At 60.5% G+C, this 56125-nt stretch carries 54 protein-coding genes and 1 other RNA gene (2 of these 55 only partly in view); 29 read left to right on the top strand and 26 right to left on the bottom strand.

Features of this window, described 5'->3' with window-relative positions:
* The 8 genes from ABI582_RS25125 to ABI582_RS25090 form a co-directional block, all read left to right on the top strand.
* Positions 1 to 995, top strand: the 3' portion of a protein-coding gene (locus ABI582_RS25125; protein WP_338745309.1) for an ATPase, T2SS/T4P/T4SS family. It extends 205 nt beyond the left edge of the window; the window shows 995 of its 1200 coding nt (coding positions 206-1200); the start codon falls outside the window, past its left edge; the stop codon is at positions 993 to 995.
* Between the two features lie 103 nt (positions 996 to 1098).
* The gene (locus ABI582_RS25120; RefSeq protein ID WP_338745308.1) at positions 1099 to 1317 is read left to right on the top strand and encodes a hypothetical protein; all 219 of its coding nucleotides are present in this window, start codon (positions 1099 to 1101) and stop codon (positions 1315 to 1317) included.
* Between the two features lie 55 nt (positions 1318 to 1372).
* A complete protein-coding gene (locus ABI582_RS25115; protein WP_442120597.1) occupies positions 1373 to 2683 on the top strand; it encodes a secretion/conjugation apparatus DotM-related subunit in 1311 nt (436 codons plus the stop codon).
* Between the two features lie 134 nt (positions 2684 to 2817).
* Positions 2818 to 3786: a hypothetical protein gene (locus ABI582_RS25110; RefSeq protein WP_338745306.1), complete on the top strand. Its 969-nt coding sequence runs from the start codon at positions 2818 to 2820 to the stop codon at positions 3784 to 3786.
* Positions 3787 to 3798: 12 nt separating this feature from the next.
* Positions 3799 to 4593 (top strand): hypothetical protein, encoded by a 795-nt coding sequence (locus ABI582_RS25105; protein ID WP_442120596.1) that lies wholly within the window; start codon positions 3799 to 3801, stop codon positions 4591 to 4593.
* 287 nt (positions 4594 to 4880) lie between these two features.
* Positions 4881 to 5684 (top strand): hypothetical protein, encoded by an 804-nt coding sequence (locus ABI582_RS25100; RefSeq protein ID WP_256590642.1) that lies wholly within the window; start codon positions 4881 to 4883, stop codon positions 5682 to 5684.
* A gap of 89 nt (positions 5685 to 5773) precedes the next feature.
* The gene (locus tag ABI582_RS25095; RefSeq protein ID WP_442120595.1) at positions 5774 to 6262 is read left to right on the top strand and encodes a hypothetical protein; all 489 of its coding nucleotides are present in this window, start codon (positions 5774 to 5776) and stop codon (positions 6260 to 6262) included.
* A gap of 36 nt (positions 6263 to 6298) precedes the next feature.
* On the top strand, positions 6299 to 7162 hold the full coding sequence (locus ABI582_RS25090; RefSeq protein WP_338745303.1) for a hypothetical protein: 864 nt from the start codon (positions 6299 to 6301) through the stop codon (positions 7160 to 7162).
* 40 nt (positions 7163 to 7202) lie between these two features.
* Here the strand turns inward: ABI582_RS25090 and ABI582_RS25085 are convergent, their stop codons facing one another.
* The gene (locus ABI582_RS25085; protein WP_338745302.1) at positions 7203 to 7556 is read right to left on the bottom strand and encodes a hypothetical protein; all 354 of its coding nucleotides are present in this window, start codon (positions 7554 to 7556) and stop codon (positions 7203 to 7205) included.
* A gap of 10 nt (positions 7557 to 7566) precedes the next feature.
* Entirely contained in the window at positions 7567 to 8112 is a 546-nt protein-coding gene (locus tag ABI582_RS25080; RefSeq protein ID WP_442120594.1) for a hypothetical protein, read from the bottom strand.
* Positions 8113 to 9087: 975 nt separating this feature from the next.
* Here ABI582_RS25080 and ABI582_RS25075 point away from each other — a divergent pair.
* The 5 genes from ABI582_RS25075 to ABI582_RS25055 all read left to right on the top strand — a co-directional run bounded on the left by ABI582_RS25075 (position 9088) and on the right by ABI582_RS25055 (position 15614).
* Positions 9088 to 12075 (top strand): DotA/TraY family protein, encoded by a 2988-nt coding sequence (locus ABI582_RS25075; RefSeq protein WP_442120593.1) that lies wholly within the window; start codon positions 9088 to 9090, stop codon positions 12073 to 12075.
* A gap of 170 nt (positions 12076 to 12245) precedes the next feature.
* Positions 12246 to 12623 (top strand): hypothetical protein, encoded by a 378-nt coding sequence (locus ABI582_RS25070; RefSeq protein WP_338745299.1) that lies wholly within the window; start codon positions 12246 to 12248, stop codon positions 12621 to 12623.
* Positions 12624 to 12754: 131 nt separating this feature from the next.
* On the top strand, positions 12755 to 13207 hold the full coding sequence (locus tag ABI582_RS25065) for a hypothetical protein (protein WP_368976865.1): 453 nt from the start codon (positions 12755 to 12757) through the stop codon (positions 13205 to 13207).
* A gap of 59 nt (positions 13208 to 13266) precedes the next feature.
* Entirely contained in the window at positions 13267 to 15057 is a 1791-nt protein-coding gene (locus tag ABI582_RS25060) for a phospholipase effector Tle1 domain-containing protein (RefSeq protein ID WP_442120592.1), read from the top strand.
* A gap of 125 nt (positions 15058 to 15182) precedes the next feature.
* The gene (locus ABI582_RS25055; protein WP_338745296.1) at positions 15183 to 15614 is read left to right on the top strand and encodes a hypothetical protein; all 432 of its coding nucleotides are present in this window, start codon (positions 15183 to 15185) and stop codon (positions 15612 to 15614) included.
* Positions 15615 to 15646: 32 nt separating this feature from the next.
* Here ABI582_RS25055 and ABI582_RS25050 read toward each other — a convergent pair whose 3' ends face one another.
* Together ABI582_RS25050 and ABI582_RS25045 are read right to left on the bottom strand one after the other, a co-directional pair.
* Entirely contained in the window at positions 15647 to 16900 is a 1254-nt protein-coding gene (locus ABI582_RS25050; RefSeq protein WP_442120591.1) for a DUF6685 family protein, read from the bottom strand.
* Positions 16901 to 16937: 37 nt separating this feature from the next.
* Positions 16938 to 17471, bottom strand: a complete 534-nt coding sequence (locus ABI582_RS25045) for a hypothetical protein (RefSeq protein ID WP_338745293.1) — start codon at positions 17469 to 17471, stop codon at positions 16938 to 16940.
* Between the two features lie 291 nt (positions 17472 to 17762).
* Here ABI582_RS25045 and ABI582_RS25040 point away from each other — a divergent pair, with 291 nt between their 5' ends.
* Positions 17763 to 18254, top strand: coding sequence for a hypothetical protein (locus ABI582_RS25040; RefSeq protein WP_110746350.1), 492 nt, complete (start codon positions 17763 to 17765; stop codon positions 18252 to 18254).
* Positions 18251 to 18904, top strand: coding sequence for an OmpA family protein (locus ABI582_RS25035; protein ID WP_442120590.1), 654 nt, complete (start codon positions 18251 to 18253; stop codon positions 18902 to 18904). The genes ABI582_RS25040 and ABI582_RS25035 overlap by 4 nt, the downstream gene beginning before the upstream one ends.
* 22 nt (positions 18905 to 18926) lie before the next feature.
* On the opposite strand, the gene ABI582_RS25030 is transcribed toward ABI582_RS25035, so the two are convergent.
* Positions 18927 to 19274 carry a hypothetical protein gene (locus ABI582_RS25030; protein ID WP_442120589.1) on the bottom strand — a complete coding sequence of 116 codons (348 nt, stop codon included), beginning with the start codon at positions 19272 to 19274 and terminating at the stop codon, positions 18927 to 18929.
* 115 nt (positions 19275 to 19389) lie between these two features.
* Between ABI582_RS25030 and ABI582_RS25025 the strand changes: the two genes are divergently transcribed.
* Both ABI582_RS25025 and ABI582_RS25020 read left to right on the top strand, forming a co-directional pair.
* Positions 19390 to 20001, top strand: a complete 612-nt coding sequence (locus tag ABI582_RS25025; protein ID WP_442120588.1) for a hypothetical protein — start codon at positions 19390 to 19392, stop codon at positions 19999 to 20001.
* Between the two features lie 199 nt (positions 20002 to 20200).
* Positions 20201 to 20953, top strand: a complete 753-nt coding sequence (locus ABI582_RS25020) for a hypothetical protein (protein WP_442120587.1) — start codon at positions 20201 to 20203, stop codon at positions 20951 to 20953.
* Between the two features lie 58 nt (positions 20954 to 21011).
* On the opposite strand, the gene ABI582_RS25015 is transcribed toward ABI582_RS25020, so the two are convergent.
* The 9 genes from ABI582_RS25015 to ABI582_RS24975 form a co-directional block, all read right to left on the bottom strand.
* Positions 21012 to 21446, bottom strand: coding sequence for a hypothetical protein (locus tag ABI582_RS25015; RefSeq protein ID WP_442120586.1), 435 nt, complete (start codon positions 21444 to 21446; stop codon positions 21012 to 21014).
* 15 nt (positions 21447 to 21461) lie between these two features.
* Positions 21462 to 21887: a hypothetical protein gene (locus tag ABI582_RS25010; protein ID WP_338745288.1), complete on the bottom strand. Its 426-nt coding sequence runs from the start codon at positions 21885 to 21887 to the stop codon at positions 21462 to 21464.
* An 88-nt stretch (positions 21888 to 21975) separates the two neighbouring features.
* Positions 21976 to 23067 (bottom strand): hypothetical protein, encoded by a 1092-nt coding sequence (locus tag ABI582_RS25005; protein WP_442120585.1) that lies wholly within the window; start codon positions 23065 to 23067, stop codon positions 21976 to 21978.
* A gap of 255 nt (positions 23068 to 23322) precedes the next feature.
* A complete protein-coding gene (locus ABI582_RS25000) occupies positions 23323 to 24459 on the bottom strand; it encodes a M23 family metallopeptidase (RefSeq protein ID WP_442120584.1) in 1137 nt (378 codons plus the stop codon).
* Positions 24460 to 24472: 13 nt separating this feature from the next.
* Positions 24473 to 25648, bottom strand: coding sequence for a hypothetical protein (locus tag ABI582_RS24995; RefSeq protein WP_442120583.1), 1176 nt, complete (start codon positions 25646 to 25648; stop codon positions 24473 to 24475).
* A gap of 7 nt (positions 25649 to 25655) precedes the next feature.
* A complete protein-coding gene (locus ABI582_RS24990) occupies positions 25656 to 26792 on the bottom strand; it encodes a hypothetical protein (RefSeq protein WP_338745284.1) in 1137 nt (378 codons plus the stop codon).
* 1 nt (position 26793) lies between these two features.
* A complete protein-coding gene (locus ABI582_RS24985; RefSeq protein WP_442120582.1) occupies positions 26794 to 27549 on the bottom strand; it encodes a hypothetical protein in 756 nt (251 codons plus the stop codon).
* A gap of 12 nt (positions 27550 to 27561) precedes the next feature.
* Positions 27562 to 28311 carry a hypothetical protein gene (locus ABI582_RS24980; RefSeq protein WP_442120581.1) on the bottom strand — a complete coding sequence of 250 codons (750 nt, stop codon included), beginning with the start codon at positions 28309 to 28311 and terminating at the stop codon, positions 27562 to 27564.
* A 94-nt stretch (positions 28312 to 28405) separates the two neighbouring features.
* Positions 28406 to 28924 (bottom strand): type IVB secretion system protein IcmW, encoded by a 519-nt coding sequence (locus tag ABI582_RS24975; protein WP_442120580.1) that lies wholly within the window; start codon positions 28922 to 28924, stop codon positions 28406 to 28408.
* A gap of 124 nt (positions 28925 to 29048) precedes the next feature.
* Here ABI582_RS24975 and ABI582_RS24970 point away from each other — a divergent pair, with 124 nt between their 5' ends.
* Complete coding sequence (locus ABI582_RS24970) at positions 29049 to 29687, top strand: hypothetical protein (RefSeq protein WP_442120579.1); 639 nt, start codon at positions 29049 to 29051, stop codon at positions 29685 to 29687.
* Positions 29688 to 29846: 159 nt separating this feature from the next.
* Entirely contained in the window at positions 29847 to 32240 is a 2394-nt protein-coding gene (locus tag ABI582_RS24965; RefSeq protein ID WP_442120578.1) for a TonB-dependent siderophore receptor, read from the top strand.
* Between the two features lie 210 nt (positions 32241 to 32450).
* Here ABI582_RS24965 and ABI582_RS24960 read toward each other — a convergent pair whose 3' ends face one another.
* Positions 32451 to 32888, bottom strand: a complete 438-nt coding sequence (locus tag ABI582_RS24960) for a GNAT family N-acetyltransferase (protein WP_442120577.1) — start codon at positions 32886 to 32888, stop codon at positions 32451 to 32453.
* 45 nt (positions 32889 to 32933) lie between these two features.
* The gene (locus ABI582_RS24955; RefSeq protein WP_442120576.1) at positions 32934 to 33482 is read right to left on the bottom strand and encodes a GNAT family N-acetyltransferase; all 549 of its coding nucleotides are present in this window, start codon (positions 33480 to 33482) and stop codon (positions 32934 to 32936) included.
* Between the two features lie 157 nt (positions 33483 to 33639).
* Here ABI582_RS24955 and ABI582_RS24950 point away from each other — a divergent pair, with 157 nt between their 5' ends.
* Entirely contained in the window at positions 33640 to 34488 is an 849-nt protein-coding gene (locus tag ABI582_RS24950; RefSeq protein ID WP_442120575.1) for a helix-turn-helix transcriptional regulator, read from the top strand.
* 159 nt (positions 34489 to 34647) lie between these two features.
* Here ABI582_RS24950 and ABI582_RS24945 read toward each other — a convergent pair whose 3' ends face one another.
* The 7 genes from ABI582_RS24945 to ABI582_RS24915 all read right to left on the bottom strand — a co-directional run bounded on the left by ABI582_RS24945 (position 34648) and on the right by ABI582_RS24915 (position 42476).
* Entirely contained in the window at positions 34648 to 34911 is a 264-nt protein-coding gene (locus ABI582_RS24945; protein WP_442120574.1) for a DUF3077 domain-containing protein, read from the bottom strand.
* Between the two features lie 88 nt (positions 34912 to 34999).
* Complete coding sequence (locus tag ABI582_RS24940; protein WP_016489249.1) at positions 35000 to 35242, bottom strand: hypothetical protein; 243 nt, start codon at positions 35240 to 35242, stop codon at positions 35000 to 35002.
* A 361-nt stretch (positions 35243 to 35603) separates the two neighbouring features.
* Positions 35604 to 36002: a transfer-messenger RNA gene (ssrA, locus tag ABI582_RS24935) on the bottom strand.
* A 99-nt stretch (positions 36003 to 36101) separates the two neighbouring features.
* The gene (locus ABI582_RS24930) at positions 36102 to 36392 is read right to left on the bottom strand and encodes a hypothetical protein (RefSeq protein WP_016489189.1); all 291 of its coding nucleotides are present in this window, start codon (positions 36390 to 36392) and stop codon (positions 36102 to 36104) included.
* Between the two features lie 318 nt (positions 36393 to 36710).
* The gene (locus ABI582_RS24925) at positions 36711 to 39521 is read right to left on the bottom strand and encodes an FAD-binding and (Fe-S)-binding domain-containing protein (protein WP_442120573.1); all 2811 of its coding nucleotides are present in this window, start codon (positions 39519 to 39521) and stop codon (positions 36711 to 36713) included.
* 75 nt (positions 39522 to 39596) lie between these two features.
* On the bottom strand, positions 39597 to 40742 hold the full coding sequence (lldD, locus tag ABI582_RS24920; protein WP_138737801.1) for an FMN-dependent L-lactate dehydrogenase LldD: 1146 nt from the start codon (positions 40740 to 40742) through the stop codon (positions 39597 to 39599).
* A 63-nt stretch (positions 40743 to 40805) separates the two neighbouring features.
* Positions 40806 to 42476 carry a lactate permease LctP family transporter gene (locus tag ABI582_RS24915; RefSeq protein ID WP_019470437.1) on the bottom strand — a complete coding sequence of 557 codons (1671 nt, stop codon included), beginning with the start codon at positions 42474 to 42476 and terminating at the stop codon, positions 40806 to 40808.
* A 254-nt stretch (positions 42477 to 42730) separates the two neighbouring features.
* Between ABI582_RS24915 and ABI582_RS24910 the strand changes: the two genes are divergently transcribed.
* Entirely contained in the window at positions 42731 to 43498 is a 768-nt protein-coding gene (locus tag ABI582_RS24910) for an FCD domain-containing protein (protein ID WP_258654069.1), read from the top strand.
* Between the two features lie 167 nt (positions 43499 to 43665).
* Here the strand turns inward: ABI582_RS24910 and smpB are convergent, their stop codons facing one another.
* Positions 43666 to 44148, bottom strand: coding sequence for an SsrA-binding protein SmpB (smpB, locus tag ABI582_RS24905; protein ID WP_016489183.1), 483 nt, complete (start codon positions 44146 to 44148; stop codon positions 43666 to 43668).
* A 163-nt stretch (positions 44149 to 44311) separates the two neighbouring features.
* Here smpB and ABI582_RS24900 point away from each other — a divergent pair, with 163 nt between their 5' ends.
* Positions 44312 to 44746 carry a type II toxin-antitoxin system RatA family toxin gene (locus ABI582_RS24900; RefSeq protein WP_019470439.1) on the top strand — a complete coding sequence of 145 codons (435 nt, stop codon included), beginning with the start codon at positions 44312 to 44314 and terminating at the stop codon, positions 44744 to 44746.
* A gap of 63 nt (positions 44747 to 44809) precedes the next feature.
* On the opposite strand, the gene ABI582_RS24895 is transcribed toward ABI582_RS24900, so the two are convergent.
* Positions 44810 to 45346, bottom strand: a complete 537-nt coding sequence (locus ABI582_RS24895; protein WP_264360836.1) for an outer membrane protein assembly factor BamE — start codon at positions 45344 to 45346, stop codon at positions 44810 to 44812.
* Positions 45347 to 45443: 97 nt separating this feature from the next.
* Here ABI582_RS24895 and fur point away from each other — a divergent pair, with 97 nt between their 5' ends.
* Positions 45444 to 45848 (top strand): ferric iron uptake transcriptional regulator, encoded by a 405-nt coding sequence (gene fur / locus ABI582_RS24890; protein ID WP_019470441.1) that lies wholly within the window; start codon positions 45444 to 45446, stop codon positions 45846 to 45848.
* A gap of 194 nt (positions 45849 to 46042) precedes the next feature.
* Here fur and recN read toward each other — a convergent pair whose 3' ends face one another.
* The gene (recN, locus tag ABI582_RS24885; protein ID WP_442120572.1) at positions 46043 to 47716 is read right to left on the bottom strand and encodes a DNA repair protein RecN; all 1674 of its coding nucleotides are present in this window, start codon (positions 47714 to 47716) and stop codon (positions 46043 to 46045) included.
* Positions 47717 to 47909: 193 nt separating this feature from the next.
* On the opposite strand from recN, the gene grpE reads away from it, so the two are divergent.
* The 6 genes from grpE to carB all read left to right on the top strand — a co-directional run.
* Positions 47910 to 48467 carry a nucleotide exchange factor GrpE gene (gene grpE, locus ABI582_RS24880; protein WP_016489179.1) on the top strand — a complete coding sequence of 186 codons (558 nt, stop codon included), beginning with the start codon at positions 47910 to 47912 and terminating at the stop codon, positions 48465 to 48467.
* Between the two features lie 101 nt (positions 48468 to 48568).
* Positions 48569 to 50494, top strand: coding sequence for a molecular chaperone DnaK (dnaK, locus tag ABI582_RS24875; protein ID WP_258909553.1), 1926 nt, complete (start codon positions 48569 to 48571; stop codon positions 50492 to 50494).
* Positions 50495 to 50690: 196 nt separating this feature from the next.
* Positions 50691 to 51815 (top strand): molecular chaperone DnaJ, encoded by a 1125-nt coding sequence (gene dnaJ, locus ABI582_RS24870; protein WP_338745266.1) that lies wholly within the window; start codon positions 50691 to 50693, stop codon positions 51813 to 51815.
* 13 nt (positions 51816 to 51828) lie between these two features.
* A complete protein-coding gene (gene dapB, locus ABI582_RS24865) occupies positions 51829 to 52632 on the top strand; it encodes a 4-hydroxy-tetrahydrodipicolinate reductase (protein WP_016501648.1) in 804 nt (267 codons plus the stop codon).
* Between the two features lie 370 nt (positions 52633 to 53002).
* On the top strand, positions 53003 to 54139 hold the full coding sequence (gene carA, locus ABI582_RS24860) for a glutamine-hydrolyzing carbamoyl-phosphate synthase small subunit (protein ID WP_016501647.1): 1137 nt from the start codon (positions 53003 to 53005) through the stop codon (positions 54137 to 54139).
* A gap of 105 nt (positions 54140 to 54244) precedes the next feature.
* Positions 54245 to 56125 carry the 5' portion of a carbamoyl-phosphate synthase large subunit gene (gene carB / locus ABI582_RS24855; RefSeq protein ID WP_019470447.1) on the top strand. The gene runs 1341 nt beyond the window's last position, so 1881 of the gene's 3222 nt are visible here — the first part of the coding sequence; its start codon is at positions 54245 to 54247; its stop codon lies beyond the right edge, outside the window.

The raw sequence follows: 56125 nt of genomic DNA, 5'->3' as shown, positions 1-56125 counted from the left end.
GGTTGTATGCGGTCACCCGCCGTACGCTCGATGTCGGGGAAGTCAACGAACTGTTGAAGATGGCGGCCAACCGGGATACCGCCACTACCGATATCGTGTCCGGGACGGCGGTCAACGAGCGGTACGAGTTGTTCGACCCGCAGCGCAAGGATGCGCGAGGCGCCCGTCTGCGTTATGCCTACCGGGTAAACGCCTCGCCTATTGCCTGTCATGGCGATACGTCGTGCCAGATTGTCATCCGCGCCATTCCCGACGACCCGCCCCGTATCCAGGACGTCGGCCTGAGCGAGGACATCGTCAGAATGGCCACGCCGCGTGATGGCATCGTCTATGTGGCCGGGGCCACGGGCCATGGCAAGACCACCACGTTTGCCGCCATCAACCGTTTCATCCTGGAAAACGACACGCCGATCAAGGGCAACCTGATCAGCCATGAGGAGCCGATCGAGTTCACCTACGACAAGGTCCAGAGCAAGCATTCGATCTTTGTGCAGTCGCAGATTCCCACGCACTTCAAAGACTTCTACCGGGCCAACCGTGAGGCCATGCGACGTGCGCCCGGCCTGTGCGTGATCGGTGAATTGCGCGACCAGGAGACCATTCGCGCAGCGGTGGAGCTGTCGCTGACGGGGCACCCGGTGTTCGGCACGGTGCACGCCAAGGATGTGGCGGCGATCATGCGTCGGATGATTTCCCGTTTTCCAGAGCAGGAGCGTGCCACCGCCATCTACGACCTGGTCGATACCAGCCGGTTCATGATGGCGCAGAAGCTGGTACCTACGGTGGATGGCAAGCGCACCGCTGCCCGATCGTGGCTGAGGTTTACCGAGCAGGTGCGTGACACCTTGATGGACCTGACCGATATGGGCCGGGTAACTCAGCGGGTTGCCGAGTTCGTGCGTGAAGAAGGGCATACCTTTGCTGCCGAGGCAGATCGCCTGCTGGCCGCGGGCCTGATCAGCGAGGCGACTGCCCGCGACCTGCGCCACGGCTAAGGTGCTGGCTGCCCATTAATGCTGACTGCAACGAGTTTACGGAGAAGTTATGGCAACAGGACGGTATCACTGGAGCAGATGCGCTCCACCCGCACGTTTTTTCGTGATCAACGCAAGCGCCGCCTTGCCTTGGTTGATGTTGTTGCTGGTGCCGGCGCTGTGGAAGTATCTGCTGCCACTGGCGCTGTGCATGACGTTTGCGCTGGTCTACATCGAGGTGGTGAAGAAAATGACCGTGCGGGCGGTTTGCCGCCGAGCCGCAGTGTTCATGGTGGGGCGAGTGCGTACCACGCACAATTTGCTCAAGGAACTGGCCAGGTAGTTGGCAAGACAGACATGACCGGCAGAGTCTTTGTGGCGGCCAGAGGAGGCGTTGAATGAAGCAACAGGGAGGTGGGCAGAAGAGCTTTACCTGGGATGACCCCGCCATTTTGCTCGGGATCATGGCGGTGCTTTACCTCGGGGGGTGGGGTGCCTGGTACTTCGCTCACGACAAGATTGCCAAGGTGTATACCTACGTTCGCTACGTCGAGCTGTGGTTGCCCAGTGTGCTGGGTGACTTTGCCGCGCTGCCGGGTATTGCCTCGATCAACCAGTGGGTCGGGCGCATGTGTGCGCCGCAAGGCATCATCGGTGCCTGTCAGCGAGATTTTTCGAGCGTGGCGTGGGGTGAAATCACTTCGTCGTCGCTGTTCATGAATGGTTTTTTCCTGCTGCTGATTGTGATCCTGTCGGTGCGCATGTTCCTGCGTATCAACAAGACCCACCCCAAGCTCAGGTTCACCAAAACGCACAATATCAAGAGCTTTGTGCAAGAGAACAAGGCGCAGTACCCGCACCTGCGCATGTTCGCCGAGCTCGACCTGATCGCCCAGCCGCTGGACCACCCGGTGTTCGGCATGTCGCAGACCTCCCGCCAGTTTGCCTACCGGCACTTGCTGATCAGTGGTTGGCAAGAGCAATCGGATCGCAGCTGGGCGCCAACCCTGGATCGCGAGAAAACCACCGAGGTGATGCGTCGCCAGCTCGGCCAGCACTGGACCCGGGTTGCCAACCTGACGCCGGCAGAAACCCTGCTGGTAGCGATAGCGTTGCCGCGGGTGGTCGCCACCGATACGGCGCTGGATGACAATGCTTTCAAGGCGGCAATGGCCGACAGCGACTACATGGTTGCCTGGTGCTGGGACCAGTTCAAGGCACCTGTCGGCAAGGCCGAGCAGCGGGGCGACCCTTATGCCTGGCTGAAGCCCGAAGTGCCGCTGGAAGAGCCTCGGGCGATCATCCAGAAGTACATCAAGCACCCCAATGCCAGTGCGATCCTGCACGCGCACGCATTCGTGCGCACCATTATCTTTGCCATGTTCTTCCAGGCGCGCCGCCTGGGTGTGCTGCCACCCGCAGAAATGCGCTGGCTGCGCTTCTTCGATCGTGACATGTGGTATGCCCTGCAGACGATCGGGCGCCAGGCCGGGTTCCCGGAAGCGCCGGGGATCCTGTCGCATTTCCTGTATGAGTGCAAAGCGGGTGTATCACTGGCGGAGCCCCAGCTGGACAAGGCGGTCAACGGGCTTGAGCTGGCGATCTCGGCATACAAGTATTCCGAGGCGGACAAGAAGCGCTATGAGGCCATGCAGCAGGACAGGTATGCCGAAGCACAAGGGGCAGCGCTCGATGAAGGCGCTGCCTGAAGCGCCAGCCTTAAAGGGTTGCATAGAAGCAAAGGGCCATCTATTAAGATGGCCTTTTTTTGTTTTTTTGGTGCCTTTTTTTACTTTTTTGTTAGAATGCGGTCGTATTGGATTCTTAATAAGGACATCGAGCCATGAAAGGTGTGATTGCAAGACCTGTCGCCATGCTGGCGGCGCTTGCGGCGGGGGTTTCAGTCGCCCATGCCGCCCCGGCACAATCGGCGGACCTCTCTGCCTTCATCACCGCTCAAGGCACCGCACAAGTAAACCCGGCCCAGCAGGAACTTGATGACCTGACCGCGCAGCGGGTATCGCGCTATGGGCGTATTGTCAGCGCCCGGCCGGTCGGCCTCGGCGGGCTGACCGCGTGGACCGTGGAAAAGAACGGCCACCAGGTTGTGCTTTTCAGTACGCCGGACTCTGCGGTGCTGTTCACCGGCGTGGCCTGGAATGCTGAAACGGGCAGCAATATCTCCGATGCCTTCCTGCCTGGCGTCGCCCAGGCCGTGGTCACGCCGCCTGCTGCTGCCCCGGTTGCGGCCGCGCCAGCTGCGCCGCAGATGTCACCCGTTGACGCGCCGAATGTGCGCGAAGCCGCCGCCATGGATGGCACCTTCAAGGGCGCGATCCCGGAGTCGATGAAAACCGTCGACGCCCTGGCAGGCATCAAGGAAGGCAAGGGCGGTATCGGCGATACCGTTTACATCATCATCGACCCACGTTGCCCCTACTGCCGCGAAGCGTACAACCTGACAAGGGCATACGCAGCCAAGGGCCATTCCATCAAGTGGATCCCGTCCGCAGCGCTGGGTAACCCGGCAGATGGCGTGCCGCTGGCCGCCACCATCCTGCAGACCAAGGACCAGAATATGCTGGCGCGGGTGCTGGGCAAACATGAACAGGTCCGCTCCGAGCCATCGCCGGAAACCGTCGAGCAGCTAAGCACCAACCTGGCGTTTCTGTTCGCCGCATTCGAACACAACGGCAAGGAACAGGCCGGTGTGCCGGCTGCATTCTTCATCGATCACCGTACAGGGAAGCCAAGGATGATGACCGGCCTTTCGCAGGCGGTCGTGCTTGAAGACATCTTTGGAAAACTTTAAGGAGCAAAGTACATGAAAGCCAAAGCGCCGAACTTCGAGTTCGACCCCAGTATCCGCATCTTCGGTTCGGGCGAGCACCTGCTGGTGGTGTTCGACAGCCAAAGCCCCCATGACGCACAGCGGGCTACCCGTACCGTGCGTATCGCCAGGGCGTTCCAGCAGCTGTCGCTGGTAGTGGCCGGCTTCGACGCGGCTGAAGACGATGGCCATCAGCGGGTGCTCAAAGGCAGCGTCAGCCTGGCGATCGAAGGCGATGACGGGCTGCCGGCCAGTCACGAACTGGCGGCCCTGCAACTGGTGTTTCATGCCGAGGCAGACCGCAAGGGTGCGCTTACCCATATCGAGCCTGCGCTGGTTGCCTACAAAGTGCGCCAGGCCCTTTCGGAATGCCTGAACGAGGCCCTGAACGACTACTTCAAGCGCGAAGAAGCGGAAAGGGCGGCTGTGCCAGCAGAGGCCGTACGCCCGGTTCCGGTGACTGCCCCGCAGTACCAGAGCGCAGCGCCACAGCCTTCGCGCAAGGCCCTGCGCGAGCAGGACGCAAACAATGCCGAGCGCCAGGCCAGGTCACGCCGGCGCAAGACCGCAATGGCCTGGCTGGTGCCGCCTTTGGTAGTAATTGCGGTGATGGCGACCATGTCTCATCTTGCTTCCTCTCAGTCGCCGATTGAGAATGCTGTCGCGCAGCAGATGGCGAACGACCCGGAGTCGATCAAGGCGCAAGTGGAACTGACCAAGCAGACCCTGCAGTCCATGGGGCTTGATCCAGGTCAGGGCGGTGATATTGGGTGCCTGGCGCCGCAATGATTGCCATTGCTTCCTGCTTCACGGATGGGGTATGCCTTTCGCTGGTTTGCGGGCGCGTAGAATGCCGGGGAACCCTCCCGCGTCGCCCGAATGCTGCCTTGCGGTGCCGAAGGAGGATCTTTTCCAGGATTGGAGAATGAGAGCAGGCCGGCCCACGAAGCCTGGTGCTGCTGTTCTGCTTGAGCGGAGTGTTTATGCCTGCGCAGGCACTTTAAGACTATTTTGGATTGGAAATCTTAGGTACGTATATGCGACCAGCGAATGAAGTTAAAGACGGGGCCAAGTTATTGTCCCTTGCCCAGGGCCTGAGGTCGCTGCTGGTCCCCTCGCCAGATGTACTGGCCGACACCGTCAAAGAGTTGCACCCGTTGGTCAATCTGTCCGACAAGGTGCTGCCTCTGAAGTCGTATTTCAACATGGTCCAGGACATCCAGCGGGCCAAGCATACCCAGGCCGCCATGCGCGCTGCCGACGAGCCGCTTAGCCGGGAGGCTATTCAGCAGGGCGTGTCGCGCAAGCTCTGTACCGAAGACATCTTCATGGTTGCCTGTTCATTCCTGGAAGTGGAAATCGCCAAGCAAGGCTCGGTGTACTACCTGAGCGGCGAATCACCCGATTTCAAGGAGACCAAGAAGAACCGAAACCCGCTCGACTTGTCCGATGAGGTCGTGCTGAAGAACCTCTCCAGTGGCCTGGCGCGTCCGGACACCGATCGCGGGGCTGTAGAGCGGGGGCAGATCGACAGCGGGTTCAACCACCTGGTGCGGCTGAACCAGTTGCATAACCTGATGGTGGAATCGGTGCGGTTGATGAAGGCGGACGAGCGCCTGACCAAGGTCGATATCCGCAAGAAATTCAACATTTCGCACACGGACTACGAGCGCATGATGTCGATGGCGCGGCGGTCCGGGCTGATCTCGTTCCGCAACCGCAAGAAGGACCCGTCCAACTCCTACACCTTGCGCAATGACAACCATGAGCGGGTGTCGGAGCACGCCAAGAATTTTGGCCACACGCCGCAGAAGATGCTGAACAAGATTCTGGATGACTTCTTCGGAATGCTGGAAAAACGCAAAAAGCACGAGGACTGATTTACATGGGAATCCAGGGCCATAGGGACGTTGGGCCGGCAATAAGTGCAGAGGAACGGGCCCGTGTAGCGCGGGCGGCCAGGCAGGTGGTGGCGTATGCCAATTTTCTGCGCTGGACGGCGAACTTCAAGCGGGACGAAGTGCTGCGCCATCCTGAACACCACCGCGTGATACTGCTCTCGCCCATGCAAAGTGGGCGTTTCAGCTTTGCCCTGGAGGGCGACACTTTGTATGTCGGTGTCCAGCCATTCGAGGCAGCCTGGGCTTCGTGCATGCCTTTCGAAGCCGCCTACGTCTCTGACCGGCTGTACCTGTCGGTGGAGGGTGTGAACTTCATGGATTCGCGCATGCCGCCGCTGGCGCTGGGCATTTTCGTCGACGAGGGTGAAAAACGTGCGCGCATGGCCGCTGCTCGTTTCGTCCAGTTCGTGCAGGTGTCGGTCCGTGACGGCTACGTGGTCGAGGTGGGCGAGCCGTGTGGCGAACCTGTCGAGATGCACACGGGGGACGTGGTGCGTCAGCTGCGCGAGACCCGCCAGGCGAAGGTGCAGCAGCAAGACATGGGGCGGTTCTTCTGATGCGCTCAAGCAGACTTTTCAAGTAAGGATACGTGCATGACCAAGTGTAAACTCATCCTGCCCGTGCTGGCCGCCGTGGCAATGGCGGGCTGTGTCACGACCGAGCAGATGTCGGACGGGACGACCAAGATTCGTTTCTCGGACGAAGCGGTCAGCTCGCTGACTTCGATGATGCCCAATGGCCTCGTCACCGCTGTTGGTGGCGGGGCAAGCAGCGGCGAGCTGGACCTGATCCCGACCAAAAGCCTGGCCGGCAGCGGGCTCTACCTGTATTTCAATGGCCGGTACGACTTCGCCTGCGCGAGCGCCTTGCTCTACAGTGCGAAATCCGGACAGGACCTGGACAAGAACACCAATGCGTCATGTCGCGACAGGTATTTCCAGCGTCAAGCGGAACTGAAGCTGGCGGGTAGCCCTTATGACAGGGCCGCGCCTAGCTATGATGCGCGCAACCCGCCTGATGCTTACTGGGGCAAACTGAAGGGCCAGACCCTTGGCCAGCTGGCGAGTACGCAGCAGTTTGCTGCGCGCTTCACGGCAATTCCGCGCATCGACAGCAATGGCAGCATCACCATAACGCCAGGCTTCATGGGCGAGGGAAGTGGGCGGCATGTGGCCCTGGTTACCACCCCTCACCGAATTCCGGTTGTCATGGATGATGCCGGTTTCGCGACGCAGATGCGCTCGCAGGCAAGCAGACTCAATACCCGATCCGGTGAGTGGACCACGTGCGATGCAGTGCTTGCCTACACCTCCACAAAGGACAGGGGTCGGCGCCCGGCCACTATTTCGGCGAACGAGTATTTGCAGTATGAGGTGCAGTTCACGGTTGCTTCGATGTCGTGCCGTGATGGTTTGCGCACCTACAAGAGCGTTTCACAGCAGGCCGCCGTGCGCTGATCCGTATTTGTGAATTTGTGAGGCGGGGGATTTGCGGCGCTTATGGCGCCGCATTCCAGGTATCGTCTGCTGCCGCCACCGCCTCGTCGATGCCGGAAGTATGTCTATCTGCGGCGGTCAGCCAATTCTGATTGAGGTTTGCTTGCTGCGCTGCGTGGTCGTGAGCAAACTCGCGCTGCACGATAGCTTCTGCGATCCCGCTGACGAGCGCTGGCGAAGCCGTACCATATTCGCCTACCAGCGCTCGTGAGACCTCTGGTGGAAACTGATTCACGGCGCTGCGTAGCTGTTGGCCGTAATCGGCCAGCGCGGGCTGTTTGGCAATGACGATTTCCGCCGCTTGTGACGGAAAAACGGAGGCGGTGAAGCTCTGGAAATCCTGCGCGTTCGGCATGGTTTTGTCCTTAAAGGCTGTAACCGTCCAGGTCCTCGCTGCGCGACAGCGAGGGGTTGGCGTAACGGGCAAATGTCTTGTCAAGGTCGGCAGCCAGATAGGCTTGTTCGCTATGGCGTAATAACTGCTTCATGAAGTCGCCGTCCGAGGCCACTGCAATCACCTGGTCGCGCAAGTTGGCCAGCAGCCCCTCTCGATCAGCTCGAGAGCCGGGAGTGTGGTCGATTGCTTCGAGGGCGCTGGTCAGTGATTGGCGCAGGCCGGTTTCCGCTTCGCGCTTGTCAGCTGCGCCTGCGTTTTCGAAAACCACGCCGCTGATCACCGCGCGGTGGATGGCTATGAATGCATTGGCCTCGGCTTCACGGCTTTGCATGACCCGGTCGGAACGCAGGGTGTGCGGCGGTGTATTGCGCAGCCACGCCGACTCCTGCTCACCCAGGGCGTCAATCGTCTGGCGAATTTTTTGGCCGTCAGGACCTTCCCGTAGCGCGGCTTGCGCTACGTTTTCCAAGCTGATTGCCGGGTTGCCAGAGGCCACTATGGCTCTGTCTCGCATGGACCCGGCACCGATCACGAATCGGCTGGCATCGCGTATTGATAGCTGCATCTCTGTCCGTCGTTTTTTCACAGGGCTTGAACGCGCCCGAACCAGTCTGCATCCAGCGGCATCTGCGTCCTGCGCGGTTCGCCGTAAATGCGTCGCGTAGGCATGCGGATCTCGTTAGCTTCTCCGCTGACGTGCTGCGGGTAAACCCTTGCGAACCCTAAGGGTTCATCTGCTTGAATGACCTTAGCATTTTTGCTTTCACAATTCTTGTGGGTGCGCTTTAAAAATCGTTTTTTTTGGTTACTTGAAGTATCCCGGTAAATCACGTTGACAGCAGGGCAGTCCTCACAGGGGGAAAAGCCTGTGCTGATCGGGCCTGCCTGGCTACAGCGCCCGTATCATGGGTCTCACGTCGATTCTTCAGCTGCCGTTTGGGGCAGAGGTTAGCTGGCGTGCGCTGTGCCTGCCGCGACGCCATCAAGCGACTGAAAATACCCTGGTCCACGCTAATTTGACGCCTGAAAACTGGCTGAATTCCAATGACAGCACTATCTGAAGAAAGATCAACCCGGCAGGGATTCTTCTCGTTCAGATGTGCAGGTTATCACGGTTTTTTCGTCTTTAAGCGCTGATTTAGTGGCATTATGCCAATATTTACACGACTTTACATTTCCTCTCATAGCCCTCGCGGCATCTATCCCAACAAGTACTTATCGACCTGTTTCGGTTTTTTGTTAGTTTTCTTTCATAACAATATTTTGATAAATGAGTGATTTCTGGTTTAAGATTGCCTGGCTTTGGATATCTGGTGGGTCGCGGCTTGTAGCGTGACGCCATGGCTCAGGCTCGAAAGCAACGCTGTGCAGGCAACGCTTGCCGGGCTGCTCGACAGCTCAACTCAAGGACGACGGAGCATTCCAAGGGGAATTCGTCGCGAACGATTCAGATCAACCGTCCGCAACTCGATTCAGGTAGGTATCACAAATGGCCCAGATGCCGTTTTCTCCATGCAGCGACCCAAGCGCGTGTACCGATCAGTCGGTCGCGATGCTTGGCAGGATATTCGGCCCGGTCATCGACTCGCTGGTCATGGGCACCGACCCCAACTCTGTGGAGTCGGGCGCGAACATCCTTGCCACCATGTTCGGCTTCTTCAACAGCGGCATCCTGATCATCGGCTCGCTGATCGTCTCGTACGTGGCGGTGATGGGGGTAACCAACACGGCCAATGATGGCGAGGCAATGGGCAAGAGCTGGTCGTCCTTGTGGACGCCGGTGCGGATCGTGGCAGGTGGCGCCGTGTTGCTGCCGACCACCAGCGGTTTCTCTTTCATTCAGCTGATCGTTCTGATGTTTTCCCTGTGGGGCATCGGCTTTGCCAATGGCACCTATAAGGCTGGCATGGCCATCGGGGTCCTCTCGGCAGACGGTATCGTTCAGGGCGTCAACCAGGCAGGAAACTTCTATGGGCTGCGTGATTTCGCACGCCAGTACATTGGCGTTTCCTACTGTGCCAGGGCTGCAAATGCCATCTATGCGGGACCCACTTCGGCTGAAGTGCCGAAAGTTCAGGCCAAGAGCGAAAGTATCAGCGAAGGCGTCAGCAAGCAGGCTGCCGACAAACGAGTCGAGATAGATGGCCGGTTCGAGTCCACCTTCCTCCTCAAGGACCGGAATGCGGTGACCAACCTGGCCGGTGGTCAGCCTTTCTGCGGTACGGTGAAGCTGTCCTCGTACATGGCCCAGACGAAATCCGATGCTATTCCCCAGGCCCTGGAGAAGGTACGTCAGCAGGTGCAAGGGCAGAAGATCGAAGCCGCCGGCTACCTGATGGCAGATCTGGACGCGTGGGTCGACTCGTGGCCTGTGAGCATCAATGCTTCAGGCTGGGAAAATGTCGATTCCGACCGGTTCAACCAGATCGTGAAAACCTGGGAGAACCATATCGCCACTGCGCTCGTCAATGAAGTCAACAACGAGCAGGGTGAGGTGGACAGTGGGCTGAAAGACTTCCTGAAAACCCTCACCGACGATGGCTGGGCAGCCGCTGGCGGTTGGTTCCAGCGTGTTGGCATGGTACGCGGCCAGATTGCAGGCGTGCTTGCGGAACCGGTCGGCTCCGTAGGTGCACCGTCTTTGGTCGGTTTGCCTGTGGATGCGCGTTATATGTTGCTGAGCAACAGCGTGACCACCGTTACCGAGGCAATCAACAAGAAGGCTGAAGAGAAGGATACTTACACCAAGGCCAAGACCACCAAGCCGGAAGACTTTGCCAGCCTCATACCCAAGGACCCCAAAACCGATATCAACGTGGGTTCGCTGCGGGCAGACATGGACAGCAAGATGTCGTCGTTCGTCAACGGAATGATGCTGAATGTGGTGCAGATTGCCACCGGTGCCGGCAGCAACGGGCAGACGCCGCTCTGCGGAACGGCAGGACAGATGGGGGGCTCGCTCAACCGCATGAAGTGCGTGGGCGACTATCTGAGCGTTGCGCGCGCCGGGATCCTGCTTGCCGATGTCGCGATCAAGACCACGACCACGGCTGTGCGCTTGCTTGCGGGTACGGTTTCCGCAGCAAAAGTGTTGGGTAACGGCCTGGAGGCGGACAAGATCGTCACACCGCTTTGGGACTGGGTGATCGAGGTGCCAATCAAGCAGCTTGCGTTGATGGCCAGTTACATCGAGCCTCTGGCCTTTTACTTCAGTGTCTTCCTTCCTAGCCTGCCGTACACGCTGTTCATGATCGTATTCGTCGGTTGGGTGCTCGCCGTATTGCAATCGATCATCGCTGCGCCGCTATGGGCTGTGATGCACATGACGCCGGACAGAACCTTCGTGGGGTCGCAGACGCAAGGTTACTTACTGCTGCTGTCACTGTTCGCCCGCCCTGCGCTTGCGATTCTGGGGTTGTTCGCGGCGGTGCTGGTGTCCGACCCCGTGATCGACTACATAGCCACGGGCTTTTTTGCCATGCGCGGTGCAGTCGTGTCCTCGACGGGGGGAGTGGGTGTCATTGCGGAATTCTTGACCTTTGCCTGGTGGTTCATGGTGTTCGGGCTGACGCTGCTGCCCGTGCTGTACATGATCTTCGGCCTGCCGCAGACCTTGCCTGACCAGGTGCTGCGCTGGATCGGCGCGGGTATTGGTGACCTGGGTGAGACCAATGCGACTGGCCAGATGCGCGGCGGCATTGCTGCCGCAGGGGGGAGCATCAGTGGTACTGGCACGGGCATGCGCCTGGGTCGTGATCAAGGCAAGCTGCCCCCGCCGGATGGCTCCTCACCCGGTGGTGGGTCAGGCGGCGGTGGGTCAGGTGGCGGTGGGTCAGGTGGCGGAGGGTCCCGTGGTGGTTCCGGCGATAAAGCGGCGCTGGTCAACGCCAACGGTCAGGGGGTTGGCGGACCGGCCGCTGGCGACTCGAGCGCAAAAGCCGAGGCTGAGTCGGGAGACAAACGAACCTTGGGTGAAAAACGCACTGACGCTGCAGGGGTGGCGCTGGGGCGGGCCATCGCGGGTGGCACCGCTGCCACCGGCAGGACCATGCGCAGGGCCGGCAGTGTTGCCTTGTCCGCTGGGCGTGCTGGCGTAGATTCCTTCCGCGAGTCTGGGGCGGCCTCGCTGGGAGGGCGGGTACGTGATGGCGTTGCCAACGGTGTGATGACTGCAGGCGCGGGTCTGGCGTCTACAGCAGGTGCCGCCGGGGCAGACTACAAGCAAGCCTTTGGCACTGCAGGTGCTGAGGGCAAGGCTGCGTATCACGAAGGTGCGGATTCGCGAATTCAGGCGTACCAGGATTCTCTGGGCGGTGGCTCAACCCCCGCCGGGAGCGATACAAGTCAAGAGCAGGATGCCTCGCCTGGCGCGCAGCCGGAAAATGCCGGCTCACAGGGTCAACAGTTCAATGAAGCTGCGCTTCCGGCCGGGGCTGATTCGACAAGCGGCAAAGACGTCGACGGCGAGAGCCGATGAGCGGCAGCCATGTGGCGATGGAAGTATACAGGCACTCGGAGAGTGCAGTTTCGGTATGGCAAATTGCTAGCCTGGGCGGAATTTTACCCGCCCCGGGTTGTCTTGGACGGTGACGCGCAATCGTGTGCGTATCTTGATACCTGACTCGGATCGCTTGGCGGAGGCTTGGCATGGATGACAATCAACTGGAAGACCAGCTGCGGCGGCTTCTGACCGGTCTGGCTGACCAAGCCATCGTGCGTGGTGAGCAGTTTATCTACGATGGTGGTGAACTCTACGCTGACGACGTGGCGGAAATCGGGCTGGTGGCGGTGTTGTGCATCGCCCAGGCGCTGTCCGAGCGCGCCGGGTTGGGCGGGTTTGGTTATGAATTCCAGATGGCTGCGCCTGCCAATCCGGTTTTCCCGATTCATGCCAGCCCTCCGCAGGTGCTGCCGGACTTCTTCAAGGTGGCGCCTTTTGTTTCTGCGGTTTTTCACAGTGAAGTGATGGATGCCAGGCAGGATCTGACCCTGCTCTACCACGCTGCTGTCCTGCGATTGCAGTAAGTATCCGTAGCGTGAAGCGAGGCTGGCCGAGTGGGGTACAGGGATTCGGTCCTTTTTCGGTATTTTGACCAGGTAGTGTCAATACCAACAGGCAGCGAGCGATTTTCCACATTTAGCGCAAGGAAGTTTTTATGCACGACGAAGACAGTTCAAATGCAGGGAATGGCCCAGCCGTCGAGCTGCCGCCTGGTGTGTTTCCGCCGATGGCGGGCTACACCATCGGAGATCTTCTGGCGGTAGCCAATGCCCCTTTCGAGGCATTGCTGGAAAGTCACGATATCGACCCTGGGCTGATTCGTGAAACGGTGATTGCACTGGCCCAGCACTTGTACGCGGCATTCGAAAGAGAGGACGCCCAGTACCAGATTGCCTCGTGGTATCAAAAGCCCTATGACCAGCCTGGGAAGCGCCAGCTCAGTATGGAGATCATCGCCGAGCAATTCGGCGTCATCACGCTGAAGGCGACCGCTGAATCATTGAAGGGATCACCGTTGCTCGGCCTGGGCAAAGCGTTTTATCTGAGCTTGGTCGAAGCCGCCGGGCAGGCCATAAAGGCGCATATTCTGAAGTTGAATCAGGGCTGATCGCGGCAGTTTGTTCATAGGGATATGAAGTGAATAATACAGTTTATTTTAGTGTCTACATGGATGGCACCGACAACAGCAAGGACAGGGACACGCCCCTCGGTAGCCATACCAATGTGGCCAGGCTTTATGAGTGCGACACCGCACATGGCACCAACCTTTCCCTCAACTCCGGCGCGGCGCCGCGCAAGTATGGCCCTGGCGGCCTTACCGGCCAGTCGGAGAAAATTTACCTTGATGGGGTGGGGAGCCAGAAGGGTAATGCGCCAATCGCCTTGATCGAGCGAGGCACAGGGCGCGGCAGCCAGAACCGGATCGAGCAGGCTTATGATGCCTTCGTCACGTTCTGCAACAAGAACCCTGATCTGAACATCGAATTGAATGTGATCGGCTTTAGTCGAGGGGCGGCCCAGGCCCGTGCTTTTACCAACGAGGTGATCGACCGTGGCGTGCCCCGACTCGACAGCCAGTGGAAAGCCACGGACGATTACCTGATCCCGCCGGGTGAGGCTGAAATCAACAAGCTTGCCATTTTTGACACGGTTGCCTCGTACGGTATTCCCATTACTGAAAGCCACGTCAGGAAAAACCTGGAGATCAGTAACAACGTCAAATCCACCACGCACTTGGTGGCCATGCATGAATACCGTGCGACATTTCCCTTGACCAGTGCGCTGCGCAATGACGACAACTCGCGCATCGAAGAGGTCAAGTTTGCAGGGGCGCATTCGCAGGTTGGGGGTGGCTATCGTAATGACTTGCTGGCCGCTGGCCCGCTTGCATTCATGTATGACCGCTTGAAGTCAGCAGGCGTGGAGCTGGGGAATTTTCCGGCCAAAGAGCTTGAACGTATCGAGCAATATAATGCGTTGATCAAAGACCCCGAGCGGTTGCAAGAGGCTTTGATTGACTCCCGGTTGCTCAAGGGTAATGAAGCGTTCAAGCGGGAGGCGGATGGGTCCTACACCCGCATCAATAACCGGCCGTTTCCTGCTGAGAGCGGCACATTGAATTTTATCGGGTGGGAAAGCACGTCCGGTTTTCTTGCATGGCAACAAAAACCATTCGACCATCCAGTGAGCGGTCGTAAAGTCATTTTCGAAAATGATCGCTCGCTCGCTGCACCTCTCATCCAGCAAATAGGCAGGCATGTGGGGCAGACGCTGGCTGGGTGGGACGGCAAGCTCAGCAACCCTTCAGCCGTGCCGGATAAACCTTCGGAAAACATGGCTGGCGCCATGGGGCTGATCGATGACGACTTCGATGCCAATGCCGCCGAGTCGCGCAAGCAAGTGGCAGAGCTCTCGTCATTGCTCGCGGGCTCAAAGCCTGAGGTCGAACATATCCAGCGCCTGGCCCTGAAGGAAGTGCCTATACCCGGCGCGAGCGTGTCGGCGAAGTATGCAGTACTTCGGGTCGACCCCGAAGGTTCTTCTGCCTTTGCTGACCTGGGCTTTGGCTACGAGGCCGCCCGCATTGTTGCCGATGCCGGTGATTTGACCCGCAATCGAGGCTCGCTGAGTATCAATGACCCCATTGCGCTCCACGATACCAATGGCAATGTGGTGGGCAGCCTGGAGGCTGTGCATGAGGCGCCGGCATTCGCGGGTGAGCGCGGCGTCCTGATCGCGATAGACATGCAGCACGTGGCGCCGGGTGCACAGGCGGGGGTCATCCGCGAGGGCCTCACTCAGGTTGCGCAATGGATCGTAGAACGGCCGGAAAGCAGCTTGAAGGACGAATACGAAATTGCCGGGGCGGATGGCAGGCCACTGGTTCGTGCCATGGTTGACTGCCCTGTTGTGCCCGAGCAGCAGCGAACCGTTACCTGGGAGGCCCCGGAGCCCTGAGTGAGGCAATGCTGTTACACATACGGGCGATGGCAAACACTGCAGTAACGCTTTTTGCAACCTGCTTGCTTAGAATGCACCTGTTGCCGGCGATGGTCGGCCAGTCAATCGGTAAGGGTTAGAACATGAAAATCCACAAATACCAGCCAGGCACCTTCATCGAGGTCGATGACATGGCGGGTGGTCGCCGTGTGGGCATGGTCTGCAAGGACGGCGTGACGTTTTGGGATTTGCTCGATTCCGAACGCTGCACGCCGCTGACGATTCATCCTTCAATGCATCCGCAGGCATTGGGTACATTGGTCCAGTTCAGTCAGGACAAGGGATTGGTCAGTGCGACCCAGGCGCTAGTTGCTTACCTGCAGACCTCGGGAGATACGCGACTGACTGAAGACCCGCTGTTTGTCATGCGCGCCCTGTGGTTCATCGCTAAAAAGGCTATCACTGGGCATGTTCCTGATGCGGCGACGCTGTCGTGGGCTTGCGAGCAGGCTCGCGCTCAGGAGCAAGCCGCAGCGCGCATTCATCACTTGGCTGGACAATATTGCTCTGGCTGAGTTGAATGCGGAGTGACCAGGCGTCCCCGCAGTCAGTCGGGGCTTGGTGCCTCGGGCGTAGGCAAGTTGGCCAATTGGCGCTCATGCAGCGCCGCGTAGCCATCGACTGTGGCGCGTAGTGTTTGCAGTGAATGCCTCGAAACGGCGCCCGGGCTATGTTGGGCGAGCGCTTCGTAAACACTTTGGGCGTCGAGCTGGTGAATGCCGAAGGCTTCATCCAGGGTGGCCTGCTCCACGGTTTGCCAGTCCACTTGTGTCGGCAGCTCATCGCGCAGGGCGGCTGCCGCGTGTTTGCCGAAGAGGTGTGCCACGCCGGCTTTTGCTTCCAGGCCTGGCAGGGCTTCAATGCGCGCGCGCAATATTTCCTGGCGCGCCCGGCGCTCCACAGCCGCATCTGGCGACGCCAGTTCCACCAGCATTTCACCTACATCGGTAAACCCTTCGCTGGCGAAAATTTCCGCAACCTTGCGTGAGCGCGCTTCCTCTCTGGGCAGGAAGATCGCCATACCGTCGTCGTACGGTTGCGGCAGGTCGCCCCAGTAGTGAGTGGCCTTGAAGTCGCGCAAGGCATCCAGTGCTTCAGTGAAGAACGCGTCCTTGTTCACGGCATAGATGGCGTACTCATCGTTCAGCTGAGCGGCGGCCCCGGCATCGAGGCCGTTGCGGACAAGGCGACCCTGCAGCGCAACCGGCTGCTGCAACTGCCCGGCGATATGCCGGGCGGCGACGAAGTGGTGCGAACCGCCGCTGTTGGCCAGATACAGGCCATCATCCCAGTCGTAGCGCACCATGAAGTCGCTGGCGCCATGCACGATGCCGATCTCCGGCCAGCGCAGGTTTTGCGCAAGCCCCTCCTGGCTCATGTCGCGGGTGAAAGCCTGGCAGGCTTGCTCGGCCATCTGTTGCAGGGAGAAAAACCGGTACAGCTCGGATTTGGAGGCGGACAGGCCAGTCACATCACCGATGTCACAGGCGAATTCATGCCGGGTTTCGGTTTTGCCCAGCCGCGCCAGTGCGGCGATCTGCCGATGCTCGCTGTGGTAATGGCCGCCGCTGGCGCGCCAGCCTCTAACCTCACCGTTCTGTTCGCTGCCCTGGCCGAAACCGATACGTTGCGACCACTCATGCCAGCGCACCACGCTCGACGAGGCGATGACGGCGGCGGTGTCATCCACCCGCATGCGTAAACTGGGAGTGTCGGCGATTACCCGGCGTAAACGGGCAGGGATGCCCAGGTCGTCCTTGACCGTTTCCAGAAACTTTGCAGCCAGTGTCCTGAAGCTCATGGCGTGACTCCCTTCAGCGCATACAGGTTCGGGTGCGTTACTGGGTGGCGCGCTGCACTGCGTCCGCTGCCTTGCGGGCCGTGCTCTTGATGGTCTTCACCACTGTGCGCATGTCGTACGAGCAGCTGATGTAGGTGTCGTTGCCATCCTCATACAGCCACAGGTCGTGGTTACCGACTTCTTTCTTGAACTGGCCGAATTCGTTCTTGGGGATGTCGGCCAGCTTGGCCACCGCCTGGATACTCTCGCCGGTGAATGCTCCGGAGTACGTATCGAAGTCACCTTCGCCATTGGAGCCTGGGTGCATTGCAAGCTTGGTCACGGCGCGGCCGTAAACGTCCAGCGGGTTCGGCACGGTGTACTCGCCGTCGGACAGGTCCGAGGCCTGCACGATGGCCTTGCCGTTTGCGGCCTTGACCAGCGCCTCGAATTGTTCAGGGGAAACGTTGCGCTTGCAGGTCAGGGCCTGAGTAATGCGTGCATTGGCTTCGGCCTGATCGATGTTTGCGGCGTATGCCGACGTGCAGGCGAGCGAAACCAGCAGCGGCAGGGCGAGGTGCAGAGCTTTCATGCGGCAGATCCTTCTGGATGACAAAGTGCTATCAATTCTAGTTGTCAGAAAAATGTTTTTTACATGCCTCGAGTGTGCGCTACGCCCTGCGCTTGGTCAAGTGAGAGCCTGCCTATGACGAAGATTCAAACCTTGACGGCAAAAGGCCTCAAATTCATACTCACCATCAATTTCGACATTTTTCTAACAGGTCATTTTGATAGATGACAGGATGTTGAACGTTGGCTGGCACACAGCGGCAGTTCTCCTGAACCTGGCCGTCCGGCTGACCCTTAAAAGGAGTTTCCAGGCATGTCCTACGCATTACCTCCACCTGCCGTGAAGCCAGGCCTCACGGCCGTGGGCGATCGTCGCGCAGCCCTGTGGCTGCTGTCGGTGCCTCTGCAGGTGGCGCTGGTTGCTTTTGCCATTGCGGTGGTGGCGACCCTGATGGGTGAAATGGCCCAAGGTTCGCCGCGCTTCTACGCCGCGGCATTGTCCTTTTCAGCCCTGTTGCTGAGCGTCATGTTGCTGCCTGCCTACCTGCTCAGCCTGGGTTGGTACGCCTGGTGGACGCGCGGGGGCGACCATCGTCAGCTGCGCCTTGGCCTGTGGCTCGCACCGTTGGTGGCGCTGCTGTTCGCCTGGTTCCCGGCCACCCTGGTTCCCGGGCTTCAGCCGCTGGGCCAGGATGCCACGGACCCGCTGCGTATCTACCTGCTGGCAGGCATCCTGGTATTGCTGCTGGGGTATGCCTGGTCGGCCATCGTTTTCGTGATCCTGCGATATTGGAGAGATGTATGAGCACCCTCGTTTCCACCCCTCGCAGGTGGCTGCCGCTGGTAATGACCGCCCTCTCGGTGGTACTTGCACCGAAGGCTCTGGCAGGGTTCGAGCTGGTGGAAAGCCCCGCCGCGCCGGTGCCTTACGTAGCACCCGCGGGGCAAGGGCAGAACACCGCACAAATGCAGCAGACCATCAATGCCCTGAACAGCGAAATCCAGAGCTTGCGGGTGCGGCTGGCTGCGGCCGAAGCCGACGCCAATGGCAGCCGTCAGGAGCTTTTGGCAATCAGGGCGCGGCAGGAGCAGATCCAGACTTCGATCAACCACATGACGCTCAATTTTGCGTTCGGCCACTCACGCTTCAGCCCCAGCGCCGAGGATGGCGACGTTCTGGTGCGCTCGGCGCAGGACGCGCTGCAGGTGAAGATCGTCGGCTTTACCGACAGTGTGGGCACGGTGGAGGCAAATCGCCGGGTGGCCTTGCTCAGGGCGCAGGCGGCGAAGATGTACCTGGTTCGGCGCGGCGTAGCAGCGGCGAAAATCAGCGCCGAAGGGCAGGAGGGCGACTACATCGCCGCGAATGACACCCCCGCTGGCCGTGCAGCGAACCGCCGGGTTGAATTCGAGTTTTTCGGTCAGTACCAGGCGAACACGGCCCTCGCTCGCTAAACGGCAGGGCCGTGCCGTGGGGTCAGGCCTGCAGGCGCATGTTGTCGAGGAACAAGCGCGCCTCGGCGGCAGCGGCGATGGTGGCGTCTGCAGGCGCCTCCCAAGCTACGCCGTTGTAACGCAGGCTGTAGCTCTCGCGGCAGGGGTGATAGCCGATATGCGCCCAGTCGATGTCTTCACTGCCTACCCACTCGCCGAGAATCTCTGACCTGGCTACGCCGGCCGCCCGGCGCTTTTCGATCTGGCCGACCACATTGGCGAACAGGCAGAGGTTTTCCAGGTCGATGCTGACCGAGGCGGGGCCGATGTTCAGCACGCCACCGTCATTGCCCGGCGCGGGATGAAATGCACAGTGAAACTGATGGGTCATTGGTACATCCTTGAAGTTTGGGCTGCAAACATACAAAACACGAACGACTGAGGTTTTTGGACCTGTCAGCAGGTTGAAGTTCAGTCTAGTCGAGCCGTTGCGCGGGAGTGGGACCATGTATTCGTTGTATGAACTCGAGGCTTTCGTTGCGCAGGCCATCAGTGGCGATGTCCTCGCCCAGGCGGGGGGCGGCTTCGTCAGCGTGATGGCCAAGAGTGCCCCGGCCATCCAGAAGGACATTCCGGCAGCTTTCGAGATGTACACGCTGCTGGAGCATTTCCTCAAGTCGCTACCCATTCGCCAGGCAGCGATCGGCTTTGACGCGCAAACGCTCGACCTTGAGCCGGGCATTGTCGTTGATCATGACGGGCACAAAGTCGTTGCCCTGTTGCCGATCCAGGCCGGCCAGCTTGGCGAGGTGGCCTTCTGGCTGGCGGACGCGCTGCCCAGCCGGGAGGTCAAAACCCTGCCTGGTATTCTTGCGTTGGTGTTCAGCGTGGAAACCCACGAAGATATAAAACACTTGCTGCCCGAATGGATGGCTGCTTTTTATGTCCAAGGCGAAGCAAGGCACTGTGTGCCGATCCTGGCGCTGAAGTCGGTGCTGGAGGACAAGCGTTTCGGTGGCGATTGGGTAGCGGTTGCCCTGCATCGGCTTGCCGATTTCGCCTTGCCTCAGGCCGAAGCCCAGCAAGCAGCTGGGAGCGATGTGAAGACCACGCGTTGAACTCGGTGGACAGTATCGGGTTTGGCATTGACCAGAATCTAGCGGCGCATGTTCAAGGGACGCGCCGATCCAGGGAGCATGGGCAGATGGCGCAGTCGGCAGCAACGCTGAAGGATGACGCGCCGGACCCGACGTTGTGAGGGATGCTCTGGAAAACATCCAGCCGCCAGGGGCGGCAGCAGCTTAAGCGAGGAAGCAAATGGACCATAACTGGGGTGCGGGGAGACCTGGTGGCGGCCTGGATGGTGGATATACCGGCTCGCTCGATCATGCAATTTCCAACCTGCATGTCGGGCGCAGTCAGGGGCGCCAGCAAGGTCGTAAAGAGGGCTTCGATGAGGGGCGCTCTCAAGGCTATGCGCAAGGCTGGGACGCAGGGGTGGCCTGTGCCAACGAGAAACTGGAGCCGCTCAGGGGGCACGTGAGGCAGTACTTCGAGGAGGCGGTGCAGCTTCGGACAGTGGTGCAGCGCCAGAAAACCATCATCGACCTGATGTACCAGCAATTGTCCCAGGTCTCCGGTGCTGCCAAGCGCGCTGAGGCTAAACCGACGGCTAGCGAGTCCGAAGCATTTGCAGCCTTGCAGAGCAGCAATGAGTTGCTACAGGCAAGGCTCGAGGTGATGGACATGCATTACGCAGCTGCGCTCGAGCAGTCCAGGCTGAAGCACCTGCAATACAAGCGCAGCCTGGTGTTCATGCAGGCGGTGCAAGGGCTACTGGAAGAACTGACGGGTGGCGATAGCCCCGAAGCCCGTGATATCCGCGAACGTTTTGTGACGCGCTACCAGGACCAGGTCGCACGGGGTTTGGATGCAGGTGATATCCAGCTCGCCCCTGAGCTGGATGAGGTATTCGGCAGGCAGCTGCCGGAAACGCAGCGGTTCATCATGGACATGTTGCAGTCGGCTGCACGCGGACCGGATGTCGACGACTCTGCCCCGTCATCATGAATGACGGGCGCGACACAAGGCCGTTACTGGGATTGCGCCCGATTTGATGGATCAGCACTCAGGGGCTGGGTGCTGGCTGTTCCGCTTGTGGGGCTGTCGGCGGCGGTTGGAGCGACTCGTGGCCCGGGTTGTCCAGGCCGCCAGCAGCCGGGTTCTCGACGGGCATGCACACCAAGGCCGTGCGCACCTGGGCGGGGTATTGCTGCGTCTCGTAGCCATAGGCTGGCGGCTGTCGCATTTCCGGTGCCTGGCATGTGCCTTCGACCACGCCTTGGCGAGGGGTGGAGAAATCGCAGCGCTCACCCTCGTAGCGGTTCGAGCACGAACGATAAGCCGCAACCGGCGTGACCTGCTTGGGCACCGGCACGTAGATGGTGGTATTGCGCGGTAGCTCCTGCCATTGCTCCTCGGCCACGGGGGCTTCCTGGGCCTGGGCAGCACCCGCCAGCGCCGACATACCGACGGCCAGCGTGAGGGAAATGATCGCTTTCACAGGTACCTCCAGGCGTCACATGCCAGGCTCGTAGTCCGAGCCGCTGCGGTTCTTCGGCACTGGGTCGCTGTGGTCCAGGCCGGCATTCACTTCCACGCCGCGCTCTTTCATCTCGCTGATCATGTACTCATAGCCGGTCGTGAAGTGGGCCAGGTCGTAGCCTGGGTCCGCCTCCTTGATCTTCGAGGTCAACTCGACGATCTCGAGCTTCACCGGGTCCGGCGTCTCGTCGGTATCCCAGCCGTACGAGTTGGCTTCCAGTTTGTTCAGGTGGAAGGCCTGGCTGAAGGCCTTGCCTTCCACCGTGATGTCCTTGGACAGCTTTTCATACAGGTTCTTGCCACCCAGGCCTTCTTCCAGCTTACCGTCGATCACCCGCAGGAAATCCAGGTGCGCCTCCGGCGTGGCGGTGATTTCTTTCCAGCTGCTGTACTCGGTCATTCCGTTCTCCTTGCGTGGTGAATACGTTTGCCTTGAAGGCTCCATTTAGCTATCAGCTGGCCGGACAGTCTGGCGACCCGAGCAGGTGTCAAGGCGCCATGTCATTGTCCTGGGAGTTGCCTCCGGCCTTGTTGCGAACCATGTTGACGACCCCTTGCACCATCTCCTTCAAGCGTTCGAAGATGCGCTGCATCGACTCTTGCAGGCGCTCCAGATGCGACTGTGTTTCCCCTTCGAATGCCGGAGTGTTACCTGCATTGCCGTGGATGTTTTCGCTGGAGGTCTCAAGGCGGGCCTTGAGCTTGTCATAATGCGGGTTGCCTTCGGTTTCGGGGTTCAGCAGCTCTTCCTGGGCCCGCCCGTACTGGCGGGTCCAGCCGGTGAGTGCCTTGTCCATGGCTTTTTTGTGGGTTTGGGCATCCGGTGACTGCCCGACTGCCTCGACGAACGTCTCGTGCAGGTCAGTGAATTCACCGTCCGGCTTCATCTTTTCGATCACTTCGGGCACGGTCAGCCCGGTTTGCTCGGCACGTGCTTCGATCTGCTCACGAACCTGGGGCATGTTTCCAGCGTTCCAGAACGCCGTATGTGCCTTCTCGTAATTGCCGGCGGCTTTTTCAACCTGGTCCACCCGGTACTCGGACAGACGGGGCAGGACCTGCACCCGGCCCATCATCTCGTCAGGCCCTGCTGGCGCGGAAGAAGCTTCGACTTCCGCGGGCTTCGAGCCGTCACGCCAGGCATTGGCCAGGGCGCTTGCACCTCTGCCAATGCCTTGCAGGGCTGCCCCGGTCAACGACGCCACGCCGCCTACGAGTTCTGCACTGCCTTGCAACAGCGCTTCTGCGCCGTTACTTTCGCGCTGTGCGTGTTGGGAGGCTTTGGTGCCGGCAGCATCTGCTGGTTCATTCAGCGATTCATTGATGCGCCGCACTTCTTCCGGGTCGAGTGAAGCGTCCTTCGCCTTCATCTCACCCACGACCTTCATCAGCGCATCGAGTGCGCTTGGATCAATGTCAGGGGAATCTTTTTGTGCGCTGCTGCTTGCCGCTTCCGCGCTACTGGGCGTTTGCGGATTACCAGCCTGCGCATTGAGTGCTTTCAAGGCAGCGGCATCTATCTGTTGCACGCTCCAGGCGCCTTCCTGGTGATCCAGGCGCACGCTGTCGCCGAGCTGCACGGACGAGTTGTTCATGAGCTCGGCAAAACCGGCATCCTGGAAGGTCAGGTTACCTTCAGCGGTCTTCAGGGTGATGCTGTAAACGTTTTCGCTGTCACCGTTTTCGTTCAAGGGCGCTGCGCCATGATGGACCAAGATACCTGCATAACTCCGCCCTGGCTGGGCTGTTTGCCCGGCAGCAGAATCAGCGACGGCTTGATCAGGCTTATCGAGTTCTTTGGGTTCCATCTGTGTCTACCTTTCGTGGGCGCCGCGTTATTCAATGGATCTGGAAACAGCTCCTTTCTGGGCTCGCTGCTGGGCCCCATCGGTCTGAATCCGTTGACCTGCCAATTTCTGCGACGCGTAAACGGCAAGCAATGCTTCAACTTTTTCCTTCTTGCGATAAATCGCTTCCGACAAATAATTGCCGACACCTACCGCCCGGTTGTAGTCGACCCACAGGGCGCGGCTGGAAACATGGGTGATACTGTTGTTCCACTCGGCATCGCTGAAGCGCCGGGAGGCTTCGGTCGCCAGCATTTCTGATACCGACATGCTGTCGTAGCCACCGATCGGAGCGGTCGGCAAGGCACCATAGCCATCAGCGTCGGACAAGTACATCGCGGGCGTCTTGCCATCCGCTTCGGCCAGCGCTGCATCGGCGTTGGCGGCTGCCACCTGGACAGGCTCAGCCGTGGAGTCTGGCGCAACCCCGCCCGAAGGTACATTACCGAAAAGGATCTGGTGCTGCGCCTTGGTGTCCTTGCCGAGGATGGGATAATGCTCGGGATGACCATCCTGGATGGCGTAAGTTTGGCAGAAATAGGGGGCCGGGTCAGTCTTCCAGCCAATGTCGACCTGCGGGTGGGCCAAGGGGGAAGGCAACTGCGCCGGGTTGAATGGCCCTCGGTGAGCATTTTCCCTGAACGCCTTGGCCCTTGCCTCGTCTTTTTTCGTGGTGCCATAGGTGAAGTGCAAGTGCTTCACCATGGACGTACTGGGGGTGTTGCCTGACAGGCCCAGCTGCTGCCCCGGCTTGACCGTGACGCCCTGCTTGATGCCGTTGGCGAATCCGCTGAGGTGGTAGTAGGCGACGATATCGCCATTGGCCCGCTGAATCAGTATCGCATTACCCGCAGACCGTCGAGAGCCAGCGAAGGTTATCTTGCCCTCGGTGGTGGCATAGACCGGTTGCGATGTACCGCTGGTGGAAAAGTCCAGGCCATCGTGCATGTGTGCCTTCTGGTTGGCCGAGCCGTGGTTGGCCGCGCCGCCACCCCGGAACTTGCCGAAACGGCCGGAAACAATTTCCTTGTCGGTGGGGGACACCATACAGGTGTCCGCAATGGCGCCGTGGGCACACGCCAGCAGGCTCAGGCCGGCGAGGCCGCGCAAGATCGTTCTGTTCATACCTTGCGCTCCGTCACTGCACGCTCTGTTGCACGTTCTGCTTGGCCGCATCTGCTGCTGCCTGGCTGGTCTGGGTTTGCGCACCCGCGGCAGTTACCGACATGGACACCAGCGAAGCCAGTTGAGCCTCCATGCTTTCGTACTGGCGATATTGCTTTTCCTGGATGGCCAGGTCCAGCGCCTTGATCTTCAAGATCTCGATCAGCGCACCTCGCTCGTTCTGTGCGGCCATGACCCGGGCCCAGCTGTCATATTGAGGCGTATTGCCCGAATAGCGTTTGACCTCGTTGCGAAAGTGCACGGCCAGTGGCAGGTCGGTGCCTGTTTCGGTGCCTTCCACGCCGGAATAGTCGAGCTGGATTGCCTTGAGGCTGGCGAGTGCCGGCGACACAAGCGCATCCTTGCGGGCCTTGGAAAGCGCATAGTCTTCGGTGGCTGCGGATTTGCCTGCCGATGCTGGCACGGGGCCGTCCGGCAGGCCGGCGACGTTATTGACGAACCCGACTTTCGCCTGGTACAGCGGCTCGTTTTCCATGACGGGTTCGAACAGGGTGGCCACGGTCAGGTCGGCGCCCGGCAGCGAGCCGACCGATTCGCACATCCCTGAATCTGCCTGGTCCTGGGTGCAGAACTGCTTGCGTGCCTTGACCAGTGCAGCCTGGGCGCTGATGGGCTCGGCGTAGGTGCCTGGTGCCGCCACGATCTCGGACTTGACCCGCTGGCGCACTTCGCTGCCCATGTCGGCATCGCGGGCACTGATCAGGGTACGCGTCGCGTAGACCGAGCAAGGCGAAAAGCCTTGGCCGAATTCGCCACCGTAGTCGAAGCGTGACTGCTTGACCCGCTGGGTCTGGGCCAGCACCTTGAGCCCCGTCGCCGTTTGCTGGGCAGCATTGTGCCCAGCTTCTGCGATCTGGTTTGCCGCCAGGGCTTTCTGCTTGGTCAGGATCGCGATGGCCGAGGTCAGGCGCTGGCTCTCGGTTTCAAGCAGGGCCGACAGCGAAGCATCTACCCCGGACACCAGGCCGTTGAGTGTCTGGGTGGCCGCAGTGAATGCCGGCGCTACGGTGTTTTCCTGATACTGGGGTGGGCAATAGGCCCAAGCCAGCGTAGAGGTCAGCACAAGCGAAGCACCCAGCGAGACCTTCCATTTGCGCGCTTCACGCGCTGCGTCGAAATCCTTTTTCATGGGCACCTCACTGTACCGACTGCGCTGCTGTTTCAGACAACACTTTCTGGTAGCGCGCTTCCAACGGGGCGCCCAGGCCGTCAGAGGAGGCGATTACCAGCGTTGCCAGGTTGGCGAGCAGCCGTTGGTTCTGCTCGTACTGCTGCTGATGAATCCAGACTTCGAGGCCGCCCATCTTGGCAGCCTCCACCAGCAACCCGCGCTGGGTCTGGCGGGCCAGGTTCCCCGACCATTCCTGCGCTTCCTTGCCACCGAAGTACTGGTTCACGCGCAGCTTGAGCACTTCATTGGGGGACTTGCCGCCGAACGCCTTGCTGCGGGTGTTGGCAGCGTTGATCATCGACAGGCTGTAGGCCGGTACAGACAACATCGAGTCCTTGCGGTTTTTCTGCACCATGTAGGTTTCGCCGGCGGGCGTAGCGCCAGCGGCCTTGACCAAGGCTTCGTCCGGGGGACCCATCACGTGCTGGATGTAGGCGGTACGCGCTTCGGTGGCCAGCGAGTCAGCATCCGCGGCTTCGAACAGCAGGGCGGCGTTGGTGTCACCACCGGGTAGTGTACTGAGCGTGCACAGCCCGGCATCTGCCTCTGCGGCGGTACAGAACTTGGCGCGGTGCTCTTGCAGGCGTTGCTGCATCGCCTTGCCTGTGGAAGCCACCAGGCGACCCGGAGAGGCATCCAGCTCACCGACAGCTGCCTTGGCCTTGGCCGCCATGCTGGTGAATGCGATGTCCATCGACTTGTTCTTGATCACGGTGCCGCAAGGGTCGAAACCTTGGCCGGTCGCTGCGTTGAAGTCGAGGTAGGCCTTGGTCGCGGCCGCGTTCTGTTGCTGCGCGCGACTGGCATTGATCAGTTGCTCGGCGGTTTGCCTGCTGTTGTCCGCGACCACACTCGCTGACAGTGCTTCCTGCTTGGTGGCTACGGCCACGGCCGAGATGATCTGCTCGAACTTTATGGTCATCTGGTTACCGAAGGTCGTGCCGAACGTGGTGATGTTGGTGCCCACGGATGCTGACAGCGCGCTGATCTGCGCAGCGGTCCACATCTCGGCAGGGCCGAAACCGTAAAGCGCACCGTAGGAAACACCCGACAGCATTGTCGAACCCACGACAATGCTGGCTAGCTTGAGCCGAAAATTCATATCACTGCCCTGTGAGCATTGGCACGCGACGGTCCGTCACCTGCCCTACGAGAGAGTTGGCAGCCATCGCGGTCATGGCCGAGGCGGCGAGTTGCTGCGACTGGGCAGCATTGCAGGCGACCGTGGTGCAGTCGATGTGCGCTTCCGCGCGTTGATCCGTGATCATGGCGGTGTAAGCATACGCTGCGGTCTCGCCTTCCGGGGCGAGGGTCATTTCGCTGAACGGCCCGGCGTAATCCACATCCCAGCCCTGCATGCCGTTGGCGTTGAGCGCGCACATGCCCTGCCTGGCTTCGGACACGCTGCAGTAGTTGTCGCGGTGCATGGCCAGGGTTTCCCGGTCGGCCACTGCCCTGGAGCCCACCCGCTGCGAGGAATAGGTCGCCATCAGGCGCGCTGCGTCCTTGTCCCGCTGTGACACCGCTTCGACCATCAGCTTGCCTTGCTGCTGGGCAATGCACTTGCTGGTGACCGGTTGCCCCACCGCGGAATCGAACGAGGTCACGGCCGCCATCGCCCGATCGGACATCTCGATGGCGCCTACTGCGTTGGCAAGCTGCTTTTTCGAATCGTTGTCCATTTGCGAGATCACGTTGGCGGACAACGCGGTCTGCTTGACGGTCACCGACCAGGCACTCATCTCGCTTTGCATGGTACTGATGAATGTCAGCACCGAAGCCCAGGTCAGTGCCTGGGCCGGAAGCGCCGTAGCGCCCAGGCCAAGGCCAACGGCCAGAACTGCCGCGACTTTCTTCATCGTCAGCCCCCTTTAGTTGAACAGGCCTGCCGCCGAGCCGGACGACCCACTGCCTGATCCCGACGAGGAACGGCTGATGCTGCTCGAAGTGCTGGAAGACGAGGTGCTCGCTGCGGGCGCCACGGTGCTGGTGGTGGCCGCACTGCTGGTGGTTGTGGTGGTGCCAGTGCCCGTGCCGGCGCCGCCGCCGAAGTCCGTCTGTACGTAGTTGAACGGGTTGACGTCGACCGTGTAGGTGGCCTCGTAGCCAGCGGGGGTACTGTGATAACCGCTACCCAGCTCCGGGTCGAGCGTACTCATGCCCTTGCTGACCAAGCCATTGGTCAGCCCGTTCAGGTCCGCCAGTGAAGTGCCGCTGCTGACCTTGCCGATCGCCTGGTTGATGGGGCTGGTCACCATCGAAGAAACTTGCTGTACCGCCGTACAGACTTTCTTCTGCGCATATTTCAGTACCGCTTCCTGGGCCGCCGCGAAAATGGCGCCCAGGCTCGGGATGGAGCCGGAGAGGTCGAACAGGCTGCCCAGGCCGCTAAAGCAATCCGCCGTGGCGCTGAACAGTGACTCGACATTGGGTGTTGCCGCCGCCAGTTCGGTATGGATTCTCAGCGCGTCGTTGATGGAGGCGCCGATCGTCCCTTCCTTGGTGCCGTCAGCGCAGTCCTGGGCATCGGCCTTGATGGCCTCGGCCACCACGGAGCTCTGCTCCGAGAGCAACGTGCTCGACGTGGAGCCCAGGCTGCTGGTGGCGGCGAATGCAGGCATGGCCAACAATAGCCAGGCACCCAGGACACTACCCAACACCGCGCGCTTGCCCACAGATTTTCCCACCGCCACAGCGACAGGGTTCAGTCGTCCGTCATACATCTGCGTAACTCTCCATGATCTGTGATATCTCGCGCAGCCGCTCCCCGGAGAAAATCTCGCTGAGCAGGTGAGCCTTGCTGAACGCCTCCAGCCGGCGGCGAAATGCCGTGAGCTCTGCGGGCTGCGACAAATCGCCAGCCAGCAGGGGGGCCAGCGCGCCGGTGAATGCGATGTTGCGCTGTGCCACATACCGCACCAGGTACATGCAGCGCGAAGAGGTGAGGTGGGCCAGCAGCTCGGTGAAGGGTTGTGGAACCTGGTGCAGGACGAGTGCGTAGGCCTCGACGAAGGCCTGGATCTCTTGCATCAGCAACTGGATTTCGAACTGGTGCGCAGGGGCATCCTCATCAAAATCCACCGCCCAGCGGTCAAGCCGATCCATGCTCATCAGGAAGCTCACCAGCTGGGCGTTGCGCGACGACTTGGCAAAATGCCCAAGAACGCCGTGTGCCGTGAGGTCCAGCTGATCGATCGGCGGTGTGCCCGCTTCGGAGGTTGTGTATTCGTCCATTCCCTGCACTCGCTTAAAGCATACTGAAATACGCTAAAATGCATCCTGTTTCTAATTCTGTATCAAAAATGCTGGCGTATCAACTTTTTGACATGCCTGATGTGTAGAGCCCTGGAGATTGTTCATGGAAGAAGCCACCCTGCATCCTTCCCGTCCTGTGCCTGAGTTGCAGCGCGATGTGCAGCTCAAACTCGGGCGCTGCCTGCTGAAACTGCAGGGGTACGAGATGCTGTTGAAGAGCATGGTTGCCTCAGGCGAGTTAAGCGGCGCTGCTGATCAGCTTGAGGCCGCTCGTGAAAAGAAGACGGCTGAACACCACAGGCAGACCCTTGGTCCGCTGGTGAAAGCTTTTACCCAGAACTACTTGAAGCCATCGGGTTTACCCGACGACCCGGAGGACGATGGCGTGCGAGTCGGAAGGTCCTGGATAAGCTTGCGCTTTGGCATGGAGCTGCCGGAGGAGGAGTACGCGCAGACCAAGGCCTCGCTCAACGAGTTGGTAGGCTTGCGCAACCATTTGGTGCATCACTTCACCGAGGATTTCGACCTTGGGCGTGCAGACGGATGGGCATTGGCCGAGGCATATCTTGATGAGCGCTACGACTTTATCTGCCTCCACTTCCTGAAGTTGTGCGAATGGGCCAAAACCATGGATGAGGTCAGGCAGCGCTTATACGCAATTATGCAAATACCGGAGCTCAGGGAATTGATGGTATCGGCGCCAATCCATGAGGATTCTATTTTCACCTACCGCGTTGAATGAGCGATTCACTTCTGGCCCTTGCGCCAGCGCTCGCGGGGGTGTCGTTGGGGGGAGAGAAACTGCGTAAAAATAAATGAGGTGATTTCTCATTCTCGTCCGGCCTGTAGAGAAGGCCGGATTACAGGCCACCCCGCCGACCCCCTAACACGGAGCGAGAGAATGAGTTCTACCCCGGTTCCAGAGCGCCATCCACTGAGCCGTGCCTTGCACGCTGCAATGTTCGGTTTGATGGTCAGCAGCTACGCACTGCCGTCGCTGGCGCAGCCTTTGAGCGCTGATCACGATACTCCGCTCAAGCAGTGGAACATTCCTGCCGGCCCGCTGGCGCCTGCACTGGACCGCTTTGCACGTGAAGCGGGTATCAGCCTGTCGTTCGATGCGCAGAGCGTGGCCAACCGCAATACCCAAGGGGTGCAGGGCGCGCTGGATACTCCGTCGGCATTAGCGCGGCTGTTGCAGGGGACCGACCTGCAGCCGGAGCAGCAAAGCCAGGCTGCCTACCTCGTAGTACCGCAACCCCAGCCTGCCGGCCCGCTGGAACTGGGGGCGACCGAGGACTACCGCCTGGCGCCCGTCATCATCAATGCCAAGGTCAAGGCCAGTGCCGACGATGACACCAACTCGGTGGTTGCCAAGGAGCTGTGGGTGGGCGGCAAGGTGGCGACCAGCATCCTCAACACGCCAGCTTCCGTGTCTGTGGTTACCAACAAGGAAATGCAGCAGCGCAGCGTGAGCACCACGGAAGAGGCGCTGCAATACACCCCAGGTGTGGTCAGCGACTTCTACGGTTCGGACGACCGCAACGACTACTTCCAGATCCGCGGCTTCCAGGCCACCACCTACCGTGACGGCCTGACCTTGAGCTCGATGCGCGGTGTGCGCGAAGACCCGTTCGCCTACGAGCGCATCGAAATTCTGCGCGGCGCCAACTCCACCCTGTTCGGGCCGGCAGACCCAGGCGGCTCGGTCAACTTCGTGACCAAACAGCCGCGCTTCGAAAAATTTGGCCAGGGCTACGTGACCTACGGCTCCTATGACCATGCCGAAACCGGTATCGATGTAGGCGACGCCCTGAACGACGAACAAACGCTGGCGGGCCGATTCACTGCCAAGATGCAGAACAGCGACCGCGAGTACGACCACTCGCAGGACGATAACCGGTTCGTGATGGGCGGCCTGACCTGGGCGCCTACCGACTTCACTTCGGCCACGGTGATCCTCGACTACCTGAAGACCAACAGCTCGCCAAACAGCGGTGGCTACCCACTGGACAAGGAATACGACCGCAGCGATTTCTACGGCGAGCCCGGTTACAACTTCCACGATGTCGAGCGCACCAGCCTCAGCGGCAACATCACCCACGACTTCGATAACGGCTTCACGCTGCGCGGCAACCTGCGCTACAGCGAGTTGAGCGATGACTTTGGCTATGTCTACCTGAGCGACAGCGCTTCGCGGGTTGGCACCACCATACCGCGCTACGTGTTCGGCACCGACAGCGATGCCGATCAGCTCAACGGCAACCTGATGCTGCAATACGATGCCCAGTTCGAGCACATCGACAGCAGCACCCTGGTGGGTGTGGAATACCTCGACTCCACCACCAAACAGAGCTCCGTATACAGCCTGGCGCCCTCCATCGATATCGCCAACCCAGTGTTCACCGGCGTGCCGGGCGGCATCACGCCCTATACCCGCAAGAAGAACGACGCCACCACCAAGGCCGTGTTCCTGCAGCAGAACCTGTCCTTCCATGACCGCTTGATCGCTACAGCGGGTGTGCGTAATGACTCCATGGACCTGTCCAGCACGGAGTACGTCGGCGGGGTGAGCAGGCAAAGCGACAACTTCTCTGAAACTTCCTACCGTGGTGCGCTGACCTACATCGTCAACGATGAAGTCTCCACCTACGTGAGCATGGTCGAGTCGGTTTCGCCTCCGCAGGTTGGCGTAACGCCGCAGACCGGCAGGCAGTACGAAGTGGGCGTGAAGTATTCGCCCATGGGCATGGATGCGCTTTTCTCTGCCGCGGTTTATGACCTGACCCAGGAAAACGTCACCATCGCCGTCGTGCTGCCGAGCGGCATCATCGAGCAGCAGACGGTGGGCGAGTCACGTGCCCGTGGCCTGGACCTGGAAGCCAAGGCGCAAGTCACGCAAAACCTCAGCCTGATCGGTGCCTATTCCTACATGGAAACCGAGGTGCTGCGCGGTGCGCTGTATGACGGCAGTTCGCTCAAAGGCAAGGAATTCACTGTGGCGCCGAAACATACGGCTTCGCTGTGGAGCTACTACGACATTGCCAACACTGATGTGAGCGTTGGTCTGGGTGCCAGGTATGTCGGTGGTTATTACATGGATGCTGCCAACACCAAGAAAAGCGACGGCACCACGCTGTTTGACGCGGCGCTGAACTACAAGATTGCCAAGGGGACTGACCTTGCCCTGAATGTCAGCAACCTGTTTGACGAGCAGCATGTGGTGGGGTCGGGGACGGCGAACTATTACAACCCGGGGCGTGAGGTTACGGCGAAGGTGAGTTACAGCTGGTAAGGCGGGTAGGGGGGGCACGGACTCCGTCCGTGTTCTCGAGCAAATCAGCCCCTGCAGGTGTGCAAAACACTGACGTCTGCAAAGATGCCTGTAGGGGTAACTGCCCTGGGTGTAAGCACCAAGGAAAACGGCAGCAGCGAGCTCAGCGGCAACTGCTTGAGCGTCGAGAGGGAGGGATCGGAATGTCGCTCAGATTGTATTTGGCGAAGTTCAAATCATGATCCTCGCCCGCATATCCTCGCCGTCGACATCCATGCCAACCTCGACGAACCCAAAGCTGGAATAGAAGCCTTTGGCTACGATGTTGTTGGGGTTGTAGCAAATTTCAATTTCTTTCAAATCCTTGATCTGTTTTATTTCAAGCAGCGCGAGACCCAGCGCTACTCTACCGATGGACTTCTGCTGATGTTCTTTGTCTACCATAAAGCGCCAGATGGAGACTTTTTCTTTTGATTCCTGCACCCACATAAAGAAGCCTACGGGCTCTTCATCCGCTATGATGGCGCGTGTGAAGTAACCCGGGTTGTACGCAGCCTCAACGAGCGACCAGGTATTACTAGCCACGTAGTCCTCCTGCTCCTCAGTGACCTCCAGTTCACAAATTGCCTCATAGTTTTGTTGGGTTATTTGGGCGAGTAAGATTTCCATAGAGTCTCCTGAGTTTTCTCCTGGCGGTACCTTTGGTTTGTGTTCTTACTCTTTCGAATGTCCTAACCATTCTTGGTAAGTGATACGGCTAATGTGTTCTGTTCGGTAATCTTGGAGGAATGGGTTATATTTGTTTTCTTCCGTGTGGTGAAAGCGAAAGCCACACTTCGATTGAGCAGCTTGGGACTGGATGTTGTCGGCGAAGTAACCACACCATAGTGCTTTGAGGCTCAGGTTTTCAAAAGCATGTCGCATCACTTCACGCACTGCTTCCGGAATCAGGCCTTTGCCCCAGTACGGCACACCGATCCAATAGGCTATTTCCCCTTCCTGCTCACTGATTTCAAAATTGCTGTTGCTGCCTATGAGAATGCCCACACAACCCACAGCACGGTGATTTTCCTTCAATTCGACCGCGTACACCTCTGGGTGATTGAAGACTGTACGGATGATGTCGGCACTGTTCTCCACACTGGTGTGCGGGGGCCAGCCAGCGACGGGGCCGACTCGGGCGTCTTTGGCATATTCGTATAGATCAGCGGCGTCTGTGCCTTGCCACGGGCGCAGCAAGAGTCGTTCTGTTTTAAGGGTCATATCCTGTACTCGTAGTGGAATGGTGTGTTCGGGATAGAGTATTGGGAGACAGGGCATCGGTACACGTCAGTAACTCGGCTTCTTCGGTACTTTTCGAAACAATCGCGCCAAGCGGTGATACGATGCTGGCTACTGTTTGTTGTAGCGCTGAGGCTCTATGCATCACATTCCGAAGCTTTCCGTTCCTGACGATTCGATGCAGATGGGAGAAACCACGCTAGCGGAAGGGCGTGGTTTGCCGCTCTCCTTCGGTCATGCTTACTTGACGCTGCTGGTATGCCTCTCTGGTAGTGCCCACTTCACTCTCAACTTCAAAGAGCATGCGGTCAGGCGCGGTGGTGTGATGCTGCTAGCTGAGGACACTATTGCCTTGCTCAAACGTCGCTCGCGCCGCTTCAAGGTTTTCTTCTGCCTGATGCCGAAAAATTTTGCAGCGGAGGTAGCCTACCCGCTGCCAAATAGCTTGTTCGTATTTCTGCATAACCATCCTCATTGCGTTCCATCCAAGGACGACATGCCGCTGATAGAGGGGTGGGTGGCACTGATGCGTAACGTTGCGCAGACTTGTCCCACATACCATCGCATCATGTTGCGCAATCAACTGCAGAACCTCTTTTTGAAAATGGCCGAGCAATTGCCAGCCACTCCCATAGAAAACAGTGGCTTCAACCGGCAGGAAATGCATTGTTGGCGCTTCTGGGAGTTGATTGGCAAACACTGCCGCCGCTACCGGGATGTAAAGTTCTATGCCGACGCACTGAATATCACACCGTTCTACTTGTCGCAGTTGACCAATGCGTTTTTCAATGAAACTCCCAAGGGCCTGATCGATCGGCAGGTCACCTTGGAAATCAAGGCTCTTCTTTCGTACAGTGACTTATCTATTGGCCGTGTGGCCGAGGAACTGAACTTCGCCGACGCATCGTACTTGTGCCGCTACTTCAAGCGCCAAACGGGTGTTTCGCTCTCCCTTTATCGTAAGCACAAGAAAGCGGAGGGGGACTGACCTGCGGTCAAAATAAGTAATCAAAAGACGGTGTGTCGGCCTGGAACGCCGAAGTGGCGATCAACGATTGAGCGGTTGAAAGAGCGCTTTCCGCACTGCCATGATATGGCCGCCACCTAGGTCAGATGGCGGCGGCTGGTAGGCCTAGCGGTTTGGGCTTCAACGCATCATGCCGAGTTCGGCATCATCCAGTAGCGCTTTGCCCAAAGCGCAAAGGTAGTGCGCAGCCCAGATCAGCTTGGGCTTGTCTTCCATCAGGCCATCAATGGTCAGGTCCCGTGCGTAGCCCATCAGTTCCGAGGCCTGTTCGCGGGCGTTTTGGCACGGGATGCCGGGCTCGATGCGGAACAGTGGGTGGGTCTGGTTTTCGCCTTGAAAGAAGACGGTTTTGCCGACTGTGCAGTGCGTGTCTTCGGTGGTCATTGATCACTCTCCCTGGTCTGGTGGTTGCCTGGGCTGGCCCTATCGCCGGCAAGCCGGGCTCCCACAGGTTTTTCGCTCGGTATGCGAATCAGTGCATCGGTTGCGGGTTCGCTGGCTGCTGTATTTGCGTCAGCGCTGATTCGAGTAATCGGCGCAGGGTTTCGAGCTCGTGCATCGAGGCCATGATCAATACCGATGCGGGCGACCTGGGCTGCATCAGCATCGCCTGCTGGGCTACGGCTTCTGCACAGAGTGCGTAGTCCGAGGCCATCATGATCGTGTCTTCCAGGGAGTGGAGATGATGGGGTGGGTCGGGGACTATCTTCAACATGATTGCTTCCATTTCAGGGCCGTCACCTTCTGCTGTCAAACAGAGGGTGGCAGCTGTACGCGGGTTGACAGACCGGCGGAAACAACAAGTTCCGGCGCACGCAAGCGTGCCCGCACGTACAGCCGCCATAAGGACGAGCCGTTTTGTTGTTTACCGTCGCGACCTGTCAAAGTCATGCCGTTGATGAGCAACGACCCACCGAGACTAAAACCCTGAAAAAATGGCCGCAACGGAAAACAGGCGCTGGGAGTATCTTTGGGAAACGCCCTACAAGAAAGGGGGTAAATCCGATATTTCGGCCCGCAGATCCCAAAATTGAGACACAAAAAAAGACGCCCGAGGGCGTCTTCTTCTTTGGATTTGGTGGAGCCGGGGGGATTTGAACCCCCGTCCGCCAGTACTCCGCTGTCGGTACTACATGCGTAGCCGTGTCTACTGATTTAATCCGCAGCCGCCCGACGGGCAGGGTGCTTTGGATGAGTTGTGTAAGTTTTAGTCACTTCGCCCACAACGTGCTACGCGACGATCCTGTTCTGTATGACAATCAGTTCGGGTTTACAGGCATCCCCTAGTGATTGCTGGAGCCGAAGCTACCAGAAGCAACGGGTCAAGAGGACTGCTTACGCAGCCAGCTTGTACTCCGCGCCGTAGTTTTCGTCATTGGCAACTATAAAAGTTGCAACAGTGGATTTACGAGTTCTGTTACCAACTCGGCATGCACCTAGAGTTTCGCTACCGGCGTCGAATCCTAATCGGCCCCACACTAGCGTTACGCTAACGCACCTTACGGCACGTGGGATGGAGTATACGCCATTGCGCGGGCGACGTCGACAGCCGGTCCTGTCGCCCGCTTCATGGCTCACGCGCCGCCGCTGCCAGAGCCGCTGCCTTTCTCGGTTTTCTCCAGGCGCTCCAGCACTTTGCTGGTGATGGCGATGCATTCCTTGGTGTCGCCTGAGGCCTGGGCGGCTTTGGCTTTGTCGACGTGCTCGGTCAGGGCCTTGTCCAGGCCTTCGGAGGTGGCGCCGGCGGTGGCCATGCTGTCGTCGATCTTTTGCAGGTTGGTGGTGCAGAGGTCATCGGCGGCAAACACCGGCGAAGCCAGCAGGGTGGCGGCCGCGAACAGGGCCGAAAGCGCGGTACCTTTCATGGGTGTCTCCTCTGGGGCCTCTGGAAGGTGGGCCTGTAGGGTGGACTGTGGGGGATTGGCCGGGGTTCAATCGGGATGGTGGCGGGGTGATGTTGGGGTGGGGGATGGCACCGGCTTTGCCGGTGTTCGCGGCTGAAGCCGCTCCCACAGGGATCGTGCTTGGCTCGGGGGTGCGCTGTACCTGTGGGAGCGGCCTTGTGTCGCGAAAGGGCTGCAGAGCAGCCCCGGGGATCTATGCATCGCTGCTGAGAACTTGGGGCCGCTTTGCGGCCCGATCGCGACACAAGGCCGCTCCTACAAGGGTGAAGGTGTCTGCCTTTATATTCTGCGTGGGCGGGTGACGCGGTCTACCAGGTAGACCAGGCCGTGGTAGTCGATGCCGCTGTGGCTCGACAGGCCTATCTCGCAGGTGCGGCTGGTGGAGATGCCTTCGCTGCAATACTGCACCGCGTCCTTCAGGCTGCGCAGCGAGTGGGCGTTGAGCTCGGGGGTGGTGAAGCCTTTGTCACCGGCAAACCCGCAGCAATGGATGCCTTCGGGGATTACCACCTGTTTGCTGCAACGCCGCGCCAGGTCAATCAAGGCCTGGCTTTCGCCCAGGTGCTGGGTGCTGCAGGTCACGTGCACGGCCACCGGCTCGTCCTGGGGGGTGAACTCTAGGCGGTCAAGCAGGTGGGTGCGGATGAAGCGCACCGGGTCGTACAGGTCTAGCCGGGTTTCGCCCAGGTCTTGGACCAGGCGCAGGGTGCAGGGGCTGGTGTCGCAGTAGATCGGGTCAAGGCCGCCGCGGCTGGCGTGCAGCAGGGCAGCGATCAGTTCCTGGCGCTTGTGCTCGGCCTGTTCGGGGTAGCCCTTGGAGGCGAAGGGCTGGCCGCAGCACAGGCTGTCGGCGTTGTCGGGGAACACCACCTGGTAGCCGGCCTTTTCCAGCAGGCTGCGGGTTTTGTCCAGCAGCGAACTTTGCTCGCGGTCGGCGTAGGCCGGGCCCATGACACGTGAAACGCAGGCTGCCAGGTACACCACGCGGGGGCGGGCGTCGTTGCTGGCCGGGCCGAAGCTGATCGGGCGCAGGGGTTGTGGCATGGCCGGGGTCCACTGGGGCAGGCGGCCTTTGCTGGCTTTGCTCAGCGAGGCGCTCAGGCGGCCCAGGCGCGGGGCGCCGAGCAGCTTGCGTGCAGTGTTGGCGGCCGTGAGGGTAAGGCGGGCGCCACCCAGTGCGGTGTGGAAGTGCTCGGCCAGCCAGTCGGCGGTCTTGTTGTGCTCGGCGGCCTGGCTGCGCAGCTTTTTTACCAGCTCGCCGGTGTTGATGCCGACCGGGCAGCGCTGGGCGCACAAGCCGGTGGCGGCGCAGGTGTCGATGCCTTGGTACTGGTAGGTCTGCATCAGTTCGCGGGTGTCGATGCCGGCGCGTTGCTTGGCTTGGATGTCACGCCACATGACGATGCGCTGGCGTGGGCTGAGGGTAAGCCCCTTGGACGGGCACACCGGTTCGCAGAAGCCGCATTCGATGCACTTGTCGACGATTTCGTCGGCGGCAGGCAGCGGCTTGAGGTTTTTCAGGTGGATGTCCGGGTCTTCGCTCAGCACCACGTCGGGGTTGAGGATGCCGTTGGGGTCGAGCAGGCGCTTGAGCTTCCACATCAGCTGGTAGGCGTCATGGCCCCATTCCAGCTCCACGAACGGGGCCATGTTGCGGCCGGTGCCGTGTTCGGCTTTTAGCGAACCGCCGAACTCCACGGCCACCAGTTGCGCCACGTCGTCCATGAAGGCCTGGTAACGGGCGACTTCCGCGGCGCTGTTGAAGCCTTGGGTGAAGACGAAGTGCAGGTTGCCTTCCAGCGCATGGCCAAAAATGATCGCTTCGTCGTAGCGGTGCTTGTCGAACAGCTGGATCAGGCGGTTGACGCCTTCGGCCAGTTGCTCGACGGGGAAGGTCACGTCTTCGATGATCACCGTGGTGCCGGTCTGGCGCACGGCGCCGACGGCGGGGAAGGTGTCCTTGCGGATTTTCCACAACTGGTTGTACACGGCCGGGTCTTCGCTGAAGTCCACTTGCTGTTCCAGCGGGAAGTCGGCGATCGAGGCCATTACCTGGTGCAATTGCTCATGCAGCAGGCTCTGGCTGGCGGCGCGGGACTCGATCAGCAGGGCGCAGGCGTTGTCTGACAGGCCTTTTACCCACAGCGGCATGCCGGGCATGTTCTGCACCGAGCGCAGGCTGCGACGGTCAAGCAGTTCCACGGCCGAGACTGGCTGCTGCTTGAGCACGGGTACCGCGCGGCAGCAGCTTTCGACGCTGGGGAACACCAGCAGGGCGCTGGCCTTGTGCGGGTGGTCGGGCACGGTGTTGTAGGTGACGGCGCTGATGAAGCCCAGCGTGCCTTCGGAACCGACCAGCAGGTGCTGCAGGATGTCCAGCGGCTGGTCGTAGTCCACCAGTGCGTTCAGCGACAGGCCGGTGGTGTTCTTCAGCCGGTATTTGTGCCGGATGCGCTCGGCCAGCGCGGTGTTGGCGCGGGTCTCGCGGGCCAGGCTGGCCAGCGATGCCAGCAGCTCGGCGTGGCTTTTTTCAAAGGCGGCGACGCTGGCCGGGTCTTCGCTGTCCAGGCGGGTGCCGTCGGCCAGTACCAGGCGCAGGCCGGCCAGGGTGTGGTAGGTGTTCTGCGCGGTGCCGCAGCACATGCCGCTGGCGTTGTTGGCAACGATGCCACCAATCTTGCAGGCGTTGATCGAGGCCGGGTCGGGGCCGATCTTCCGCCCGAAGGGGGCCAGCCAGGCGTTGGCCTGGGCGCCGATCACGCCGGGTTGCAGGCGGATCTGCTCGCCTTGGCCACGGATTTCGCGGCCGTTCCAGTTATCGCCGAGCACGATCAGCACCGAGTCGGTGATGGCCTGGCCAGACAGGCTGGTGCCGGCGGCGCGGAAGGTGACCGGCACCCGCTCGCGCTGGGCCAGTTTGATCAGGCCGACCACTTCGTCCTCGGACTCGACGCGCACCACCAGCTTTGGGATCAGCCGGTAGAAGCTGGCGTCGGTGCCAAAGGCCAGGGTGGACGTGGGGTCGTCGAAGCGGCGTTCGGCGGGTATCAGGCGCTCGGCATCACGCAGGAACGCGGCGGGCAAGCTCATGCAGTCTCCTCGCGGGGCTGTGGCGTCTGTGCACCACATGCCCCGGGTCAATCAGGCGGTGTTTCTTGCAGGCGGTCAGGCGCCCAGTTCGCGTACCAGCGAGTCGCGGGTGATCTCGCTGATCGACTTGGCGCCGGTCAGCACCATGGCCACGCGCATTTCTTTCTCGAACAGCTCAAGCAGGTTTTTCACCCCGGCCTGGCCGTGCACGGCAAGGGCGTAGAGGAAAGCGCGGCCGATCAGTACGGTGTCGGCGCCCAGGGCGATCATGCGCACCACGTCGAGGCCACTGCGGATGCCGGAGTCGGCCAGAATCTTCAGGTCGCCTTTGACGGCGTCGGCAATGGCCGGCAGGGCGCGGGCGCTGGACAGCACGCCATCGAGCTGGCGGCCGCCGTGGTTGGACACCACGATGCCGTCGGCGCCGAACTTGACCGCATCGCGGGCGTCATCGGCATCCAGAATGCCCTTGATGATCATCGGGCCGTCCCAGTACTCGCGGATCCACTCCAGGTCTTTCCAGGAGATGGACGGGTCGAAGTTGTTGCCCAGCCAGCCGATGTAGTCGGCCAGGCCGGTGGGGTTGCCGCGGTACTTGGAGATGTTGCCCAGGTCGTGCGGGCGGCCCATCACCCCCACATCCCACGCCCACTCGGGGTGGGTCATGGCTTGCAGCACGCGGCGCAGCGGGCCGTTGCGGCCGCTCATGCCCGAGTGGGCATCGCGGTAGCGGGCGCCGGGTACGGGCATGTCGACGGTGAACACCAGGGTCTTGACCCCGGCGGCCTTGGCCCGCTCCAGGGCGTTGCGCATGAAGCCGCGGTCCTTCAGCACGTACAGCTGGAACCACATTGGCCGGTTGATGGCCGGGGCCACTTCTTCGATCGGGCACACCGACACGGTAGACATGGTAAACGGGATGCCGTGGGCCGCGGCTGCACGCGCCGCCTGTACTTCGCCACGGCGGGCGTACATGCCGGTGAGGCCGACCGGGGCCAGGGCTACCGGCATGCTCAGGGTTTCGTCGAACAGCTTGGTTTCCAGGCTGAGCTCGGACATGTTGTTCAGCACGCGCTGGCGCAGGGCAATGCCGGCCAGGTCCGACACGTTGTGGCGCAGGGTGTGCTCGGCGTAGGCGCCGCCGTCGGCGTAGTGGAACAGGAAGGGAGGCAGCTTGCGTTGGGCCGCGGCGCGATAGTCGGTAGAGGCAGAAATGATCATGGATTCTCGCAGCGTTGCTTGTGGGGAGTGCCGGGCGCGCGATGGCGCCCGGCCCCTTTCACTTTAGTGATGAACCAGCATGCCGGTCAGCCAGTAAGCCTGCACCAAGGTGATCAGGCCCACGATGGTGGCAAAGAACAGGCTGTGCTTGACGGTGAAGCGGAACAGGTCGGATTCCTTGCCCACCAGGCCGGTGGCGGCGCAGGCCACGGCAATGGACTGCGGCGAGATCATCTTGCCGGTCACGCCGCCGCTGGTGTTGGCCGCTACCAGCAGGGTGTCGCTGACGCCGATCTGGTGCGCAGTGGTGGCTTGCAGCGAGCTGAACAGGGCGTTGGACGAGGTGTCCGAGCCGGTCAGGAACACGCCCAGCCAGCCAAGGAACGGCGAGAAGAACGGGAACGCGGCGCCGGTGCCGGCCAGTACCAGGGCCATGGTCGAGGACATGCCCGAGTAGTTGGTGACGAAGGCGAAGGCCAGCACCATGCCGATCGACAGGATGGGCCAGCGCAGCTCCCAGAACGTTTCTTTGAAAGTGGTCAGACCAGTTTTGAAGTTGATCTTCAACACCGCCATGGAGATCAGCGCCGAGAGGAAGATCGCAGTGCCGGTGGCAGAGATCGGGTCGAGCTTGAACACCGCTGGCATGGCGGTTGGCGCGGCAACGATCGGTGCGGTCTTGATCACCAGCTGGTCGAGGTGCGGGATGGCGAAGTTGAACACGAAGTTGTACATCGCACCGCCCGGGGCGAACGCTGCCTTGAACGGCTTCAGGGTCCAGATGGTGACCAGTACGGTCAGGATCAGGAACGGCGACCAGGCCTTGAAGATTTCGCCAAAGCTGTAAGGGCTAGGCTGGCTGCCACTTGGCTGCACAACGGCTGCGCCGACGCTGCCTTTGGCTTCGCTGAACGAACGCTTTGGCTGCCAGACTTTCAGGAACAGGGTAAGGCAGATCAGGCTGGCCAGCGCCGAGGTGATGTCGGGCAGCTCAGGGCCGATGAAGTTCGACGTGAAGTACTGGGTGACGGCGAAGCTCAGGCCGGCGACCAGGGCGGCAGGCCAGGTTTCTTTCACGCCCCGCAGGCCGTCCATCATGAACACCAGCCAGAACGGTACGAACAGCGACAGCAGCGGCAGCTGGCGGCCCGTCATGGCGCCAATGTGGAAGGCGTCGATGCCGGTGACCTGGCCGGCCACGATGATCGGGATGCCCAGGGCGCCGAAGGCCACGGGTGCGGTGTTGGCGATCAGGCACAGGCCGGCGGCGTACAGCGGGTTGAAGCCCAGGCCCACCAGCAGCGCGGCAGTGATTGCCACGGGGGCGCCGAAGCCTGCCGCGCCTTCGAGGAAGGCACCGAAGCAGAAGCCGATCAGCAGCACTTGCAGGCGCTGGTCGTCGGTAATCGACAGCACCGAGCTGCGGATCACTTCGAACTGGCCGCTCTTGACCGTGAGTTTGTACAGGAACACCGCGGCAACGATGATCCAGGCAATCGGCCAGAGGCCGTAGAGGAACCCATAACCCGCGGCGGCGAGGGCCATGTCGACAGGCATCTGGAAGGCAAAGATCGCCACCAGGATCGACAGCGCGAGGGTGATGCTGCCCGCTACGTGGCCTTTCAGGCGGAACACGGCGAGGGCAAGGAAGAAGAACACGATAGGGATGACTGCCGCCAGTGCGGACAGGCCAAGACTACCAAGCGGGCTATAGAGTTGTTGCCAGGTTTGCATATGGGGTGGCCCCTAATTGTTGTTGGTCAGCACTGGCATTGGATAATTGGTAAGACCAATTTACAATGGCTGGTCGCTAGGTTAAAAGCGCTGTCGTGGGTGTGTCAATTTGTCCTGTGCAAAACTTTGGTCGCGTGCCGATGAGCGGGCGCCTGATGCGCTGGCAAAATCGCGGCTTGATGGGTGTTTGCGCGGCCTGGATCGGCGAGAATAGGCGCCCCTGAAATTTGCCGGGGGTTTGTGGAGAGCATGTGATGGTTTTTGATCAGGTCCGCCAACGGCGCCTGTCCGACGACATTGTCGATCGGTTGGAAGGGATGATTCTGGAAGGCACGCTGACCTCTGGGCAGCGGCTGCCGGCCGAGCGCGCCCTTGCCGAGCAGTTCGGCGTGTCCCGCCCGTCACTGCGTGAGGCGATCCAGAAACTGGTGGCCAAGGGGCTGCTGGTCAGCCGCCAGGGCGGCGGCAATTTTGTGGCCGAGTCACTGGGTTCTACGTTTAGTGACCCGCTGCTGCAGTTGCTCGAGCACAGTGCCGAGGCGCAGCGCGACCTGCTTGAATTTCGCCATACCCTGGAAGCGTCATGTGCCTATTACGCCGCGCAGCGGGCCACCGGGCCGGATCGGGAGCGGTTGAAGGCAGCCTTCGATGCGTTGCAGGACTGCTATACCCGGGTCGATGAAGTCACTCGGGCGGAGGAGGGTGTGGCCGATGCGCGTTTCCACCTGGCGATTGCCGAGGCCAGCCATAACGCAGTCTTGCTGCACACCATCCGGGGCTTGTTCGACCTGCTCAAGCGCAACGTGGTGACCAACATTGGTGGCATGTACCAGCAACGCACCGAAACCCGGGACATGCTGATCAGTCAGCACCGGGAGCTGTACCTGGCGATTGTCGAGGGCAGGGCGGAGGATGCGCGGGAGGTGTCCAGCCGGCACATTCTGTATGTGCAGGAGGTGCTGCAAGAGGCGCACGAAGAGGCGCAGCGGGTGGCGCGGGCAGAGCGGCGCAGCGGGCGCTGACTCGATCCCGTCAGGCATGCGCAATCAGTGTAGGAGCGGCCTTGTGCCGCGAAAGGGGTGCGAAGCAGCCCCAGGGTATCGGCAATGAGCCGAGATTGCTGGGGCCGCTTTGCGGCCCTTTCGCGGCACAAGGCCGCTCCTACACCGCGCTGCCAGGCAGGAAGGGATTAGTCTTCCTTGCCCTTGTTCCGCACAACCCGCTGCAGCTCGCGGTTGGAATCGCGTTCGCGCACGGTGTCGCGCTTGTCGAATTCCTTCTTGCCCTTGCCCAGTGCAATTTCGCACTTGATCAGGTGCTTGCTCCAGTACAGCGACAACGCCACGCAGGTGTAGCCCTTTTGCGCTACAGCCGCTTCCAGCCGCTCGAGCTCGCGCTTGTTCAGCAACAGCTTGCGGGTGCGGATGGGGTCGGCGATGACGTGGGTGCTGGCGGTGGTCAGCGGGGTGATGTGGCTGCCGAACAGCCAGGCCTCACCGTCCTTGAGCAGCACGTAACTGTCAACGAGGTGCGCCTTGCCAGCTCGCAGGCTTTTTACTTCCCAGCCGGACAGGACCAGCCCGGCCTCGAACTTGTGTTCGATGAAGTAATCGTGTCGCGCTTTTTTATTTTGCGCGATGGTCCCGGTCGGATGTTTTTTTTGCTTAGCCATAGGGGCGGCATTATAGGCAAGTCCGCGCGTCGTCCGCTATGGGATTTCGGTGTGCTTGAGCCACCGGAATGAATACCGGACAATACCAACCCTGTCATACGCACAGAACCTGTTTTCGGCACGCTGCGAAGCGTCGCCACCCAGCCTTGGAAGTGACGCCTGGATGACTACCCATATTCAACGCTCCGCCCTGCTGCCATACCCCGCCCAGGCGCTCTACGATCTGGTCAACGATGTGGCCAGCTACCCAGAGTTTCTGCCGTGGTGCTCGGCCTCGACGGTGATCGACGCCAGCGATACGCACATGCATGCCAAGCTGGAGGTGGCCAAAGGTGGCATGAGCCAGTACTTCGTCACGCGTAACGTGCTGGTGCCGGGGCAGTCTATCGAGATGAACCTTGAGGAAGGGCCGTTCACGCAGCTGCATGGCGTGTGGGTGTTCAAGCCGCTGGGTGAAAAGGCCTGCAAGATCAGCCTGGACCTGTCGTTCGATTATGCCGGGCCGATTGTGCGCGCCACGCTGGGCCCGCTGTTCAATCAGGCGGCCAACACGCTGGTCGATGCGTTTTGCCAGCGTGCCAAGCAATTGAATGCCTGACGGATAAGGCGCAAACAAAAAGCCCGGACCAGGTCCGGGCTTTTTTGCGACTGCTGTTCCCGCTTAGCGGGTTTCCAGCGGTGCCGGGGTCGGGACCGGGGTGGTCTCGATGGTGTCGATTTCGCGCTGGATGGATTCTTCCACCGAACCTGGCTTGGCCGGTTTTTCTTCAGGCTGGGCCGCTGGCTGCTCTGTCTGGCCTGGCTCGGTAGCCGGGCTGACGGTGGTGTCGCTGCTGCCACCGAGGATTTCCTGGTCGCGGCTGACGCCTGGCATGAAGTCGCCCGACAAGCTGACCAGTTGGTCGCTTTCGTTGAAGAAAATGCTCATGCGCTCTTGCTGGCGTTTACCGCCACCAGGCTGCAGGCTGTACAGGTAATCCCAACGATTGGTGTTGAAGGTGTCCTGAATCAGCGGGTTGCCCATGATAAACCTTACTTGCCGTCGGGTCATTCCCGGGCGTAATTGGTCTATCATGTCCTGCGTGACGACATTGCCCTGCTGGATGTCGATTTTGTAAACCCCGGGAAACGAGCAACCGGCGAGTGCGAGCAGTCCCACTAGGGTGAGGCTGGTTAGCAAGAGCTTGGTGTTTTGCATCGGTGGGCGACTTCCACTATCTTGGCTGGACAACGTAAACCCCGATCATACCCGTATTAAGAGAAGCTGCGAAGCAGCATCGGCGAGAAAGCTGACCATGGTTGAAAATAGCGAATTGCGCAAAGCCGGTCTCAAGGTGACCCTGCCTCGAGTCAAGATCCTTCAGATGCTCGATTCCACCGAGCAGCGTCACATGAGTGCCGAGGATGTTTACAAGGCACTGATGGAAGCAGGCGAGGACGTAGGCCTGGCCACCGTCTATCGCGTACTGACCCAGTTCGAAGCAGCGGGTCTGGTGGTTCGCCACAACTTCGACGGCGGTCACGCAGTGTTCGAGCTGGCCGATGGCGGTCACCACGACCATATGGTGAACGTGGAGACCAGTGAAGTCATCGAATTCATGGATGCCGAAATCGAGAAGCGCCAGCGCGAAATCGTAGCCGAGCATGGCTTCGAGCTGGTGGACCACAATCTGGTCCTGTATGTGCGTAAGAAGAAGTAACGATTTTTTATCGTTATGAATGACAAAGGCGACCTTCGGGTCGCCTTTGTGCTTTGTACGGGGCTGAAAGGTTTGTGGTCGGGGCCGGCCTTTTCGCGGGCATGCCCGCTCCCACAGGTACACCACAAATTTCAGGTCCTGTGATCACCCTGTGGGAGCGGGCGCGCCCGCGAATTGTCCTGGGAAAGAAGTGGTCAGGCTTTGCCGCTCACCACCATCTTGCGCGCATGCGCCAGGGATTCCTTGGTCAGGTCAATGCCGCCGAGCATCCGCGCCACTTCTTCTACCCGCTCACGCTTGCCCAGGCTGGCCACGGCGGTGTGGGTGGTGTCGCTGTTGCGCACCTTGTGCACAAACAGGTGGTGATGCCCTTGCGCCGCAACCTGTGGCAAGTGAGTCACGGTCAGCACCTGGCCACGCTCGCCCAGGCGGCGCAACAACTGGCCGACAATTTCGGCAGTAGGGCCGCCGATACCCACGTCGACTTCGTCGAACACCAGGGTAGGAATGCGCGATGTCTGCGCGGTAATCACCTGGATCGCCAGGCTGATACGTGACAGTTCACCACCCGAAGCCACCTTTGCCAGGCCCTTGAGCGGTTGGCCGGGGTTGGCGCTGACCAGCAGTTCGATCTGCTCCAGGCCATGCGGTGACAGGTCTGCCCCCTCGGTGGGCGTCAGCTCGATGCGGAAGCGCCCGCCGGGCATGCCCAGGCGCTGGATTTCCTGCTCGACGGCGCCCGCCAGTTGCTGGGCGGCTTGCTGGCGCAGGGCGCTGAGTTCGCGGGCGCGCTCTTTATAGTGGTGTGCGAAAGCGGCCAGCTCTTCGCCCAGCCGTTCGATCGACTCGTCGCTCGCGTTCAGGCCTTCGATTTCTTCCATCAACTGTTGTTGCAGGTGAGGCAGTTCGGTGGGGTGCACGCGGTGTTTGCGCGCCAGTGTATAGATGGTGTCGAGGTGTTCTTCCAAAGCCTGCAGGCGCATGGGGTCGGCGTCGAAGTTGTCGAGGAAGCGGTTGAGCTCGCCCACGGCTTCTTCTACCTGGATCTGCGCACTGGCAATAAGGTTGGCGGCTTCGCCCAAGGCCTTGGGCGAATGGGTGGCAGCGCCCAGCCGGTTAAGGCTGGAGGTGAGGGCGCTGAGCACGTTGCCCGAATCGCTTTCACTGCACTGGTCGATCACCTGGCGGCAGATGCCGAACAGCGCTTCGGCGCTGGTCAGGTTCTTGTGTTCCTGCTCCAACTGCTCTAGTTCGTTTTCACCCAGGCCGAGGTTGTCCAGCTCTTCCAGCTGGTAGCTGAGCAACTGATGGCGGGCACGCTGCTCGTCACCTGAATTGGACAGTCGTTCCAGTTCCAGGCGGGTCTGGTTCCAGCGCTTGGCGGCCAGATGCACCTGGCGGGCCAGGTCGACGGCGCCGGCGTACTCGTCGAGCAGGCGGCGGTGGGTGTCGGTTTTCAGCAGCGACTGATGTTCGTGCTGGCTGTGGATATCGATCAGCAACTCGCCCAGCGCCTTGAGGTCGCCCAGCGGGCACGGCGTGCCGTTGATGTAGCCGCGGCTACGGCCTTCGGCGGTGATGACCCGGCGCAGGATGCACAGGCCGTCGTTGTCCAGGTCGCGTTCGGCAAGCCAGGCGTGGGCCTCCGGGATGTCCACCAGGTCGAAGGTGGCGAGGATGTCCGCCTTGTCGGTGCCAGGGCGCACCACGCCACTGTCGGCCCGGTCGCCCAGGGCCAGGCCCAGGGCGTCGAGCATGATCGATTTGCCGGCGCCGGTCTCGCCCGTGATGACGGACATGCCGCGGGCAATTTCGAGGTCGAGGTGCTCGACGATGGCGTAGTTGTGAATGGACAGGTGCACCAGCATGAGGGGCGGCTCCCGAAAGTCAGGTCTGGTTATTTATACAGTACTTTTTTCAGGCCTGCCAATGCCCCTTGGCAGATTCTGTTGCAACCCGGAAAACCACCTTGCCCCTTGAAGCTGGTTTTTCCGGCCCCATATAGCCGACATCACAGGCGAGCCTGGCTCGCAGTCCACAAAATTGCGCAGGAGAGACCCCATGGCTGATGAACAGCTGAACGAGAAAGACCTTAACGTGGAAGAAACCGGTGCAGGCACTGCAGCTGACACCCGTGTTCTGGAGCTCGAGGAACAGCTGGCCGCAGCCAAGGACCAGGCGCTGCGCGCCGTTGCCGACGTGCAGAACGTGCGCCGTCGTGCCGAGCAGGATGTCGAGAAAGCCCACAAGTTCGCCCTGGAGAAGTTCTCCAGCGACCTGCTGCCCGTCATCGACAGCCTGGAACTGGCCCTGGCCCACTCCAGCGCCGAGGATGAGCACGTCAAGCAGATCCGCGAAGGCGTCGAGCTGACCCTGAAAATGTTCCAGGACACCCTCAAGCGCTACAACCTCGAAGCAGTCGACCCGCACGGCCAGCCGTTCAACCCTGAACACCACCAGGCCATGGCCATGCAGGAAAACGGCGAAGTCGAGCCAAACAGCGTGCTGAATGTGTTCCAGAAGGGTTACCTGCTGAACGGCCGCCTGCTGCGCCCCGCCATGGTGGTGGTCAGCAAGGCGCCGAGCGCGGCGCAACCCTCGATCAATGAAAAGGCTTGAAATCCTTCCGGGCAACCCCATCTAGGTGTCAAGCCTTCAAGTATTACCGCAGTTGGCCAAAGTAGTCGCTGCTACCAAATTCAAGTTTCGGGAGAGTTAACATGGGTAAAATCATCGGTATCGACCTGGGGACCACCAACTCGTGCGTCTCCATTCTGGAAAACGGTAACGTCAAAGTCATCGAAAACGCCGAAGGTGCGCGTACTACCCCTTCGATCGTGGCCTATGCCAACGATGGCGAAATCCTGGTAGGTCAGTCGGCCAAGCGCCAGGCTGTTACCAACCCGCACAACACCCTGTTCGCAGTGAAGCGCCTGATTGGCCGCCGCTTCGAAGAAGACGTCGTGCAGAAAGACATCAAGCTGGTGCCGTACAAGATCGTCAAGGCGAACAATGGTGACGCCTGGGTCGAGGCTGCTGGCAAGGAAATGGCTCCGCCGCAAATCAGCGCCGAAGTCCTGAAGAAAATGAAGAAGACCGCCGAAGACTACCTCGGCGAGCCAGTCACCGAAGCGGTCATCACCGTTCCGGCCTACTTCAACGACAGCCAGCGTCAGGCCACCAAAGACGCCGGCCGCATCGCTGGCCTGGACGTAAAACGCATCATCAACGAGCCGACCGCTGCTGCGCTGGCTTATGGCATGGACAAGGCCAAGGGCGACCACACTGTCATCGTTTATGACCTGGGTGGTGGTACCTTCGACGTTTCGGTCATCGAAATCGCCGAAGTCGACGGTGAGCACCAGTTCGAAGTACTGGCTACCAACGGCGACACCTTCCTGGGTGGCGAAGACTTCGACATGCGCCTGATCGACTACCTCGTCGACGAGTTCAAGAAAGAGTCGGGCATGGACCTGAAGAATGATCCTCTGGCCCTGCAGCGCCTGAAAGAAGCCGCAGAAAAAGCCAAGATCGAGCTGTCGTCCGCTCAGTCGACCGACGTCAACCTGCCGTACATCACTGCAGATGCCACCGGTCCTAAGCACCTGAACGTGAAGATCTCCCGCGCCAAGCTGGAGTCGCTGGTCGAAGACCTGGTCAAGCGCACCATCGAGCCTTGCCGCATTGCCCTGAAAGACGCCGGCATCGACGCCAGCAAGATCGACGACGTGATCCTGGTCGGCGGTCAGACCCGTATGCCGCTGGTGCAGAAAGAAGTTGCCGACTTCTTCGGTAAAGAAGCACGCAAGGACGTCAACCCGGACGAAGCAGTTGCCATGGGCGCTGCCATCCAGGGCGCTGTACTGGCCGGTGACGTGAAAGACGTACTGCTGCTGGACGTCAGCCCGCTGACCCTGGGTATCGAAACCATGGGTGGCGTGATGACCGCGCTGATCGAGAAGAACACCACCATCCCGACCAAGAAGTCGCAGGTGTTCTCGACTGCCGATGACAACCAGGGCGCTGTGACCATCCACGTACTGCAGGGTGAGCGCAAGCAGGCTGCGCAGAACAAGTCGCTGGGCAAGTTCGACCTGGCTGACATTCCGCCAGCACCACGTGGCGTTCCACAAATCGAAGTAACCTTCGACATCGACGCCAACGGCATCCTGCACGTAGGCGCGAAAGACAAGGCTACTGGCAAGACTCAGTCGATCGTGATCAAGGCCAACTCCGGCCTGTCGGACGAAGAGATCGAGCGCATGGTGCGTGACGCCGAGGCCAACGCCGAGGAAGACCGCAAGTTCGAAGAACTGGCCGCTGCCCGTAACCAGGGTGATGCGCTGGTTCACTCGACCCGCAAGATGGTCGCTGACGCGGGTGACAAGGTCACCGCTGAAGAAAAAACTGCCATCGAGGCTGCCGTTGTTGCCCTGGAAACCGCTGTCAAAGGCGATGACAAGGCTGCAATCGATGCCAAGGTCGAAGAGCTGTCCAAGGTCTCTGCCCCGGTTGCCCAGAAGATGTACGCCGAGCAGTCGGCCGAACAGCCTCAGGGTGGCGCGCAGCAGGCCGAACCGGAAGCCAAGCACGATGACGTGGTTGACGCCGAGTTCGAAGAAGTAAAAGGCGACGACAAGAAGTAATCGTTGCATGTTGTCGGCCAGCCCACCGCCGTTTGGCGGTGAGCTGGTAGGATGTCGCCGCGCGGGGGCTTGCTCCCGCGTTGGCGTATCTGGAATTCGAGAATTTTTACAGCATCTGTCAGCCAACTTTGGTGGCACAGGCAGGTGCTGATGGCGCGGCGCAGATGCCAGACGCCCAACAAGGTGCAAATGACCTATGTCCAAGCGTGATTACTATGAGGTTCTGGGTGTCGAGCGCGGCGCCAGCGAAGCTGACCTCAAAAAGGCTTATCGCCGTCTGGCGATGAAGTACCACCCGGACCGCAACCCGGGTGACAAAGAGTCGGAAGACATGTTCAAGGAGGCCAACGAGGCCTACGAAGTGCTGTCTGATGCCAGCAAGCGCGCGGCGTTCGACCAGTACGGCCATGCGGGTGTCGACCCGAGCATGGGTGGTGGTGGTGCCGGCTTCGGTGGCGCCAACTTCTCCGACATCTTCGGCGATGTATTCAGCGACTTCTTTGGTGGCGGCCGCGGTGGCGGACGTGGCGGTGCCCAGCGCGGCAGCGACCTGCGCTACACCCTGGAGCTGAACCTGGAAGAAGCGGTGCGTGGCACCACGGTCAGCATCCGCGTTCCTACCCTGGTCAATTGCCAGCCTTGCGACGGTTCCGGTGCCAAGAAGGGTTCGACCCCGTCCACCTGCCCGACGTGCGGTGGTATCGGCCAGGTGCGCATGCAGCAAGGCTTCTTCTCGGTGCAGCAGACCTGCCCGCGCTGCCATGGCCAGGGCAAGATCATTACCGACCCTTGCGCCTCGTGCCACGGCGAAGGCCGTGTCGAGGAATACAAGACGCTGTCGGTCAAGGTGCCGGCAGGTGTCGATACCGGTGACCGCATTCGCCTGTCGGGCGAGGGCGAGGCCGGTGCCCATGGTGGCCCGACTGGCGACCTGTACGTGGTGATCAGTGTGCGTGAGCACGAGATCTTCCAGCGCGATGGCAAGCACCTGTACTGCGAAGTACCCATCAGCTTCACCGATGCTGCCCTGGGTGGCGAGCTGGAAGTGCCGACCCTCGATGGTCGCGTGAAGCTGAAGATTCCGGAAGGCACCCAGACTGGCAAGCAGTTCCGCCTGCGTGGCAAGGGTGTGGCGCCGGTGCGCGGTGGTGGTGCGGGCGACCTGTTGTGCCGTGTGGCGGTGGAAACCCCGGTCAACCTCAGCCGCCGTCAGCGTGAGCTGCTTGAAGAACTGCGTGACTCGCTGGAAGGCGACAGTTCCCACTCGCCCAAGGCCAGTGGCTGGTTCGATGGCGTGAAGCGCTTCTTCGGCGATCTCTGACAAGGAAAAGGCTATGCGACGTATTGCAGTGATGGGCGCGGCAGGGCGGATGGGCAAGACCCTGATCGAGGCCGTGCAGCAAACCCCGGGTGCTGGCCTGACAGCGGCGATTGATCGCCCTGACAGCTCGCTGGTAGGGGCGGACGCCGGTGAGTTGGCGGCCCTCGGCCGGATCGGTGTACTGCTGTCCGATGACCTGGCCAAGGTTGCCGACGAGTTCGACGTGCTGATCGATTTCACGCACCCTTCGGTCACCCTCAAGAACCTGGCGTTCTGCCGCAAGCACGGCAAGGCGATGATCATCGGTACTACGGGCTTCTCTGTTGAAGAGAAGCAGCTGCTGGCCGAGGCGGGCAAGGACATTCCAATCGTGTTTGCCGCCAACTTCAGTGTCGGCGTCAACCTCAGCCTCAAGCTGCTGGACATGGCGGCGCGAGTGCTGGGTGATGATGTTGATATCGAGATCATCGAGGCGCACCACCGGCACAAGGTCGATGCGCCGTCGGGTACTGCGCTGCGCATGGGTGAAGTGGTTGCCAATGCGCTGGGTCGGGACCTGCAGGAAGTGGCCGTGTATGGCCGCGAAGGGCAGACAGGTGCGCGTGATCGCAAGACCATCGGCTTCGCGACTGTGCGTGCCGGTGATGTGGTGGGTGACCACACCGTGTTGTTCGCTGCCGAAGGCGAGCGCCTGGAAATCACTCACAAGGCCTCCAGCCGCATGACCTTCGCCAAGGGCGCCGTGCGTGCGGCGCTGTGGCTGGATGGGCGCGAGCCTGGCCTGTACGACATGCAGGATGTGCTCGAGCTGCGTTAAGCCGCTCCCTTTGGGGCGGTGATCCCTGTAGGAGCGGCCTTGTGTCGCGATAGGGTCGCGCAGCGGCCCCAAAGATCTCGGCAGCGCCGCAGTAAGCTGGGGCTGCTAGGCAGCCCTTTCGCGACGCAAGGCCGCTCCTACACGGCGTGCTATGCCCTCGAAGGCCGGCCTGTCGCAATCTTGTGTTTTAGAGACACATCTACGGTAGACCGAAAACGCACTTTTCTGTAAGCTACAGCTTTAGTGTGTCCACTAAAAGCGCGCAGCGAATTGAATTCAGCACATGAAAGCGGGGTGACGTGTCCATACGTCACTCCGCTTTTTTGCAACCTGCGATCGCCCTTTCATGCTTGATTTACGGGAGGTCTTCTTGACAAAGCCAGCCATACTCGCCCTTGCCGACGGCAGTATTTTTCGCGGTGAAGCCATCGGTGCCGACGGTCAGACCGTTGGTGAGGTGGTATTCAACACCGCTATGACCGGCTACCAGGAAATCCTTACAGACCCTTCCTATGCGCAGCAAATCGTTACCCTGACCTATCCGCACATCGGCAACACCGGTACTACGCCGGAAGATGCCGAGTCGAACCGCGTCTGGTCCGCTGGCCTGGTCATCCGTGACCTGCCGCTGCTGGCCAGCAACTGGCGTAACACCCAGTCGCTGCCTGAGTACCTCAAGGCCAACAACGTCGTTGCCATCGCTGGCATCGACACCCGTCGCCTGACCCGTATCCTGCGTGAAAAGGGCGCCCAGAACGGTTGCATCCTCGCCGGTGACAACATCAGCGAAGAAGCTGCCATCGCCGCCGCCCGTGGCTTCCCAGGCCTGAAGGGCATGGACCTGGCCAAGGTTGTTTCCACCAAGGAACGCTACGAGTGGCGCTCCAGCGTGTGGGAGCTGAAAACCGACAGCCACCCGACCATCGAAGCTGCCGACCTGCCGTACCACGTGGTCGCCTTCGACTACGGCGTCAAGCTGAACATCCTGCGCATGCTGGTTGCCCGTGGCTGCCGCGTGACCGTGGTGCCGGCCCAGACCCCGGCCAGCGAAGTGCTGGCACTCAACCCGGACGGCGTGTTCCTGTCCAACGGCCCTGGTGACCCTGAGCCGTGCGACTACGCCATCCAGGCGATCAAGGAAATCCTCGAGACCGAGATTCCTGTATTCGGCATCTGCCTCGGCCACCAGCTGCTGGCCCTGGCCTCCGGCGCCAAGACCGTGAAAATGGGCCATGGTCACCACGGTGCCAACCACCCGGTTCAGGACCTGGACAGCGGCGTGGTCATGATCACCAGCCAGAACCACGGTTTTGCTGTTGACGAAGCCACCCTGCCGGGCAACGTTCGCGCCATCCACAAGTCGCTGTTCGACGGCACCCTGCAGGGTATCGAGCGCACCGACAAGAGCGCGTTCAGCTTCCAGGGCCACCCTGAAGCGAGCCCTGGCCCGACCGACGTCGCGCCACTGTTCGATCGTTTCACCGATGCCATGGCCAAGCGCCGCTGAGCATCCTGCTTCAAGGCCCCGGGCCGGCTCGCGCCGCGCCCGGTAGCGCCTGACCCAGATTGTTCAAAGCGGCTTGCCGACTGACCCCGGATTTGAGTGACCACCATGCCAAAACGTACAGACATCAAAAGCATCCTGATTCTCGGTGCCGGCCCGATCGTGATCGGCCAGGCCTGTGAATTCGACTACTCCGGCGCACAGGCCTGCAAGGCCCTGCGCGAGGAAGGTTTCCGCGTCATCCTGGTGAACTCCAACCCAGCCACCATCATGACCGACCCGGCCATGGCCGACGCCACCTACATCGAGCCGATCAAGTGGCAGTCGGTGGCCAAGATCATCGAGAAAGAGCGCCCGGACGCCGTCTTGCCGACCATGGGTGGCCAGACCGCACTGAACTGCGCCCTGGACCTGGAGCGCCACGGCGTTCTGGAGAAGTTCGGCGTAGAGATGATCGGTGCCAACGCCGACACCATCGACAAGGCTGAAGACCGCTCGCGCTTCGACAAGGCCATGAAAGACATCGGCCTGGAATGCCCGCGCTCGGGTATCGCCCACAGCATGGAAGAGGCCAATGCGGTCCTCGAGAAGCTCGGCTTCCCGTGCATCATCCGCCCATCGTTCACCATGGGTGGCACCGGCGGTGGTATCGCTTACAACCGTGAAGAATTCGAAGAAATCTGCACCCGTGGTCTGGACCTGTCGCCGACCAAAGAGCTGCTGATCGACGAATCGCTGATCGGCTGGAAAGAGTACGAGATGGAAGTGGTCCGCGACAAAAAGGACAACTGCATCATCGTCTGCTCGATCGAAAACTTCGACCCGATGGGCGTGCACACCGGTGACTCGATCACCGTTGCTCCAGCGCAGACCCTGACCGACAAGGAATACCAGATCATGCGCAACGCCTCGCTGGCGGTGCTGCGTGAAATCGGTGTTGAAACTGGCGGTTCCAACGTGCAGTTCGGTATCTGCCCAGACACCGGCCGCATGGTCGTCATCGAGATGAACCCGCGTGTATCGCGTTCGTCCGCCCTGGCTTCCAAGGCTACCGGCTTCCCGATCGCCAAGATCGCCGCCAAGCTGGCCATCGGTTACACCCTCGACGAACTGCAGAACGACATCACCGGCGGCCGCACTCCGGCTTCCTTCGAGCCGTCGATCGACTACGTCGTCACCAAGCTGCCGCGCTTCGCCTTCGAGAAATTCCCGAAAGCCGACGCCCGCCTGACCACCCAGATGAAATCCGTGGGTGAAGTGATGGCCATCGGCCGTACCTTCCAGGAATCCCTGCAGAAAGCCCTGCGCGGCCTGGAAGTGGGCGCCTGCGGTCTGGACCCGAAAGTCGACCTGGCCAGCCCTGAAGCTGCCGGCATCCTCAAGCGCGAGCTGACCGTGCCGGGCGCCGAGCGTATCTGGTACGTCGCTGACGCCATGCGTTCGGGCATGACCTGCGAAGAAATCTTTGCCCTGACCGGCATCGACATGTGGTTCCTGGTGCAGATGGAAGATCTGATCAAGGAAGAAGAGAAGGTCAAGACCCTGGCCCTGTCGTCGATCGACAAGAGCCTGATGCTGCGCCTCAAGCGCAAAGGTTTCTCGGACCAGCGCCTGGCTGTGCTGCTGGGTATCACCGACAAGAACCTGCGCCGTCACCGCCACAAGCTGGAAGTGTTCCCGGTGTACAAGCGCGTCGACACCTGCGCCGCCGAGTTCGCCACCGACACCGCCTACCTGTACTCCACCTACGAGGAAGAGTGCGAGGCGAACCCGTCGACCCGCGACAAGATCATGATCCTGGGGGGTGGCCCGAACCGTATCGGCCAAGGTATCGAGTTCGACTACTGCTGCGTACACGCGGCCCTGGCGCTGCGTGAAGACGGTTACGAGACCATCATGGTCAACTGCAACCCGGAAACCGTCTCCACCGACTACGACACCTCCGACCGCCTGTACTTCGAGCCACTGACGCTGGAAGACGTGCTGGAA

The organism is Pseudomonas sp. SAS7 (assembly GCF_052112345.1).
GTDB classification, from domain to species: Bacteria; Pseudomonadota; Gammaproteobacteria; order Pseudomonadales; family Pseudomonadaceae; genus Aquipseudomonas; species Aquipseudomonas putida_Q.
This window is presented reverse-complemented; position numbering and strand designations above follow the sequence as displayed.

What these genes read in the sequence shown, in the direction of transcription:
- ABI582_RS25115 (WP_442120597.1), top strand. Translation starts at nt 1,373, where the DNA reads ATGAAGCAACAGGGAGGTGGGCAGAAGAGCTTTACCTGGGATGACCCC.
- ABI582_RS25110 (WP_338745306.1), top strand. Translation starts at nt 2,818, where the DNA reads ATGAAAGGTGTGATTGCAAGACCTGTCGCCATGCTGGCGGCGCTTGCG.
- ABI582_RS25105 (WP_442120596.1), top strand. Translation starts at nt 3,799, where the DNA reads ATGAAAGCCAAAGCGCCGAACTTCGAGTTCGACCCCAGTATCCGCATC.
- ABI582_RS25090 (WP_338745303.1), top strand. Translation starts at nt 6,299, where the DNA reads ATGACCAAGTGTAAACTCATCCTGCCCGTGCTGGCCGCCGTGGCAATG.
- ABI582_RS25085 (WP_338745302.1), bottom strand. Translation starts at nt 7,556, where the DNA reads ATGCCGAACGCGCAGGATTTCCAGAGCTTCACCGCCTCCGTTTTTCCG.
- ABI582_RS25080 (WP_442120594.1), bottom strand. Translation starts at nt 8,112, where the DNA reads ATGCGAGACAGAGCCATAGTGGCCTCTGGCAACCCGGCAATCAGCTTG.
- ABI582_RS25075 (WP_442120593.1), top strand. Translation starts at nt 9,088, where the DNA reads ATGGCCCAGATGCCGTTTTCTCCATGCAGCGACCCAAGCGCGTGTACC.
- ABI582_RS25070 (WP_338745299.1), top strand. Translation starts at nt 12,246, where the DNA reads ATGGATGACAATCAACTGGAAGACCAGCTGCGGCGGCTTCTGACCGGT.
- ABI582_RS25065 (WP_368976865.1), top strand. Translation starts at nt 12,755, where the DNA reads ATGCACGACGAAGACAGTTCAAATGCAGGGAATGGCCCAGCCGTCGAG.
- ABI582_RS25060 (WP_442120592.1), top strand. Translation starts at nt 13,267, where the DNA reads ATGGATGGCACCGACAACAGCAAGGACAGGGACACGCCCCTCGGTAGC.
- ABI582_RS25055 (WP_338745296.1), top strand. Translation starts at nt 15,183, where the DNA reads ATGAAAATCCACAAATACCAGCCAGGCACCTTCATCGAGGTCGATGAC.
- ABI582_RS25050 (WP_442120591.1), bottom strand. Translation starts at nt 16,900, where the DNA reads ATGAGCTTCAGGACACTGGCTGCAAAGTTTCTGGAAACGGTCAAGGAC.
- ABI582_RS25045 (WP_338745293.1), bottom strand. Translation starts at nt 17,471, where the DNA reads ATGAAAGCTCTGCACCTCGCCCTGCCGCTGCTGGTTTCGCTCGCCTGC.
- ABI582_RS25040 (WP_110746350.1), top strand. Translation starts at nt 17,763, where the DNA reads ATGTCCTACGCATTACCTCCACCTGCCGTGAAGCCAGGCCTCACGGCC.
- ABI582_RS25035 (WP_442120590.1), top strand. Translation starts at nt 18,251, where the DNA reads ATGAGCACCCTCGTTTCCACCCCTCGCAGGTGGCTGCCGCTGGTAATG.
- ABI582_RS25030 (WP_442120589.1), bottom strand. Translation starts at nt 19,274, where the DNA reads ATGACCCATCAGTTTCACTGTGCATTTCATCCCGCGCCGGGCAATGAC.
- ABI582_RS25025 (WP_442120588.1), top strand. Translation starts at nt 19,390, where the DNA reads ATGTATTCGTTGTATGAACTCGAGGCTTTCGTTGCGCAGGCCATCAGT.
- ABI582_RS25020 (WP_442120587.1), top strand. Translation starts at nt 20,201, where the DNA reads ATGGACCATAACTGGGGTGCGGGGAGACCTGGTGGCGGCCTGGATGGT.
- ABI582_RS25010 (WP_338745288.1), bottom strand. Translation starts at nt 21,887, where the DNA reads ATGACCGAGTACAGCAGCTGGAAAGAAATCACCGCCACGCCGGAGGCG.
- ABI582_RS25000 (WP_442120584.1), bottom strand. Translation starts at nt 24,459, where the DNA reads ATGAACAGAACGATCTTGCGCGGCCTCGCCGGCCTGAGCCTGCTGGCG.
- ABI582_RS24995 (WP_442120583.1), bottom strand. Translation starts at nt 25,648, where the DNA reads ATGAAAAAGGATTTCGACGCAGCGCGTGAAGCGCGCAAATGGAAGGTC.
- ABI582_RS24990 (WP_338745284.1), bottom strand. Translation starts at nt 26,792, where the DNA reads ATGAATTTTCGGCTCAAGCTAGCCAGCATTGTCGTGGGTTCGACAATG.
- ABI582_RS24985 (WP_442120582.1), bottom strand. Translation starts at nt 27,549, where the DNA reads ATGAAGAAAGTCGCGGCAGTTCTGGCCGTTGGCCTTGGCCTGGGCGCT.
- ABI582_RS24980 (WP_442120581.1), bottom strand. Translation starts at nt 28,311, where the DNA reads ATGCCTGCATTCGCCGCCACCAGCAGCCTGGGCTCCACGTCGAGCACG.
- ABI582_RS24975 (WP_442120580.1), bottom strand. Translation starts at nt 28,924, where the DNA reads ATGGACGAATACACAACCTCCGAAGCGGGCACACCGCCGATCGATCAG.
- ABI582_RS24970 (WP_442120579.1), top strand. Translation starts at nt 29,049, where the DNA reads ATGGAAGAAGCCACCCTGCATCCTTCCCGTCCTGTGCCTGAGTTGCAG.
- ABI582_RS24965 (WP_442120578.1), top strand. Translation starts at nt 29,847, where the DNA reads ATGAGTTCTACCCCGGTTCCAGAGCGCCATCCACTGAGCCGTGCCTTG.
- ABI582_RS24960 (WP_442120577.1), bottom strand. Translation starts at nt 32,888, where the DNA reads ATGGAAATCTTACTCGCCCAAATAACCCAACAAAACTATGAGGCAATT.
- ABI582_RS24955 (WP_442120576.1), bottom strand. Translation starts at nt 33,482, where the DNA reads ATGACCCTTAAAACAGAACGACTCTTGCTGCGCCCGTGGCAAGGCACA.
- ABI582_RS24950 (WP_442120575.1), top strand. Translation starts at nt 33,640, where the DNA reads ATGCATCACATTCCGAAGCTTTCCGTTCCTGACGATTCGATGCAGATG.
- ABI582_RS24945 (WP_442120574.1), bottom strand. Translation starts at nt 34,911, where the DNA reads ATGACCACCGAAGACACGCACTGCACAGTCGGCAAAACCGTCTTCTTT.
- ABI582_RS24940 (WP_016489249.1), bottom strand. Translation starts at nt 35,242, where the DNA reads ATGTTGAAGATAGTCCCCGACCCACCCCATCATCTCCACTCCCTGGAA.
- ABI582_RS24930 (WP_016489189.1), bottom strand. Translation starts at nt 36,392, where the DNA reads ATGAAAGGTACCGCGCTTTCGGCCCTGTTCGCGGCCGCCACCCTGCTG.
- ABI582_RS24925 (WP_442120573.1), bottom strand. Translation starts at nt 39,521, where the DNA reads ATGAGCTTGCCCGCCGCGTTCCTGCGTGATGCCGAGCGCCTGATACCC.
- lldD (WP_138737801.1), bottom strand. Translation starts at nt 40,742, where the DNA reads ATGATCATTTCTGCCTCTACCGACTATCGCGCCGCGGCCCAACGCAAG.
- ABI582_RS24915 (WP_019470437.1), bottom strand. Translation starts at nt 42,476, where the DNA reads ATGCAAACCTGGCAACAACTCTATAGCCCGCTTGGTAGTCTTGGCCTG.
- ABI582_RS24910 (WP_258654069.1), top strand. Translation starts at nt 42,731, where the DNA reads ATGGTTTTTGATCAGGTCCGCCAACGGCGCCTGTCCGACGACATTGTC.
- smpB (WP_016489183.1), bottom strand. Translation starts at nt 44,148, where the DNA reads ATGGCTAAGCAAAAAAAACATCCGACCGGGACCATCGCGCAAAATAAA.
- ABI582_RS24900 (WP_019470439.1), top strand. Translation starts at nt 44,312, where the DNA reads ATGACTACCCATATTCAACGCTCCGCCCTGCTGCCATACCCCGCCCAG.
- ABI582_RS24895 (WP_264360836.1), bottom strand. Translation starts at nt 45,346, where the DNA reads ATGCAAAACACCAAGCTCTTGCTAACCAGCCTCACCCTAGTGGGACTG.
- fur (WP_019470441.1), top strand. Translation starts at nt 45,444, where the DNA reads ATGGTTGAAAATAGCGAATTGCGCAAAGCCGGTCTCAAGGTGACCCTG.
- recN (WP_442120572.1), bottom strand. Translation starts at nt 47,716, where the DNA reads ATGCTGGTGCACCTGTCCATTCACAACTACGCCATCGTCGAGCACCTC.
- grpE (WP_016489179.1), top strand. Translation starts at nt 47,910, where the DNA reads ATGGCTGATGAACAGCTGAACGAGAAAGACCTTAACGTGGAAGAAACC.
- dnaK (WP_258909553.1), top strand. Translation starts at nt 48,569, where the DNA reads ATGGGTAAAATCATCGGTATCGACCTGGGGACCACCAACTCGTGCGTC.
- dnaJ (WP_338745266.1), top strand. Translation starts at nt 50,691, where the DNA reads ATGTCCAAGCGTGATTACTATGAGGTTCTGGGTGTCGAGCGCGGCGCC.
- dapB (WP_016501648.1), top strand. Translation starts at nt 51,829, where the DNA reads ATGCGACGTATTGCAGTGATGGGCGCGGCAGGGCGGATGGGCAAGACC.